Below are 57,671 nucleotides of genomic sequence, written 5' to 3' on the forward strand. Positions count from 1 at the left end.
ACCTCTTCCCATTCCGAACAGAGAAGTTAAGCCTTTCAGCGCCGATGGTACTGCTATTGCGGGAGAGTAGGTCGTCGCCAGTCTTTATAACAAAGCTCAATCTTTAATTAGATTGGGCTTTTTTTATGCCCTAAAATTTCTATAGGGACAACGGAACAATTGAAAGTGTAAAGCTGTAAAGTATTTAGAAATTATAATTTTAAATTAATGAACTTATAATGTTATTTTTCACTCTTAAAAAATGTTAAATATTCGTTTTAGTACTGATGTTTAAGTATGTTTGACAATTAATTTATAAATTATTGGAAAGAGATCTTCATATAATATATTTAATACAAAATAACCAAATAGAAGAAGGGTTTAAGATACTAGTTTCCGATTACCACCAAAAGGTATATTGGCAAGTTAGACGTATAGTCTATATACATGAAGATGCGGATGATGTTACTCAGAATGTTTTTATGAAGATTTTTCAACATCTGAAAGATTTTAGAAATGAATCTAAATTATCCTCTTGGATTTTTAGGATAACATATAACGAGTCTGTGAATTTTATTCATAAAAGATCTAAATATCTTAATCAGTCGATAGAAGATTATAATTTAGCTAAGGTAGACGAACTAGAGAATGATCCTTACTTTGATGGAGAAGCGACAGAAATTTTATTACAAAAGGCAATTGCTCGACTTCCAGAGAAACAACGGTTAATTTTTAATATGAAGTATTTTGATGATATGAAATATTCTGATATATCTGTAATATTAGAAACTTCTATCGGAGGTTTAAAAGCGAATTATCATCATGCTGTTAAAAAAATAGAACAATATATTTCTGAGAGTCATTAAACTTTTTTATATTAGGATTGTCTAATAATTATGAAACATCTTAAAGCAAAACATGAATCTTATAAAGTTCCTGCTGATTATTTTGAAAAACTAGAAAAATCAATTTTAGTTAATTCACAATCATTGGAAGAAGGTAAAGGATTTACTGTGCCTACTGATTACTTTGATTCATTAAAAGAGAACATACTAACTGAAAACTTATCTAAATCAAGAAATAAGTCAAGAAATTGGTGGATTTCAGTAGCATCAATAGCAGCTTCTTTATTACTTATAGTCGGATTTAATTTTATTTTAAATTCTAATGATCAGAATTTAAATATAGAAGATAATACAATTAGTAAAAAAGTTGATGAGAATATAGAGGATTCAATTTATCAATCTTTATATAAATTTTATTTAGTTGATGACGAAAATAAAAAATCGTCTAACGAATATGAATCATTAGACGATTTAGAAGAATATTATAACGAAAAGTATACTAGTGTAACTAGATAATTTCTGCATTTATATTTCTATTTAATAATTCAGAACAGCGAGGTTTTAAATCTTCATAAGAACCTGATAAAACATCACATTTACCTTTGTAATGTATTAATATTGTACATTGTTCAGCTTGTTCTGGAGTGTGCTCACAAACATCCATTAATGATTCAATAACCCAATCAAAAGTATTGATGTCGTCGTTGTATACAATAATCTGATATTTTTTAGATTCTTGTTCTAAAACTTCAACATCTGAATCATATTCAGTTTCCCATTTCGGTTTTGTTGAAAATCTAGTCATATTTTATTTTTTAAAATGAATGGCAATCCATTCGTTACGTTGTTTTTTAGAAATAAAAGTCAAGTTGCGCTCTGTACAAAATGCGTGTATATCATTAAAGTCTTGCTCCATTAACCCGCTTAAAAATAAATCCCCACCTTCATTTAATACTTCTATGTATGAAGGGATTTGAGCGATAAGGATATTTTTATTGATATTAGCTAAAATTACATCAAAATGTTTTGAACCTAATAAAGAGTTATCTCCCATTTTAGCATCTAAACTTACGCCATTACGTTTACCATTTTCAATAGAGTTTTCTACAGCCCATTCGTCGATATCAATACATTCTGCGTAGTTAGCATTCTTTTTTAATGCTAAAATTGCTAAGATTGAAGTTCCGCAACCCATATCAAGAATATCTTTTCCTGTAAACTCAGTTTCCAAAATATATTCAACCATTAAGTGAGTAGTGGAATGGTGTCCAGTCCCGAAAGACATTTTAGGTTGAATTACGATTTCAAAAGGAATGTTTTCTATGGTATCGTGGAATTCAGCACGAATCAAACATTGGTCGTTGACTAATATTGGTGTGAAATTTTCTTCCCAAGTTGCATTCCAATTTTGTTGTTCTATTTCTGTACGAGTATATGTAAAATCAATACCTTCTAATGATTCTAATACTTCTTTTATTTCAGCTTCATTTTCTTGCGTAGATGGTATATACGCATCAAATCCATTTTCGTTTTCAGTAAAACTTTCAAAAGGTAAATCAGAAATATTAGCGATTATGATTTCATTCCAAGGTTCAATTTCTTTTACTTGGAATTTATATTCGATATAATTTGTCATATAATATAATTAAATAAGCTTGTTTTCAAAGCCAAATGCAAATTTACGATTTGGAATTAGAAACAAGCTTAAAATATTTATAAAAAAGAATTTAAATTCTTAGAACGAGGCAATAATTTGTGAAAAATCTTCTATATTAAGAGAAGCTCCACCTACAAGACCACCGTCTATATCTGGTTGTGAGAATAATTCTTTTGCATTAGATGGATTTACACTTCCTCCATATAATATACTTGTAGCATTAGCAATTTCTTCTCCAAAAGAATTGTTCAGAGTTTGACGAATAAATGCATGTATTTCTTGTGCTTGTTCTGGAGATGCAGTTTTACCTGTTCCAATAGCCCAAACGGGTTCGTAGGCAATAACAATTTTAGATAGATTCTCAGTTTTTTGAGGAGTTAGTGCATTTAATACTTGAGATTTAACTACTTCAAAATGTTGATTAGTTTCTCTTTGTTCTAAATTTTCTCCAATACATAAAATAGGTGTAATATTTTTTGCAAATAATTGCTCCAACTTTTTAGCAATTGATTCATCAGTTTCTTGTTGATATTGTCTTCTTTCTGAATGACCTACAATAGCAGTATTGATACCTATACTATCTAATTGCTCAGCAGAAATATCTCCTGTATAAGCGCCTTTTTCTGCTACAGAAACATCTTGTGCAGCTATCTGAATAAATTGGTCATCTACGATTTCTTGAATTGCTTGTAAATAAATAGACGAAGGTGAAATAATAACCTTTGCTTTTGTTTCATTCTCTGATACCCAAGTATTGATATTAGAAGCTAATTGTAATGCTTGTTCAAAAGACAAGTTCATTTTCCAATTTCCAGCGACAATTTGATCTCTCATAATATTTTAATTTATGTCTTGTGATTTAGTTTTTATTATTTAATACGAACTCTTGGGTCTAATACGCCGTAAAGAATGTCAATAATGATATTAATTATTATAAACATAACAGCAATAATTAATACTGAGCCCATTACGATTGGTAGATCTAGCGTGTTAAGAGCATTTACGATTTCTTTACCCAATCCATTCCATCCAAAAATAAACTCTACAAATACTGCACCAGCTAGCATAGATGCGAACCAACCAGATATTGCAGTAATAACGGGATTTAGGGCATTTCTTAATGCATGTTTTAGTATAACAGTTTTTTTAGATAAACCTTTTGCGTATGCAGTTCGAATATAATCTTGAGACAAAACTTCTAATAAAGAATTACGCGTTAATTGTGTGAACACAGCCAAAGGTCTTGATCCTAGTGTAATGGCAGGAAGAATTAAATTTTTTAAGGTTAAATGTTTACCTTCACCTAGATCGTCCACTTCATATAAGCTACCAATCATATTAAGATGAGTAATATCGTGCAATAAAAATGCAAATATATAAGCTATAATAATGGCAGAGAAAAACGATGGAATACTCATACCAAAACTTGTAATCACTAATAAACTTCTATCAATCCAAGAGTCTTTAACTAAGGCAGAAATTATTCCCAAACTTACTCCTAAAACAGTTGCTATAATAATGGCTGAGATAGCCAAGATAATAGTATTGGGTAATGTTTCTGCAATAATGGTCGCCACAGATTTCCCTTGCTTCTGAAATGAATTTCTTAGAAAAGGTTTCTTCACAACCAGGCTCTGATCATTTATATCTATAATTTTTTGGAACGAATATTTACCAGAATTTAATGACGTATATGTAGTAACATTCGCTTGATTGTCATGTAAAGAAATAGGAGATAAATCGTTAATATAATACATATATTGTTTCCATATCGGTTGATCTAATCCTAAATTTTTACGGATTTGAGCTAATTGTTCTGGATCTTCTTTTTGATCTAACATCATTCGTGCAGGATCACCAGGAAGAACAGTAAATAGTAAGAAAACTACAGTTATAACTCCAAAAAGTGTGAGAAAACCATAGAAAATTTTATGGATAATATAATTAATCAAGGATTATAATTTTTGATCTAATTGTTGAATTGATGGAAAATCGTTGTAATGATATTTTGCTTTTACAATTCCTTTTGAAAGTAATAAAATTCCAGGGTTTGAACGAATAATTGTCTTCATCGTAGTTTGATCCATAAAACACATATCAAACTCAATGTTATCAATAGGATTATTAGAGACAGCAACAACTTCGTAACCTTGCTGTTTGGCTTGTTTAGCTAAAGTATTTAGCTTAGTTATTTCTTCGGAACTAATTTTTTCCACAAATGGAATTACAAATAAAATTACTTTTTCATTTTGTAAATAATAGGATGTTTTATCTTCTCCATTACAATCAAAATAAAAATCATGAATTGGAGCTTCATACCCTTTTTTATCAATAATATTTACAGTTTTATCTGATTCTAATTCCCAAATAGAAGTATCTTGATAAAGTTTTTGACTTATATATTTTTTGTCATCAACTACAATTGATGAACCATTTAATTTATTTTTTAACGTAAATAACGTTTTGTATGTAGTAGGTTCTAGTCCCAATTCTTCTGCTTGCTTCATGCCATCCACTAAATTTTTTCCTACAGCATATGGTCGGAAATCAATCATTGGTAAATGATTAATACCAATATATGAGATAATTAATGAGCCTAAGGTAGCGATAGATACAAGAGCTATATTAAAGGGCTTGACAAAAAGAGGTTCAATATGTTTTTTTCCAACTAATAAAACAAGTATTAATATCAATAATACAACGTCTTTATAAAAAGATGTCCAAGGTTCAAGTTTTAATGCATCACCAAAACATCCACAATCTGTCACTTTATTAAAATAAGCAGAATAGAATGTAAGAAAAGTAAAAAACACAATTGTAATCAATAAAGACAATATTGTAAATTTTCTCCATACTCCTAGAAGTAATAATATCCCTAAAAATATTTCAAATACCGAAAAGAAAGTTGCAATTGGTAAACTGATATCCATCAAAAATGGAATATTTAAAACACTTGGAGAAAAATATTCTTCAAGTTTAAAGCTTAATCCAATTGGATCAACGACTTTTACAAAACCAGATATAATAAATAGTATTCCAACGATTATTCGAGACAATTGAACTATAAACCTCATATATTATTTTTGTTCATTAATTAAGATTAAAGCGAAGATAGAATAATTAATCATATCAAGATAATTAGCATCTAATCCTTCAGATACAATCGTTTTTCCTTTATTATCTTCAATACTTTTAGTGCGTAAGACTTTCTGATAAATTAAATCAGTAATCGAACTTACTCGCATATCTCGCCATGCTTCTCCATAATCATGATTTTTTTTCATCATCAAATCATGTGCAACTGTCGCATATTTATCATAATATTCTGTTGCTTCTTTTGGGGATAAATCTGGTTGATCCACAAAGCCTAATTCCAATTGTACTAAGGCCATGATCGCATAATTTATAATTCCAATAAATTCGCTTTCTTCGCCTTCATCAACCAATCGTTCTGTAGTTTCTTGTAGAGTTCGGATACGACTTATTTTGATAAATATTTGATCTGTTAAAGAAGGTAAACGAAGAACACGCCAAGCAGCACCGTAATCTTGTGTTTTATTTGTATATAAATCCCTGCAAAGGGCAATAATTTCTTTGAATTGATTTGACGTATTTTTCATAATTTCGTAATAGAATTCAAAAATAAATAGAATTCATTAAAGAATACAACTTCTAAGATATGACAATTAATTGTAATGGTCGATTAATCGATTTATCAGAACCTAAAATTATGGGAATTCTGAACACCACACCAAATTCATTTTACGATGGAGGGAGTAGTGAATCCATGGATATAATCTTAAAAAAGGTTGAAAAACATATTGCTGATGGAGCAGATATTTTAGATATTGGAGGGTATTCTACTAAGCCGGGAGCTGAGGAAGTTTCTGAAGAAGATGAGCTAATTCGTACAATTCCTGTAATTGAAGCATTGATTAAAAAATATCCTGAACTTATTATTTCAATTGATACATTTCGAGGAAGTGTAGCGCGTGCAGCTATAAATGCGGGAGCTTCTATTATTAACGATGTTTCAGGATTTGAATTAGATGAAGAAATGTTACCTACAATTGCTGAATTAAAAGTGCCATATATTTTAATGCATATGAAAGGAACACCGCAAAATATGCAAAACAATCCTACTTATAAAGATATCTCTCTTGAAGTAAATGAATATTTTGCAAAAAAAATAGCTACACTTAGAAGTTTAGGAATTAATGATATAATTTTAGATCCAGGCTTCGGTTTTGCTAAAACTCTGGAGCATAATTATGAACTTTTTTCTAAGATGGAAGTATTAGGATATAATGAATTTCCGATATTGGTAGGCATTTCAAGAAAATCTATGATTCATAAATTTTTTGACACAACGCCCCAAGAAGCATTAAATGGAACAACTGCTTTGAATATGGTCGCTTTACAAAAAGGAGCGAAGATACTGCGCGTACACGATGTAAAAGAAGCAAAGGAAACATTAAAGATTTATAACGCTTTACAAGGAAAATATTAAAAAAAATGGCTCAATTTTGAGCCATTTTATATTATTCAATAATTTCGCTGTTCGGAAATTCTACTTTAAAAGTATCTATAATAATTTCCTCTTTTGCTACAACTTGCCAATGTGAATCTTTGACTAATTCTAACACAATTTCATTATCATATAAATTTTCATCTTCAATATTTACAAAAAGATTTTTTTCATTGCGATCTCCAATGATTAAGGCTTCAGAAACTGTAGCCATTTTATGACTTAAGTTAACTAATGCTTCAAAATCTACTACGATTCCATCTTGTTGATCTATTACTTCTTGTAATTCAAATACAGAATATTCTTCAGTTTCGCTTTCTCCATCTATCCAAAGAATTTTCCAAAAATAACCTTCAATATTCTGAATTGGTTGCACTGCTTGCTCCAAATCTATTGTAAGTTCGTCTTTGTTTTCTCCGTATATTTCTATTTTATACATATCCTTATTTGTTAGGATACAAAATTACAAAAAGGATTTCTTTAAAGTTCGATTTGTTTTAAATTTGATCCAAAAGATAGTGGAATCCAATCATAGCGATTATCACGTTTCCCGATATAACCAATGCCAGGCCAAGGTAAATGCATGGCAATTACTAATTGCCTTTTATTATACGCTTCTTCTAGAATATTTAAACGTGTTTTTACAGCTAAATCAAAATCCTGATCATATTTAATTCCCCATTCCGGATATCGTACAAGAATAGGAGAGTGAACAACATCAGCAATATGTTTAAGGTGTAGGTTTTTGCCATTTTGTTGAATTAAAAAAGCAAGTTGTCCAGGCGTATGACCTGGAGTGTGTTCAACTTTTATACAATCAAATAGCGTATCGTTTTCCTTAATAAAAGTTAAATTAATTTGAATCTTATTTAAGATAGATTTTATAGTAGAATTATTTTCTTTCATCCAAAAATCAAATTCAGTTTTACTGATATAATATTTAGCATTTTTAAAAGCTAAAGTTCCGTCAGGAAGTATAATTCCACCAATATGATCTCCGTGTGCATGTGTTATAATTATATCTGTAACTAGATTTGCAGGAATATTAGAGGCTTGCATTTGTTCTATTAATCTTCCTACATTTTTGTTTTTTCCTAGACCATTCCCTGTATCAAAAAGAATGTATTGATTGTCTTTTTTTACTAATAAAATATTTAATGAAAAGGCAATAGATTGTTGGTCTAAGTAGCATTCTTTTCTAGCTTTATTAAAATTTTCTTCAGTTTCTTTTGGAGCAATTAATGGAAAAGGATCTGAAAGGACATTTCCACCATCCGAAAAGAGATATAAATCTAAATTTCCAAATTTTAATTGAAGAGCGTTAGGTTCCAAAGACTTTGTAATAAATCCAGCAGACGAGCCAAATAAAGGTATAGCGGCTGTAGAAAACGCAAGGGTTTTAAGTAAATTTCTTCTATCCATATCAAAAAGTTCAAGTTGATTTATAAAGATAACACTTTGAATATTCTTAATTTATAAAGATTTGTTGATTTCTTTTTTAATTCTTTGTTCAGATTTTATATCCATTATTTGAATGCTTTCTTTGGAAAACACTTTAAAGCTATGTTCATGTTTCTCTAATAAATAATCATAAGGACCTTTTGGAGCAATTAATTTTACTAAAACGGGAGCAGTTTCTAAAGATATAAATACAAGTGCAATAAATATAGCTGCGGTACCAAGAATAGCATTCGTAGTTCCTAATTCATCTAATGCCTGCATACGAGCAGCAAATCCATTATAATTTTCCTCAGTAGGTTTGGCATCTAGGATTTCTTTTTCTTTTTGTTTAATCAATGCATCAATTTCGGAATTTAATTCTGCTAGTCTAGGTTGCATTTGCTGAATATATAATTGCATTTCTTCAAACTTTTGTTGTTTTAGTTCAGCTTTTCGCTTTGCATTCGTCCCATAACCTTCTCGTCCTGTAGTTGTCTCACTCTGTGTTCCAACAATTTCTTTTTCTAATTCAGACGAAGCTAAATTATATTCATTTCTAATGGCATCAATTTTAGTATAAATTTCTTTTCGCTCACTATCAATTGGTTTAGCTAAATCGGAGTATCTAAAATCTATGCTTTTTTGCAACTCAGTTTTATTTCTATTTACAATTATATTTAATTGTTTATGAATTTCCTTTTCAAATATTTTTAATTCTAAAGGTTTAGAAATTACAATTCCTAACAATACAGCAATTGCGATACGTGGTATAGCTATAAATAATTGTCTGAAAAAGTTTCCAGATTTTTTCATTGAAGCTACAATATAACGGTCTAAGTTAAATATCATTAAACCCCAAAATAGGCCAAATGCAGTTGCAATATAAACGTTATCGAAAACTGTAAATAAAGCATATCCTGCGGATAAAGATGCGAGTAAACCAGTGAATAAAATAACACCACCAATACCAATATGTTTGTTTACGTCAGTTGGTGTTTTCTTTAAAATTTCTGTGCTGCTACCTGAGCACATAATCAAAAATCGTTGAATATCATTCATTTTGTAAAAATAGTACTTTGTATAACATGATATTAAAAATTATGCCAAAAAAAACTGATAATCAATGATTATCAGTTTATATCTAAAATGTTAAATTGGAATTATTTTCCAACTTTCACTCTCCATCCATAAGGATCTTCCACTAATCCGTATTGAATGTCTCTTAATTTTCCTTTTAATATTGAAGCAAAAGATTCTTCATCAGATAAAATTTCTATTGGAGCTCTTTCTTCTGCGAAACCTACGGCATTGTAAGAGTTAACAACTACTGCAGTTCCACATCCGAATACTTCTTTTAACTGACCATCTTTATATGCATCATACATTTCTTGTACAGCAACTGGACGAATTTCCACATCCATACCACTATCTTTAGCTAATGTTAACAAAGAATCACGTGTAACACCATTTAAAATTCTTTCAGAAGTTGGAGCCGTTAATAATTTATCTCCTATACGGACCATTACGTTCATTGTTCCAGCTTCCTCAATATATTTATGCTCGATAGAATCTGTCCAAATTACTTGGTCGTAACCATCTTTTTGAGCTTCTTGTGTAGGATAAAACGATGCTGCATAGTTACCAGCACATTTTGCAAAACCAACACCACCTTGTGCAGAACGGCTGTAGAAATCAGCAATTTTAACTGATAAAGGCTTGTCGTAATATGCAGGTGCATAAGCTAATAAAACTACAAACATAAATTCGTTAGATGATCTTGCAGAAATAGCTTCTTCTGTAGCAAACATTGTAGGACGAATATATAGTGATGTTCCATAGTTTTTAGGAACCCATTGACGGTCTAAATCTACGATTGTTTGAATACCTTCCATAAAGATTTCTTCAGGAACAGTAGGCATATTTAATCGCTCAGCAGATAGGTTAAAACGTTCAAAATTACGATCTGGGCGGAAAATAAAAACTTCATCATTCTCATTTTTGTAAGCTTTCATACCTTCAAAAATCGCTTGACCATAATGAAATGCCATTGCTGCAGGAGTGAATTCTAAAGCTCCATAAGGCATAATTTTAGGTTCATCCCACTTTCCATCTTTATATTTAGCCACAAGCATGTGGTCTGTAAAGTTTTTACCAAAAACTTTAGAGTCGAATACCGAATCATTAAATTTAGATTCAGCTATTTTTTCTATAATCATTAGAAGTAAATTTTGTTTGTTGCGGTATCAAATATACATTTATTTTTGTGCTTTTACATAAAATAATTCATAACTTATTCGGATGAAACGCAAAATTGTAGAAACGGAAGATGGTTCAAAAACCATTCATATTGAAGACTGGAACGAGACGTATCATTCTATACACGGTGCAGTACAAGAGGCTCGGCATGTGTTTGTAAAAAACGGATTAGATCACTTTAAAAAAATAAATGAACCGATAAATATTCTAGAAATTGGCTTAGGAACAGGATTAAATTCTTTTATAACTTTCTTAGAAGCCTTTACTCATAATATAACTGTTAATTATATTGGTGTTGAAAAATTTCCTGTATCACCAGAAGAGTTTGAAGCTATAAATTTCTTTGATGATGTTTTTAAATTCTATCCAGAATTAAAATCCAGAAAAGATGAATTATACGGTATTTATCAAAAAATGTTTAATTGTGAATGGGAAACGACCCACGAAATTTCATTAAATTTTCATTTTAAAAAATTACAAAAAGATTTCTTCGATTTGAAGGGAGCTACAAAGGAGAAATTTGATTTAGTTTATTTTGATGCATTTGGATCACAAGTACAGCCAGAATTATGGGAAGAAGAATTACTAACCATTGTTGCAGAATTAATGAAGGAAGTAAGCATTCTAACGACTTATGCGGCTAAGGGCAGTTTAAAACGAGCGATGAAAAATAATGGTTTTAAAGTTGAGAAACGAGAAGGACCTCCAGGTAAAAGAGAAATGATGGTTTGTTTAAAAAATTTTAATAATGAGTAAACCTTTTAATGTAAGAGTATATGCTTTGCTAGAGCATCAAGGTAAAGTATTAATTATTAATGAACCTTTTCAGAATCAATTAATTTTGAAATTCCCTGGTGGTGGGCTAGAATTTGGTGAAGGTACTAGAGATTGTCTTATACGTGAATTTAAAGAAGAACTAAATCTAGAAGTAGAGATTGGGGAGCATTTATATACGCAAGATTTTTTTCAAGAAAATATCTTTGATCCTTCAGAGCAAATATTGTTAATTTATTATAAAGCGACAACAACTGAAGAGGCTTTATCAAAATTAGAAATTTTAGACTCAGATATAAAAGAATTGATTTGGGAGCCCATTCAAAATTTAAATCCCGAGAAAATGACTTTAGCAGCAGATAAAATAGTTATCAATTTATATAAAAATAAAAACTTCGAATCTTAAGATTCGAAGTTTATGATATTTTGATCTTCAAAATACTGAATTACGGCATGTTTCATTAACAATGTCTGTTCATTCGTTTTTAAAGGAGGCAATTCATCTAATAATTCAAAATGTGGCCACCCTTCAGGGTCTAATCCATCAAAACGGTAAAATCCAAATGGTTCTAAAACGCGACAAACTGCGATATGTAGAAGATTTAATTTTTCGTCTTTTTTGAATTTTCTTTTTCCTTGACCTAATTCTTGTACACCAATTAAAAATAAAATAGTGTCTAAATCTGGCGTTTCACCATCTGTAAAATTAGTTTCAAAGAATTGTTCAATCTTTTTCCATTTATCACGGGTAGTAGATTGATTGATATCTATTGTTTTAATATCCATAGGGATTAAAATTTGCGTCCTTTATGACGCATATGTGGATTTTGTAATTTGTTTACATTCACATTTCCGAAACGTTTCATTTGATCATTCATTGTTTTTATCTGATCACCAAACATTCCCTTTGTATCATTTTTCTTAGCTTCTTTGATGTATGTTTCAGCATCACGTTTATTTCCTTTTGCCATTGCAGCTCCAGCTAGTGATAAATTTGCCATTGCACGGTCATGATCAAAAGTTAAACCGAAGTTTAATGCTTCTTTCATAAATTTTTCTGAACCATTAAGATCATTATCTTGTGCTGCAACAATTCCTTTCATATAATTAAAATACCCTAATTGGTTAGGAATTAATTGTGTCTGAGGATTTGTAATTTTATTTAACCACATTTTTGTTTTACCCATTTCTTCTTTACGTAAAAACCAAAAGGCTAATAGAATATTTTCATTTTTAAAATAAAACAATACTGGAAATATTGCTACTATTAATGAAATAAATCCCCAACCATATTCTCTATTAACAAATGCAACAATTGCTAATATAACTAATACAGCGGCGATTACTAATTTGATATATTTATTCATTTTATATATTATAAATATGATTTGATTTGCGAAGTAATTTCAGCCATTTCATTTGCATCCAATTTTAGTTTAGGCTTTGCAAAGTTAATGTCTTCCATTGAATTTAGAGGTACCAAATGAACATGTACATGTGGTACCTCTAATCCAACAACTGCTACCCCAACACGTAAGCATGGGATTGCTTGTTCTATAGCTTTAGCAATATCATAAGAGAAATCCATTAGTCCGTTATAAGATTCTCTATCTAAATCAAAGATTTTATCAACTTCTTGCTTTGGAATAACTAATACATGACCCTTTACCAATGGAAAGGCATCTAAAATAGCAATATATTGATTATTTTCTGCAATCTTATACGAAGGAATTTCGTTATTTATGATTTTCGTGAAAATGCTAGCCATAAATTTTTATTTAAAATTTTAGCTCAAAGATATTTCTAAAATTTCAAATTTTAAAGTCATTCCATTAGGTAATGTAATATCTGCTACATCATTTATAGATTTTCCAAGTAAACCTTTAGCAATTGGAGTATTTACAGAAATACGAAATTTAGCAAGATCTGCTTCAGTTTCAGGAACTAAAGTATATACCATTTCTTGTCCATTAGCTAAATTTTTAATTTTAACTTTAGATAAAATAGAAATTTTAGATGAGTCTAATTTTGATTCATCAATAATTCGAGCATTTCCTACACTTTCTTTCAACTTAGCAATTTTCATTTCTAATAATCCTTGCGCTTCTTTTGCGGCATCGTACTCTGCATTTTCGGATAAGTCTCCTTTGTCACGTGCTTCTGCAATTTGTTGAGAAATTTTAGGTCGCTCAATAGTTTCTAATTGATGTAATTCTGCACGAAGCTTATCTAAACCTTCTTTGGTTACATATTGTATATTTGCCATAACAATGTATTAGTTTTGCGTTATTTTTAAAAAATAAATAATCCTACACATTACATTGTACGTGCAGGACTATTTACTAGCAAATATAGTAATTTTTTTAATCGAAATTAAAAACCATGAAGTTTATTAAAACGATTCTAAATAGTGTTTCTTTTGTATTTATCATTCTTACACTATTAAATTGCCAATCAGATGACGGTACCGTTAGTTGTGTACCATCTTATACAATTAGTAAATCAATTAATTTATCGATGCCACTATATGTCAATTTAAATAATCCTGGAGGATGGATATATTTAGAAGGTATAAACACCGGATCTCGAGGATTAATAGTTGTCAATACAGGGGTAGGGTATAAAGCTTATGATCGTAATGCGCCGCATATCTGTCCTACAGGAAAATCAACGATATATGTAAAGGACAATCTAAAAATGGTTTGTGATGAAGATGGATCAGAATGGATTCTTACTACCGGACAACCTACTAAAGTAGCAAATAGATCTCCAAGAACATATCAGGTGATCGCTAATGGTAATCAATTACTTATTACAAATTAATTCGTCAATAATTGATAATTGTTAAAAAATACGTATAATTACAAATCTAAAATTTATAAATTCAAGCAATATTGGTTTTTAAGATTTAAAATATCAAAAATACTATGCATGAATAAAAAATAATGATAATGTTTTCAGATATTAAAATTTAAAACATTTTAAATTCGTTGTATAAAAATTACAGAATCGTTATTTTTGAATGATAATAAATTTTTCAAACAAAACATAACAAACTATGAGCACTATTTCTCACATATTCGCGAGACAAATTTTAGATTCACGAGGGAACCCAACAATTGAAGTTGATGTAATCACAGAAAACGGAATCTTAGGTAGAGCAGCTGTTCCATCTGGAGCTTCTACTGGAGAATACGAAGCAGTAGAATTACGTGATGGTGGTGATTTATACTTAGGAAAAGGAGTCTTAAAGGCAATTGCTAATGTTAATGAAATTCTTGCTCCAGAGTTAGTCGGATATTCTGTATTTGAACAAAATCTAATAGATCAAGTAATGATTGATTTAGATGGAACTGAAAATAAAGCAAAATTAGGTGCTAATGCTATTCTGGGAGTTTCCCTTGCAGTGGCTAAGGCAGCAGCAGAAGAATTAGGTTTACCTTTATTTCGATACGTTGGAGGGGTAAATGCAAATACATTACCGGTTCCAATGATGAATATTGTAAATGGTGGGTCTCATTCAGATGCTCCCATTGCATTCCAGGAATTTATGATAATGCCTGTAGTAGCTGAATCATTTTCAGATGCTTTAAGAAAAGGAACCGAAATTTTTCATTCTTTAAAGAAAATATTACACGATCGTGGATTATCTACGGCGGTAGGAGATGAAGGAGGTTTTGCTCCCACTTTTGACGGAACTGAAGATGCGTTAGATACCGTAATGCAAGCTATAGAAAAGGCAGGTTACAAACCAGGAGAGGAAATTATGATTGCTTTAGATTGTGCTGCTTCAGAATTTTTTGTAGACGGAAAATATGATTACACAAAATTTGAAGGAGATAAAGGTGCAATTCGTACATCAGAAGAACAAGCAGCATATTTAGCTGAATTATCAGAAAAATACCCTATCATTTCTATCGAAGATGGAATGGACGAAAATGATTGGGATGGATGGAAAATCCTTACAAATAAAATAGGTAAACGTGTGCAATTAGTTGGAGACGATTTACTAGTAACAAATGTGAAGAAATTAGAGCAAGCAGTGGAAACTGAAACGGCAAACTCTATTTTAGTTAAGTTCAATCAAATTGGAACATTAACAGAGACTATTAAAGCAGTTCATTTAGCTCAAAATTCTGGTTATACAGCAGTAATGTCTCACCGCTCTGGTGAAACTGAAGATGCTACCATAGCTGATTTAGCAGTTGCATTGAACACAGGACAAATAAAAACAGGATCAGCTTCAAGATCAGATCGTATGGCGAAGTACAATCAATTATTGCGTATTGAAGAAATCTTAGGCGAAACTGCTATTTTTCCTGGCTTAAAAGCTTTCAAAGTAAAGCGCTAAAATAATTTTTTACTGATATCAATCAGTCTGAAATTAATAAAATACATTGTAAATTACGCGTTAAATAATATAAACTAAAAAATGTCAGACAAGGTAGTATTAAGTTACGATGGAAAGGAGTTGGAGCTTCCGGTTTCAACAGGGTCAATGGACGAAAAGTCAATTGATGTTTCTAAGTTAAGAGGTGCAACAGGATTAATCACTATGGACCCAGGTTATAAGAACACTGGATCTTGTGAGTCTAAAATCACTTTCTTAGATGGTGAAGAAGGAAAGTTATTGTATAGAGGATATCCAATCGAACAAATTGCAGATCAATCTAACTTTGAAGAAGTAATGTACCTATTAATTAAAGGTGAATTACCAACTCAAGAACAATTAGATGGTTTTGTAGCTGATATTAGAAAAAATACTGAAGTAGCTGAAGAGATTGTTACAATGTTAAATGCATTTCCACAGGGATCACACCCAATGGCAATCATTTCATCTTTAACGTCTGCTTTATCTGTTTTTAATGCAGATAAAATTAATGTAGCTACAGAAGAAGAAATGTATGAAGCAGCTGTTACATTATTAGGACAATTCCCAGTAATCGCAGCATGGTCACAACGTAAGATTAAAGGTTTACCTTTAACTAAATCAGATAATTCATTATCATATGTAGAAAATTTCTACCAAATGTTATTTAATGATGGTTCTGAGGGATACAAAGCAGATCCTACAATCGTTGATGCATTCGACAAATTATTAATTTTACATGCTGATCACGAACAAAACTGTTCTGCATCTACTGTACGTTTAGTAGGTTCATCACATGCAGGTATTTTTGCTTCTATTGCTGCAGGTATATCAGCTTTATGGGGACCATTACATGGTGGAGCTAACCAAGCTGTATTAGAAATGTTAGAAGCTATCCAAAATGATGGTGGAGATGTTGCTAAATACATTGGTAAAGCAAAAGATAAAGAAGATCCATTCCGTTTAATGGGATTCGGACACCGTGTGTACAAAAATTTCGATCCACGTGCTCGTATTATCAAAGTTGCGGCTGACAATGTATTATCTACTTTAGGAATTGAAGATCCTATCTTAGATATCGCGAGAGGTTTAGAGCAAGCTTGTTTAGAAGATGATTACTTCAAAGCGCGTAAGTTATATCCAAACGTAGATTTCTACTCAGGAATTATTTATAAAGCTTTACAAATTCCAACTGAAATGTTTACAGTAATGTTTGCTGTAGGACGTTTACCAGGTTGGATTGCTCAATGGATGGAAATGCGTCAAACTAATCAACCAATCGGACGTCCACGTCAGTTATACACTGGTGCTGCGACTCGTGATTATGTTGAGATGTCTGCAAGATAATATACATTTACATACGATTTTAAAACTCCAAAGGCTTTTGCCTTTGGAGTTTTTTTATGACGTGTAATTTTGAATTTAAATGTTAATTAATTAATTTTAAGAAACTTAAATTATAAGCCATGAAATTTGATAAGATAAATAACAAAGGACAAGCTCAACTTTTTGATAATAAATTTTTAGAATTTCTTACAAAAGGGCACCCAGCAATTATTTGGGGAATGTATATTCCTATTTTATCTTACAGTATATATTATGGTTTTATAAATTTTAACTATTCTCTCCAATTAGTTCTAATGTTGTTTTTTAGTGCAATGGCATTTTGGACATTGTTTGAGTATTTTGCACATCGCTATTTATTTCATTGGACTACAAACCATCCAAAATTTCAACGAGTAGTCTATATATTTCATGGCAATCACCATCATTATCCTAGAGACAGACAACGTTTATTTATGCCTCCAGTACCTAGTATAATTCTAGCCTCTATCATCTTTACAATACAATACTTAATTTTAGGAAAATATGTCTTCGGTTTTTTCCCAGGATTTATGCTCGGATATCTATTATATGCTTCAATGCATTATTTAATCCATGCTATAGCACCTCCTTTTAAGTTTATGAAACCTCTATGGCGAAATCATCATTTGCATCATTATAAGGATGAAGATTTAGGATTTGGCGTTTCAAATACCTTTTGGGATAGAATATTTGGAACAATGTTCGACTTAGGAAATATTAAAGAAGATAAAGCTAAAGTAAAAGATTTAATGTTCGAGAAAAAGAAATAACAACAATGAGCTGTCAGAAATGATAGCTTTTTTTATTATCTTCAAAACTTATAAATTAATACATGAAAAAATATATTTTCCTTTTAGCATTGGGAGGCATTACTTCCTTAGCACAAGCACAATATTCTAAAGAAAAACAAGCCGAATATGTAAAAACGTTAGCATCGGATGATATGCAAGGACGTATGTTTGGAACTGAAGGAGGTAAAAAAGCCGCAGATTACATTGCATCTCATTTTAAAAAGAATAATTTAAAACCATGTATTGGCGATTCCTTTTTAATTCCTTTCGATCATAAAGATAAAGTAGGATATAACGTGTGTGGTATGCAAGATGGAAAATCGGATGAAATTATTGCATTTGGAGCTCATTTTGATCACGTTGGGAACAATGGGAAAGGTGAAGATAAAATTTTTAATGGAGCAGATGACAATGCAAGTGGGACCTCTGCTGTAATGGCATTATCAGATTTCTTTAAAAATAAGAAAACGAATAAAACATTAATGTTTATGGCTTTCGATGCTGAAGAAATAGGATTAATAGGTTCAGGTAAATTAGTTGAAAACAAAGATTTTCAATCCTATTTAGCTAAGATTGAAGTAATGCATAATTTAGAAATGTTGGGTTACGAATCCGCATTTGGACCAGGAAAAGTTTATATGACAGGAAGTGATAAATCTGATTTAATGGATTTGATGAATCAGCAATCTGATAAATCTTTTTCGGTATCTGCAGATCCCTACTTAGCGCAGAATTTATTTATGCGTTCAGACAATGTTCATTTCGTAAAGAAAGGAATTGTATCTCATTCATTATCTACTGTAAATATGGAAAATCAAAAACATTATCACCAGCCCAACGATGAGTTTGAATCAATTAACATCGATAATTTATCTAAAATAACAAAAGGAATTGGAAATGTAACTAGTAAAATGATGAAAAAGAATATTAAACCTAGCTATAAAAATAATGATTAAAATCTTAGATATCACAAGTACAGTGATTATTGCAATTATAATCATTGGATTTTTATCACAAAATTTTTTTCCAATTGAAGGATTAGAATTATTTTATGAAAAGAAATTTTATCTAGCTTTTGTCTACTTGGCAATTCGTTTATCTAGAAATTATCTTATAAAAAGAGAGCAAAACCAACAATAATTAAAAAGACCATTATTTCTAATGGTCTTTTTACATTCTATTTAATGTTGTTTCTGCAATAATAATTTATAAATTAATCCTCCAACTACTGCTCCTGCAATTGGAGCAATCCAGAATAACCATAGTTGTGGAATAAATTCTCCACCAGCAAAAATGGCTTGTGAGGTAGAACGTGCAGGATTTACCGAAGTATTGGTAATCGGAATTGAAATTAAATGGATCAATGTTAAAGCTAATCCAATAGCAATTCCGCCAAATTTTCCATTAGCAAATTTATCAGTTGCTCCCAAAATAATAATTAAAAAGAAAGCGGTTAGAACAAATTCAGCCAGAAATGCTGCTGTCATCGAGTAGCCGTGCGGCGATAAGAAACCAAATCCGTTGGCAGCAAATGCGCCTGCTTTCGTATTATCGATGGCAAAATCTGCATTACCTGAAGCAATTATGTATAAAACTCCAGCAGCTGCTAATCCACCTAGAACTTGTGCAATGATGTAAGGCAAAAGTTCTTTTGCTTCAAATCTTCCACCAGCAAATAATCCAAATGAAACGGCAGGATTAAAATGTCCACCCGAAATATGCCCAACAGCATAAGCCATTGTAAGGACGGTTAAACCAAATGCGAGTGAAACACCAGCGTAACCAATTCCCAATTCAGGAATTCCTGCAGCGAAAATTGCACTACCACAACCCCCAAAGACTAACCAAAAAGTACCGAAAAACTCGGCAGCATAATTTCTCATAATTTTTATAATAGTTTAGTATGATTTAAATTACTATATTTTTACATATAATTTTTAATTATTTGAAAATTAATGCAATAAAAAAGTCGGTCCTATTAGAACCGACTTATATATAGTATTTTATTTAACTATTAATCTTCAATGTAAGACTCTACAGGAGCACAAGTACACATTAAGTTACGATCTCCGTAAGCATCATCGATACGAGCAACTGTCGCAAAGAATTTACGCTCGCGAACCCAATCTAATGGGAAAGCGGCCTTAGAACGTGTATAAGGATATTCCCATTCATCAGCTGTTAATAAATGCTGTGGATGAGGTGCGTTATGTAAGACGTTATTATCTACAGGATAATCTCCATTTGCTACTTCATCAATTTCTTGACGAATTGAGATTAATGCATCACAAAAACGATCTAATTCTGCTTTAGTTTCAGATTCAGTTGGCTCAACCATTAACGTTCCCGCAACTGGGAAAGAAACCGTAGGAGCATGGAATCCGTAATCAATTAAACGTTTTGCAATATCTACCACTTCAACACCAACTTTTTTGAATGGACGACAATCTAAAATAAATTCGTGAGCAACAACATTTTGTGCATTTGTGTATAGAATATCGTAGTGATTCTCTAAACGAGCCTTCATGTAGTTAGCGTTTAAGATAGCGCCTTGTGTTGCTTTTAATAAACCTTCAGCTCCTAACATAATGATGTAAGCGTAAGAGATAGGTAAAATAAATGCAGATCCGTAAGGAGCAGCAGCAAACACATTTTTAGATTCTTTTCCACCAGTTTCGATGATTGGAGAAGATCCTAAGAATGGCGCTAAGTGTGCTTTAACACAAATTGGTCCAACTCCAGGTCCTCCACCACCGTGAGGAATCGCAAAAGTTTTGTGTAAGTTTAAGTGACATACGTCTGCACCAATATTTCCAGGAGAAGTTAATCCAACCTGTGCGTTCATATTAGCACCGTCCATATATACTTGTCCACCGTATTCGTGGATCATTGTAGTTACTTCTTCGATGTTACTATCAAAAGCTCCATATGTAGAAGGATAAGTAATCATCAATGCAGCTAAGTTATCTTTATATAACTCACATTTTGCTTTTAGATCCTCTAAATCTGTTTCACCTGATTCTAAGTTTTTAACCACAACTACTTTCATTCCAGCCATTGCAGCAGAAGCAGGATTTGTTCCGTGTGCAGATTGTGGAATTAAAGCCACGTTACGGTGTCCTTCACCTTTCGATTCGAAGTACGAACGAATCACCATTAATCCTGCATATTCTCCTTGTGCACCAGAGTTTGGCTGTAAAGAAGTTGCATCAAAACCTGTAATGACAGATAAGTAATCTTCTAAGTTTTTGATTAATGTTTGGTAACCTACGACTTGTTCTTTTGGAGTGAACGGGTGAACGTTACCCATTCTTTCCCAAGACATATGTAATAACTCAGTCGCTGCATTTAATTTCATTGTACAAGAACCTAATGCAATCATCGATTGGTTTAACGCTAAATCTTTACGCTCTAAACGTTTGATGTAACGCATTAATTCTGTTTCTGTATGGTATGAATTAAAGTTAGGGTGAGTTAAGAAGTCAGAATTTCTGATTAAATCATCTGGTAAGTAAGATTCCTCCACCTCAAATTCAAAACCGTCTTCTGTATTTTTAATTGTTGCAAAAACGCTTAAGATTTCGAAAACATCTTCTTCAGAAGTCATTTCATCGATTGTGATAGAAATTTTTCCTTTTTCGAATCCATTCACGTTAATATCTTCTTCTGCAAAAATCTTAACGATTTCATCAGAATTCTGCACTTCGATTTGAACTGTGTCAAAGAAGTTTGTATTGCTTACTTTGTATCCTAAATGAACTAATCCACCTTGTAAGATTCCTGCTTTTGCGTGAATTTCATTCGCGATGAATTTTAAGCCATCTTTTCCGTGGTAAACCGCGTAGAAAGAAGCCATAACTGCTAATAATACTTGTGCAGTACAGATGTTAGAAGTTGCTTTTTCACGTTTAATGTGTTGCTCACGTGTTTGTAAAGCCATACGTAACGCATAGTTTCCTAAACGATCTTGAGAAACTCCAATAATACGACCTGGAATTACACGTTTGTACTCTTCAGTACAAGACATAAATGCTGCGTGAGGTCCACCGTATCCCATTGGAACACCAAAACGTTGAGATGTACCTACAACAATTTCAGCTCCCCATTCACCTGGAGGTGTTAATAAAGTTAAAGCTAATAAATCTGTCGCAACAGCTACTTTAACACCAACAGCGTTTGCTTTTTCTACGAAAGAAGCGTAATTATTAATTTGTCCTCCTTTACCAATGTATTGTACAATAGCACCGAAGTATTCTTCTGTTAATTCAGTTGTTTCAAAATTTCCAACAACTAATTCGATTCCTAAACCATGTGCTTTTGTTTCTAAAACCCCGATTGATTGAGGGAATAAGTTATCAGCAACAAAGAATTTAACTACATTGTTTTTCTTTTGGTCTCTTGAGCGAGATTCTAATAACATATGCATCGCTTCACCACATGCAGTTCCTTCATCTAATAAAGAAGCATTTGCAATAGGTAAACCAGTTAAGTCAGAAATAACAGTTTGGAAGTTTAATAAAGCTTCTAAACGACCTTGAGCAATTTCTGCTTGGTAAGGTGTGTAAGCTGTATACCAACCTGCATTTTCTAATACATTACGCTGGATAGGAGCTGGTAAAATAGTACCATAGTATCCGTAACCTAAATAGTTTTTAACTTTCTTATTTAAATTGGCTATTTCTAATAAATGATTAGTCGTTTCAAATTCAGATAAAGGTTCAGGTAAATCTAATCCTTGAGTTAAACGAATGTTTTGAGGTAATGTCTGTTCAATTAAAGAATCAATAGAATCTTTTCCGATCACTGCAAGCATTTCCGCTGCCTGCTCTACATTATTTCCAATATGACGAATGGAAAAGTCGTTTGTGTTCATTGTTTGCGTTTGTTTAATTGCTGTAAAAATAAGATTATTTCTAATCAATTTAAAATTTGGGACACAAATTCATGAGGTTAAAAATAATTAAATATAATAAATAAGTGTTTTAGTGTGTTTAAATCGATTAAAATATTGTTTATAAAACGTTTATGTTGTTTGAATAATCACTAATTTAATAAATATTTAAACTTAAAAATCAAGATTTATATTTTTTGGCAAATAAATTGGTAGTTTTTAAGTTTAGAATTTTATTTTTACTAAATGTAAAAACAAGCCTATGGATTTTAATAATATGGAAGCCACTGATGTTAAAAAAGAGAAAGATTATCCTTTTTTAAAAAAAATTGAAGCAATGATTGATGAGGCAAAACATGACGATGCTAAAAAATCAAAAATGAAACGTGTTCATAAAAAAGGAACAACTCAAATTGCTAAAAAAATGGGAGAGGAGGCTGTAGAAATGGTTATAGCATCTTCTCAGGATGATGATGATGCTTTTTTACAGGAATCAGCGGATGTGTTATTTTATTACTTAATGTCTATACATGATAGGGGATTTAAGTTAAAAGATGTATTAGAAATTTTAAAACAAAGGCATAAATAGAATTTTAAATTATAAAATATGCAAAGAGGAGGTTCATCATCTTTAAAATTTTTGCTTGCTGCAGGAATTGTTATTTTTTCGTTAGTAAAATATTTTTCTAGCTCAGAAATAAATGAAATTACAGGTGAAAAGCAATACATTTCTTTAACAAAAGATGATGAAATTTCGCTTGGATTAAATTCTGCTCCTCAAATGGCCCAAGAATTTGGAGGACTTTCACAAAATGCCAATTATCAACAATTGGTTAAAAGTGTAGGGGAAAAAATTGTAAAAACGAGCGATGCGTCAAAAACAAATTATCCATTTCAATTTTATGTTTTAGCTGATAATCGTACCGTTAACGCTTTTGCACTTCCTGGAGGTCCTATTTTTATTACAGAAGCTTTATTGACAAGATTACAAAATGAAGATCAATTAGCAGGAGTTTTAGGACACGAAATAGGTCATGTGATTGCGCGACATAGTGCAGAACAAATGTCAAAACAAGATTTGACGCAAGGAATTGCTGGTGCAGCAGGAGTAGCAGCAGGAGATGTAAATACGGCATATTATGCGCAAGTTGTAGCGAATATGGTTAATATGAAATATGGGCGTGAAGATGAGCTTGAATCAGATGATCTAGGTGTCCGATTCATGATTCAATCTGGTTATAAACCTGAAGCTTTAATTGGCGTAATGGATATATTAGAAGCTGCATCTGGAGGCAGTAGCGTGCCAGAATTCCAAAGTACGCACCCTTCACCTGCCAATCGCCGTGCAAAAATTGAAGCAGCTATTGAAAAATATAAAAATTAGAATTAATATTATTCTAAAAATTTACTTCTTAGCTCAGCAGTTGGTATCCAACAGCTTTCTTTCTTTCCGAATATACGATATCTATTCTTTGCTACAATCGAATAAAAGAAATCTCGTATAAATTTTGGAAGAATAGAAAATAACTTCAAATAATTATAAGGAGAATCTAGATGCGAGGCAATTTTTATTGCAGCATCAGATTTTTGATAAATTTCATTATTTTCTAATAAAATGATTGAGTCAAAATTTTCTGTCTTAAGATTATTCTCTTCCAAGAATTTCTGCCCAAAGTTGGATTGCAAGGATGAAAAATGGAATTTATTCTGAGAATCGTTTTCTATAATAAACTGCACAGTTGAATTACATAAATTACATACCCCGTCAAAAAATATGATTTTATCTTTTTTCATTTAATAAATATAACTCAAAAGTTAACAATACACGTCAGTTAATTTATAAATTAGCCAAAAATACTGTATATTCATGTTTAGCGAATTTTTATTCAGAAAGATTGATAATTCCTCTTTGGCTATTTTCCGAATTATATTTGGATTATTAATTGTAGCCGAATGTTGGGGAGCAATTTATACTGGTTGGGTTGATGTTAATTTCGTAGAACCTAAATTAACTTTTACTTTTATTGGTTTTGAATGGATGAATAATCTTTTAGGTCCAAACATGATATATTATTATGGTGCGATGGGCTTGCTAGGTGTATTCATAGCGATTGGTGGATTATATCGTTTTTCTATAATTGTTTTTGCTATTATGTGGACATTGTCGTACCTAATGCAAAAGACGAGCTATAATAACCACTATTATTTATTTATGTTAGTTACATGGTTAATGACCATAATTCCGGCTCATCATTTTTTCTCTTTGGACAGTTTTATGTTTCCTAAACTAAAGCGACTAACTTGTAAAAATTGGGTTAGAGTAATATTAATTATCCAATTGTTTATAGTATATACATTCGCCGCTATCGCAAAATTATACCCGGATTGGTTTAATGGGGTTTTTCTTAATGGACATTTTCTAAAATATTCTAACATACTTGAACATAAATATCAATTAGAAGGATTAGCTAAAATTGTAGGAAGTATAACATTCGCTCAAGTGATTTCTATTTTAGGATTTTTATTTGATCTATTAATAATTCCGGCAATGTTATGGTCAAAAACTAGAAGTATTGCGATTAAATGTGCTTTTTTCTTCCACATATTTAATTCATTAGTTTTCGGAATTGGTATTTTTCCATATTTTGCTTTAGCAATGATGATTTTCTTTTATGATCCAGTTAAAATTCAAGAATTGGTTTTTAAAACTAAATCTTTTATGATGGATCGTAACGATGAAGATGGATTGATTACTACCCGAAGAATCGTTTTTTCGTATTTATTAATGTTTTATGTGATTTGGCAAATCTATTTACCATTACGACATTATCATATTCCAGGTAATGTTTTTTGGACAGAAGAAGGTCATCGCTTATCATGGCGAATGATGTTACGAAGTCGTTCTAATGACACAACTGTGTATGTATCCGTACCAGATAAAAAGGGGAAATATCAAAAGAGAGAGAAAGTTGAATTATCCAATTATTTATCGCATAAACAGGCAAGTAGAGTTGGGAGTTCAGCGGATATGATTTGGCAATTTTCCCAATATATAAAAGCTGATTACGAAAGAAAAGGAATTAAGGATGTAAAAGTTTTTGTAGATTCCAAGGTTTCAATAAATCGTAGCGAATATTATCAATATACGAATCCAGATGTAAATATTGCTAATTTAAAATGGAGCTATTTTGGACATCAACTTTGGATAATGCCTCAACCTAAGGAATTAAAATTATCTTTTCTTGATTAAAATTATTAAATTTAAATAAAATTATTGGCCATGAAAAAATCTATTTTAATTGTTTTTGCAGCTTTAGCACTTACAGCATGCGATAACAAGAATATTGCAAAAGATGCTTATAAAGGTCTTGATAAACAAGAAAAGGAACTTGCGGAATTGGATAGTATAACAAAACAAGCACGCAGTACATTTGATGATTTTAAATTAGCTTTAGAAATGAGAGATTCTACAATGTCAAATTTCTTTGTGAAAGAAGAATTTCTTGTAACAGAAGGTGAGCGTACAAGACAAGAACATTTGTGGATCCGTGATATTTACCAAGACGGAAATGTATTAAAAGGAATAATAGATAATCAGCCTGTTGCTACTTCAGATGTTAAAGTAAATGATACAATAGTTATTGATGATGCTAAAGTTTCAGATTGGATGTTTTATAAAAGAGAACCTAAAGATACCGTAGCGCGTATAATTGGAGGTTACTCAGTGAAATTTATGAGAAATAAATTATCAGAAGCTGAGAAAATTGAATTTGATAAACAGTATCAAGCGAGTTTCGACTAATTAAATTTTAAATACAATCAAAAAACCACTTCAATTTTGAAGTGGTTTTTTTGTGATATATGCTATAGTATTATAGGAAGCTTCAAAATATTTTGGAACAAATATGTAATATGATGTTGTGTCATCGGAATTCCTTTTTAATTCGATTTCATATTCAGTATCTAATAAAATACGAAACTCCTATCTGTATAAAATCTATTGTTTTTTGAGAATGGAATCATTTCATATTCCTTAAAATTAATTGTTTTATTTTGGGTTGAATTTATTTTAGAAATAAGTTCAGCATAAACTTTTTTTTCATAAATATCATAAACCACCATCCTTGTTATAAAAATCATTATTAATATAGAAAATGGAATATAAAACCATTTATTAGAAACGAATTCTATAAAATATTCATTCCTATCTACCGTTTTATCCCATAGATTAATAAATCTTATATTAAAAAATGAATATCCGATAAGAATGATTCCAAAGATTCCAATTAAATAATTTTGGCATGTTAAAATATGATCAAGAATCTCTATCATTAATCAATCAGTGATAATTGAATTTTTCTTTTTTCTATATCAATACCAATTACTGTAACTTCTACTTGTTGTTGTAAATGAACTTTTGTAGAAACGTCTGAAATATATTCGTTACATATTTTAGAAATATGAACCAATCCATTTTCTTTTAATCCGATATCTACAAAGCATCCAAAATTAGTAATATTATTAATGATTCCAGGAACTTTCATCCCAAGACTTAAATCCTCAAATTTCTTTAATCTAGCATCAAATCGAAAAACTTTTGCTGTAGATCTTGGGTCTAATCCAGGTTGTTCTAATTCTTTTAAAATATCTTCTAGTGTTGGAATTCCAACTTGTGGTGTAACGTATTTTTGAATATCTATTTGAGCAATTAATTCTTTATTCTGAATCAAATCTTTGATTTCAACACCCAAGTCTTTTGCCATTTTTTTTACAATTGAATATGATTCAGGATGTACAGCAGAATTATCTAATGGATTTTTAGCGTTTGGGATGCGTAAGAAGGCAGAAGCTTGTTGAAATGCTTTATCTCCTAAGCGAGGAACTTTTTTTAATTCTTCTCTACTTTCAAAAGCACCATTTTCGGTTCTATATTGTATAATATTATCAGCTAATTTTTCACCAATTCCAGAAACATAATTTAATAAGTGTTTACTCGCTGTATTTAAGTTTACACCAACTTTATTTACACAGAATGAAACTACTTCATCCAATTCATTTTTTAATAATATTTGGTCAACATCATGTTGGTATTGTCCCACTCCAATCGATTTAGGATCAATTTTTACAAGTTCTGCTAATGGGTCTTGTAGACGTCTTCCAATCGACACAGAACCACGTACGGTTACATCTTTGTCAGGAAATTCTTCACGCGCAATTTTAGAAGCAGAATACACAGAAGCACCAGCTTCGCTTACCACAAAAACTTTTAATATACGATCGAAAGCAATATTTTGAACTAAATTTTCAGTTTCTCGAGATGCTGTTCCATTACCAATAGAAATTGCTTCAATAGAATATGCATTAACTAATGAGCGTAATTTTTTGATTGCTCCTGCTTTATCATTTTGAGGTGCATGTGGATATATATTTTCGTTGTGTAACAAATTTCCTTGCTCATCTAAACATACCACTTTACAGCCCGATTTATACCCAGGATCTATGGCTAAGATGCGCTTTTCGCCTAAAGGAGGTGCAAGTAATAACTGATTAAGATTTTTAGAAAAAACATTGATAGAAGTTTTATCAGCATTTTGTTTAGCCTCTTTCAATACTTCATTAATAATTGATGGAGATAGTAAACGTTTATAACTGTCCTTAATGGCTTCTTCAATTATCCAAGAGACTTCGGGTTGTAAAGATTTTACTAATGTATAATCAAGAAACTTAAATGCATCTTTTTTATCAATAGAAATAGATAATTTTAGATAACCTTCTCGTTCTCCTCGTAACATTGCTAATAATCGGTGAGAAGCACATTTTTTTAAAGGTTCTTCATATTCAAAATAGTTAGAGTAGACTTTAGCGCCTTCTTCTTCCATTTTTGCTTTAACTACTTTAGTCTGAATTACAGCTTGTCGACGATACATCTCACGTAGACGTTGGCGAACATATTCATTCTCATTTATCCACTCTGCAATAATATGATTAACACCTTCAAGAGCATCTATATTTGTAGGAACTTCTTCCGATAAATAGCGCGATACCAATTTGTCTAGATCGATAATATTATTTTGTTTCATAATAATGCGAGCCAAAGGTTCCAAGCCTTTTTCTTTCGCAATAGTAGCCTTCGTTTTCTTTTTCTTCTTATAAGGAAGGTAAATATCCTCTAATTGATTTAAATCAAATGATTTGTTGATTTTAGATTCTAAATCAACCGTTAATACATTCAATTCTTTTAAAGTTTCGAGTATAAAATTCTTACGATCTACGATTTCTTCGTAATTAGATTTCAACTTTTTAATTGTCGAAATCTCAACCTCATCGAGATTTCCAGTCATTTCTTTGCGGTAACGAGCAATAAACGGGATAGTGAAATCTTCGTTTAAACACTTAATAGTGTTTAAAATAGATTTTTCTGAAACTGTTGGTAAAGAATTTTGAATGAATTGAATCAATTCCATAAGAAATAATTAGGTGCGCAAAATACAAATTTTTTAGGAGATTATTCTTCCAACAGGCATAAATAAAGGCTTATTAAGATGTATTGTTTTATGAAGTTTATATTTATTGAATTAAAATTTAAATAATGTGTTAATAAAATTGAGTTTATTTTATGTAAATGTTTGGAATATAAAAAATTAGTTTATAAATTAGCAATAGGTAGTAGAGAGTAAGATTGATTTTTTTAATGTTAAATTTGCTTACATTTTGTAAGTTTAAAAATCAATTGGGTTTTAGTTTTTTAACTAAAACCCTTTTTTTATTTTTGGATTAAAATAAAAAATGTCTCGTATTAAAATAAATTTACCTACTTCTTCAATTTTCGATACTATAATTCCTGTTCGTATTACAGATCTTAATTATGGAAATCATTTAGCTAATGATCGTCTATTATCTATTATACATGAGGCGCGTGTACAATTTCTAAATCATTTTGGATGGAATGAAATGAATGTTGGTGGCGTAGGAATTATAATGGCTGATGTAGGTATTGAATATAAAAATCAGGCTTATTACGGAGATGAGTTAAAAATATCTATTTCGGTAGGCGAATTTTCACGTGCAAGTTTTGATATTTTTTATGAGATAAAATGCCAAGACAAACTAATTGCAAAAGTAAAAACAGGTATTGTTACATTTAATTACCAAGAAAATAAAGTAGTTGAGGTCCCAGAAAAAGTGAAATTAATGTTTAAAAACGAAAATGATACAAACAAAACAATTTAGTCTTTGTATTTTTGCACCGAATTATGAAGATTTTACCGTATAAAAATTTGTTTATCGGAATTACCGATACATTAAATAATATTTTCTTTGAGGGAAAATATGCAGATAAAGAAGTTGAACGTACCCTTAAGTCGAACAAGCTATGGGGAGCAAGAGATCGTGCTTTTATTGCAGAGACGGTTTACGATTTAGTACGTTGGAAAAGATTAGTAGAAGGAGGGATGGCAAGACCTTTATCTCCAGAAACTATTTGGGAATTTGTAGGAACTTGGTTTGCATTAGATCCAGATCAAAAATTACCATCTTGGGAAGAATTTGCTCGTATTAATCATAAAGAAATTTTAAAAAGACACCATGAATCTGCAAAAAATATTGCAGTAGCAGAATCATACCCTGATTGGATGTTTGAAGTTTGTTTAGATGAATTAGGTAAAAACCGTTGGATTGAAGAGGCGCAGGCTATGAATAGTGCTGCACCAACAGTTTTACGTGTAAATACACTAAAAACTGATCGTAAAACTTTGCAAAAATTATTGAAAGAGCGTAGTATTAAAACTAAGCTTTTATCATTATATCAAGATGCAGTAGAATTAGAAGAAAAAACAAATATCTTTAGAACGGATGAGTTTCAAAATGGGTTTTTTGAAGTTCAAGATGCCGGTTCTCAGATGATTGCTCCATATTTACGTGTTGAGCCAGGAATGCGCGTAGTTGATGCTTGTGCTGGAGCTGGAGGGAAAACATTACATTTAGCTTCATTAATGAAAAACAAAGGGCAAATTATTGCCATGGATATTCATGAGTGGAAATTGAAGGAACTAAAACGTCGTGCTTCTCGTAATGATGTACAAAATGTTCAAACAAGATTAATTGAGGCTAAAACAATTAAAAAGATGGCTAATACTGCCGATCGTTTATTAATTGATGCACCATGTTCAGGAATGGGAGTTTTACGTCGTAATCCCGATGCTAAATGGAAATTACAACCTGCATTTTTAGATGAAATTCGTAAAACACAAGCAATGATCTTAAACGATTATGCTAAAGTGGTTAAAGTTGGAGGTCTAATTGTATATGCAACATGCTCTATTTTACCTTCTGAAAATGAAAAACAGGTTCAGAAATTTATAGAGAATAATCCAAATTATAAATTAATAAGTGATAAAACATATTATCCTTCTGAAACAGGATATGATGGTTTTTACATGTCATTAATAGAACGTATTGCTTAATTATAAGCTTAATTATAAAAAAAGGATTGAGGCAACTCAATCTTTTTTTTTATAATTTAATTTTAAATATTTAATTTACAATAAGTTTACAGTTTTTACATACTTTATAATATATCTTTATAACATATAACAATCTATTTATCAGGCTTTTTATATATAGTTGTAACTTTATAGATATTTGTACGATCAACTATCAGTAAGAAGAATTAATAACTAAAAAAAGAGAAGAAATCTTTAGTAAATTTGTTTAAATTTTTATTTAAAAGATGGGACTTAATTTTACTGAAGTTGAAAGATTGGAATCAATTTCTGCAAAAGATTTTCAGAAATTTTATGTAAAACCTCAGAAACCTGTAGTTATTGAACGGATTACGGAGGATTGGCCTGCATATGAAAAATGGAATTTTGAGTATATAAAAAATGTTGCTGGAGATAAAATTGTACCTTTGTATAACAATGACCCTGTCGATTATACAAAGAAAGTTAATGAACCAGTTGCTAAAATGAAAATGAAAGAGTATGTAGATCTTTTACAAAAAGAGCCTACAGATCTTAGAATTTTTCTTTATAACTTAATGAGTCAAGTGCCTGAGCTACAAAATGATTATAAAATGCCTAACCTAGGACTTAATCTTTTTAAATCATTGCCTATGCTATTTTTTGGAGGTGCTGGGTCTAATGTTTTCATGCATTATGATATAGATTTAGCAAATATTTTACACTTTCATTTTGCAGGAGAAAAAAAATGTATCATTGTTCCGCCACAGGACTCAAAATATATGTATAAAATTCCTTATTCTGTGATTTGTAGAGAAGATATTGACTTTGATAATCCTGATTTTAATAAATGGCCAGCGTTGAAAAATATAAATCCTATGGTGGCAGATTTAAAGCACGGAGAAATGCTTTATATGCCAGAAGGATGGTGGCATTATATGAAATATATAACACCAGGATTTTCGATGAGTCTTCGTTCGCTACCTCATAAACCCAAAAACCTTTCGGAAGCTATATACAATATATTCATTATGAGAAATATTGATAATGTAATGAGAAAGCTAAAAGGTCAGGATTGGGTTGTGGAAAAAAATGAGAAAGCAATAATTAATACAAATAAATTAATCACTAAATAACTTAACGATTACCGAAAAATTTTCTTTTATAAAGGAATTACTTAAATGTATATTCCTTTTTTTATGCTTTAAACATTAATTAAAATCTAGTCATATAAATGGCTGTTTTTTATTTATTTCTAATCTTATCATCTTTGCAGAAAAATTTTCGGATTTTAAAATTTATGGATAATAAAAAAGGTAATTTTTGGGCTTTGCTCCCATTGATTGTATTTATAGTAGTTTATTTTACAGCTTCTGTTGCATTAAATGATTTTTATGCAGTGCCGGCTATTTTGGTTTTTGTGTTATCGTTAATTATAGCATTGTTACAATTTCCTAAAATCAGTTTTAATAAAAAGATTGAAGCATTCTGTAAAGGTGCAGGAGATGAAACAATTATATTAATGATTTTAATATTTTTATTGGCAGGTGCTTTTGGTAGTTTAGGAGCAGTAACAGGAGCAGTAACGTCTACAGTTAATCTTTTTGTTACCTATCTGCCGCCAAGTTTTATAGTTGCAGGATTTTTTATCATTTCTTGTTTTATTGCGACGTCAATAGGAACTTCAGTAGGAACTATTGTTACTTTAGCTCCTATAGCTGTAGAGCTGGAAAAAATGATTCCGGGATCCTTAGCATTACTTTTGGGAGCAATAGTAGGAGGAGCAATGTTTGGAGATAATTTATCTTTTATATCCGATACAACTATTGCTGCAACTAGAACTCAAAATGTAGATATGAAAGATAAATTTAAAGCAAATTTTATAGTTGTTTTACCTGCTGCGATTATTTCTACAATTTTATATTTTGCTTTTTCTCAAAACTTTGATAGTACACAATTAGAACAACAAAATCTTCCTTTTGATATTATTTCTATTATTCCTTACTTCTTAGTATTTGGTTTAGCTATTTTTGGAGTCAATGTTATTTGGTCGTTAATCATAGGTATTTTATCATTTTTAATAATCGGTATATTCAATACCTCTGTACCATTTTTAGACCTTATTTCTAGTATAAATAATGGATTTAAAGGCATGTTTGAATTAAGTATTCTATGTCTAATTATAGGAGGAGTTGTAAGTATAATTCGGTTAAATGGAGGATTAGATTATATCATTAATATATTTACCAAGAATATAAAAAATAAAAAACAAGCAGAATTAAGTATTGCAGGTTTAACAGCATTAGCAGATGCAGCATTAGCTAATAATACAATTGCTATACTTATTGTTGGAAATGTCGCTAAAGAGATTTCTAATAAACATAATTTAGAGCCTAGGAGAGTTGCAAGCATTTTAGATACTGTATCATGTTTTATACAAGGAATAATCCCATATGGTGCCCAAATTTTAGCGGCAGTTGCAGTCACAAAAGTGGTGGAATCTAATATAACATTAGTTACTCCAGTCGATGTGATTTCTAATCTATATTATCCTTTTTTTACAGGGATTTGTACGCTAGTTTATATATTTATATATACTCAAAAAAAAGAGGTTTAAAATCATAATTGATTTATGATAAGAACGCATCAAATAATATTTTGTAATTTTGCATACTGAAATTTAAGAGAATGAAAAGAGTTGTCGTAGGACTTTCTGGAGGAGTAGATTCAAGTGTAACAGCATATTTGTTAAAAGAACAAGGGTATGATGTGATTGGACTATTTATGCGTAACTGGAACGATGCTTCGGTAACATTGGAAGATGAATGTCCATGGATCGAAGATAGTGCAGATGCTTTGTTAATCGCTGAAAAATTAGGGATACCTTTTCAGGTGATAGATATGTCAGATTCATACAAAGAACGTATAGTTGATTATATGTTCAAAGAATATGAACAGGGTAGAACTCCAAACCCAGATGTACTATGTAACAGAGAAATTAAATTTGACTTGTTTTTAAAAACTGCTCTAGAGTTAGGTGCGGATTATGTAGCTACAGGACATTATGCTCGAAAGACATCTTTTATAAATGAAGAAGGAAAAGAAATCTTCCAATTATTAAAAGGAAGTGATAATAACAAGGATCAATCTTATTTCTTATGTCAATTATCGCAAGACCAATTATCAAAAGCCTTATTTCCAATTGGAGATATTGAAAAGCCTGAGGTTAGAAGAATTGCTAAAGAACAAGGATTAATTACTGCGGATAAAAAAGATTCACAAGGATTATGTTTTATTGGTAAAGTAAGTTTACCAGAATTCTTGCAACAACAATTAAAAGCTAAAAAAGGACAAATTCTTGAAGTAGCAAAAGATTGGAAAGGTTACCAAAGAGATATTCCTCTTTTTAATAATAAATATGAAGCATTAGAATTCGAAGCAAAAGGATTTTCTTATGCTTCTGTAGATGGGCAAGTTGTTGGTGAACATCAAGGTGCGCATTTCTTTACTAGAGGGCAACGTAAAGGACTAGGAGTAGGAGGAAAAGTAGAGGCATTATTTGTTATAGATACAGATGTAGAAGAAAATATTATCTACACAGGGCAAGGAACTAATCATCCTGGATTGTTAAAGAAAGCTTTATTTATTAAAGAAGATGAAATTCATTGGGTAAGAGAAGACTTAGCTTTACAGGAAGGTGAAACGCTAGAGGTGCAAGCACGTATACGTTATCGCCAGCCTTTACAAACTGCAATTCTACATAAAGCAAAAGAGGGATTGTATGTGGAATTCTTAAATCCGCAATCTGCAATTACTCAAGGTCAGTTTTGTGCATATTATATTAATGAGGAATTAGTCGGGTCAGGAGTAATAAACTATTAAAATATATTATATCATATTATATAAAGAACGTTCAACTTAATTGTTGAACGTTTTTTTTTGAGAATACTTTAGATTATTTTATAAATTCTAAATAAATTTTCTCGCTTGAATAGAATTTATTTCATCGTAAATATATATTATAATACGAGACCATTTATATTTAAAATCTAACTATATTAATCACTGTAATTAATCCTAAAAAAATGATTGATTATAAAATATATTATCTAAAAGATTTATTTTTTTATGAATATTAAAAATTGGTTTTATTATACAATTATAATTGTAGTATTATCGGCATGTTCTGCAATGCATAATGTACCTAGTTCGCAAGTACCTAATAATTTTATAAATCCTAATATCACAAGTGCATATGTGGATCAAAACGGGAATTTTTATCCTAATCAATGGGAAAATAAGTTTGGACAAGCGCCCAAAAAAGCTACCCGAAAGGAATATTCATTGATGAAAATAGCTACTGAAAATGGTTTTCAACAAGATTTAATATCGTTTGAAAATACTCAGTTAAAAGCATTTGCAAATCGCGTTAAAAACAAAAAGAGGGTTATTATTTTCATACATGGAATTAATAATGACTACATGTCTAGTTTAAAAAATTATAATAAAGCGCGCAACTTTATGGATTTGAATAAAACTACTGATGAGGTCGTTAATTTTTATTGGGACGGATTAGTTACAAATAATATTTTTGGCGCGGCTAAAGTTTGGGTGAGTGCCACAACAAATAGCCAATTAGCAGGTGAATATGGGTTACGAAGAATATTAAATTCTATAAGTAATAAAGAGATTTATTTAATTTCTCATAGTAGAGGTGCAGCAGTAGTATTAAGTGCTTTGCGTAATCCTGAACTAAAATATGTGGAAAAAAGAATTGCTGAAAATTTTCATCATATTGATGTGGAAAATGCGGCTCCTTTAGCCGAAAATAGCAATAAAATTTATAGTATCATGATAGCGCCTGCAATCGGTGTAAAAGACTTTAAAACGGAAGAAGGAAATTTCAAAGAGTTTTCTAAGCAATTAAAAATGATTCATAGTACAATAAACGAAACTGATTTTATTTTAGGCAAAGGAAAAACCGGAATTTTAGCAAGTAGTTTTACATCTACAGATTTTGGGTTTGATCCTAAAACTCATCAAGAAATAGCGACACAATACAATCTTTGTGAAACCACAGATTTCACAGGACAGAAATCTCATGATTTTAAAGATTATATTGTAAATCCTAAATTCAAAGAAATATTAAAAAAATTCAAACTTTCTAAATAATAGTAATATAACTCTTTGAATTAATATTATTTTTTAAATTCAATAACTTCTAAATTTTGTATTTTACCATTATCTAATTCAAAACGTAACATAGTTCTCACGTGGTGAAATCCATGTTTTCCTACTGCTCCAGGATTTAAATGAATTAATCCTAGGTTTTTATCAGGCATTACTTTTAGGATATGTGAGTGTCCACAAATAAAGACTTTGGGAGGATTAGATAAAATATCATTTTTTATTTTCGGATTATATTTTCCTGGATAACCACCAATATGCGTTATCCATACATCTACACCTTCTAATGTAAATCGATTATTTAATGGATATACAGCTCGTACAGTATGATCATCAATATTTCCATACACGGCACGTACAGGTTTTATTTTTTCTAATTGATCCATTACACTAATATCACCAATATCACCAGCATGCCATATTTCATCAGCTTGTTTTGCGTATTCTAGGATTCGATCATCTATATACGAATGTGTGTCTGAAAGTAAAAGGATTTTCTTCAAAAGGTTGTATTTTTGCTGTTCAAATTTACAACAATTGCGTTACTTTTTAGAATTAGCATATAACGGCAAAAATTACTTTGGATGGCAAGTACAGCCTAATCAAATTTCTGTACAAGAAGACATAGAAACTAGATTGTCAAAAATTTTAGGACAACAAATTTCTATTGTGGGAGCGGGAAGAACAGACTCTGGAGTACATGCCAAGAAAATGTATGCACATTTTGACTATGAAGGTGAAATAAAAAAAGATTTAGTTAAACATTTAAATTCATTTTTACCAAAAGATATAGCTATATACAAGTTACATGAAATGACACCTGAAGCTCATGCGAGGTTTGATGCAACTTCACGATCTTATAATTATTTTATATCGCCTTTCAAAAATCCATTTACATACGATAGTGCTTGGGTTTTTAATCGTACCTTAGATTTAGATAAAATGAATGATGCTGCGTCATTGCTAATTAAAAAAGGAGACTTTGGAAGTTTTGCGAAATTACATACAGATGTTAAAACTAATATTTGTGATGTAAGAGAAGCTTTTTGGCGTGTAAATGATGAAGGGCAATTTGTTTTCCAAATCACAGCAGATCGTTTTTTAAGAAATATGGTACGTGCTATCGTTGGAACTTTAGTCGAAGTGGGAATTGGTAAAATATCTAAAGAAGATTTAGAGAACATTATCAAAGATCAACAGAGAAGTTCTGCAGGAGCATCTGCCCCAGCGCATGGTCTATATCTTGTAGATGTGCAATATCCAAAAGAATTATTTATAAATGAAATCAAATAATACTGCAAAATCATTTGATTATACAGGTTTAAAACGTGTAATTTCTTTGGGACTTTCTCAAAGTAAAGGACTATTTATTGGGGTAATTTTTATTGCCGTATTTAGTGCTTGTTTTTCTGTATATCGACCATATCTTACAGGAGATGTAATTGATAATTATATTCTAAATAAAGATTTAGTCGGTCTGAAATTAGAAATATTTAAATTAATTATTCTTTTAATTTTTGAAGGAATATTAGCTTTTTTCACAGTTTATTTAGCAAATGTTGTTGCCCAACGTGTAATTAAAGAATTGCGTGTACGGCTATACAATCATCTTATAAAATTTAAACTTGGTTATTTTGATAGAACGCCTAACGGAGTTTTGGTAACTCGATCAGTCTCTGATGTAGAGACAATTGCAGAGGTTTTTAATGATGGGATTCTGGTATTACTTGGAGATGCACTAAAAATTATATTTATAGTTGCCATGATGTATTACATGAACTGGGTTTTGGCAACTATAGTAATCGTTATTTTACCTTTAATGATGATTATAACACGATATTTTCAAAAGGCGTTGAAAGATGTATATCAAGAAGAAAGAACATTAGTTTCTAAACTAAATACCTTTATACAAGAACGATTAACAGGGATGAATATCATTCAGGTTTTTAATCGTCAGCAGGCTGAATATTCAAAATTTTCATCTATAAATAATGATTTAAAAAAGAACTATCTAAAAACTGTTTTATATTTTTCTTTATTATTTCCGGTGGTTGATATAGTGTCAGCTTTAGCTACAGGAAGTTTAATTTGGTTTGGAGGATTAAGAACAGCTGCAGCAGGAGATGTAACAGTTGGTAACTTAATCGCTTTTACGCAATTTATCACAATGCTTACTGCGCCTATGCGTGCAATAGCAGAACGTTTTAATTCAATTCAACGTGGTTTAGTTGGTGCTGATAGAGTATTTGATATATTAGATGCAAATGAAACGCTGCCAAATAATGGTAAAAAGAAATTAGAAAAAGTAAAAGGTAAGATTGATTTTGAGAATGTTGAATTTTCTTATGTACCTAATAATAAAGTTTTAAAAGGAATATCATTTTCTTCTCAACCAGGAGAAACTATAGCGATAGTAGGTGCAACAGGAGCAGGAAAGTCTACCATTATTAATTTATTAAGTAGATTTTATGATATAGATTCTGGTTCAATCAAGATTGATGGAATAGATATTTATGATATGGATTTGGTGAATCTACGCCATCATGTTGCTGTAGTATTACAAGATGTATTCTTATTTAATACAACTATTTTTGATAATATAATATTAGGAGATAAATCCATCACATTAGAGCAAGTACAAGAAGCTGCTAAGGTTATTGGTATCCACGATTTTATTTCATCATTGCCCAATGGTTATTATTCAGAAGTATCAGAAAGAGGTAGCACCCTTTCAGTAGGACAACGACAATTGATCTCGTTTCTAAGAGCTTATATTTACAATCCAGAAATACTTGTGTTAGATGAGGCAACATCATCAATAGATTCTAATTCTGAAGAATTAATACAATTGGCGACGACTAAATTAACAGAAGGAAGAACATCAATCGTAATAGCTCACCGATTAGCAACTATACAAAATGCTGATCAGATTATAGTTATGGATAATGGTATGATAGTTGAGAAAGGAACACATGAGAGTTTATTAGCAAAAAATGGGTATTATGCTAACTTGTATGAAGTACAATTTTCAAAGATGAATTCTTAATGACTAATTTATTAAAATTATTAGTTATATTTAATAGACAAAAAACACACTATCAATGAAAAAATTATTATTAGCGGCTACTGTATTAGGAGTAGTATCTTTATCATCTTGTAAATCTGAAAAAGAAAAAGTTGTAGATAATGTTAATTCTACTCAAAATGAAATCCAAAAAACTACTGAAAATGCTGTAGAATCAACACAGCAAACGGCTCAAGATATGGCAAAAGCATTGCCAACATTTGCTAGTCCAGAAGCTGCAACGTATGCTCAGAAATTTTCAGATTATGTTGCAGAATTAAAAGCTGTTGCTGTTAAAGGTGACCAAGCTAAATTAACTGAATTAACTGGTAAAGCAGTAGAATTTCAAAAAGAATTACAAGGCATTACTCAGAAATTATCTGCAGATGATGCTAAGAAATTAAATGATTTTGTAACTGAGTTACAAAAATCTGTTCAATAAAATTAATTAAATAGTTTAAAGGCTCGGAATTAATTTTCGGGCCTTTTTTCAGTCAATTTTATTTTAGGTGAATGAATAAGATTATATTATTATATGTACTATCTTTATCACGAATCTTTATAAGGTTAATTTAATCATTAATATGACATTAGTACAATTACAATATGTATTGGCAGTCGCTGAATACAAGAACTTTACCATTGCAGCTGACAAATCTTTTGTTACTCAACCCACACTAAGTATGCAAATACAAAAATTGGAAAAAGAGTTAAACATAGAGATTTTTGACCGTACTTCTCACCCTATTAAAATTACTCAAATCGGTGCTAAGATTGTAGCTCAAGCTAAAACTATCTTAATGGAAGCTAACCGTATGAAGCATCTAGTAAATGAAGAAAAAGGTTTATTAGAAGGAGATTTTATTATAGGTGTTATTCCAACTATTTTACCTTCATTAGTACCGTTATTTTATAAAACTTTTCAAAAAAATAATCCAAAGTCTAATTTAATCATTAAAGAACTTCAGACTGATAAAATTATTAAAGGGATTAAGGATGGTTCACTAGATTTTGGTTTAGTCGTATCTCCTTTATACGAAGATCAAATCATAGAAAGACCTTTATATTATGAGCCATTAGTAGCATATATACCACCTGTACACCGTTTAGGACAAAATAAAACGATTACACAAGAAGATTTAGATACTGCAGACTTATTGATATTACAAGAAGGTCACTGTTTCCGTAATAATGTTTTGGCATTATGTGATACATCAAACCTTAAACAACGCCCAATTAAGTTGGAAAGTGGAAGTTTTGATGTATTAATTAAACTTGCAAATGATGGTTTTGGTATGACTTTGTTACCATCTCTTGTTGCAGATGATTTACCAGAAGAATTAAGAAATAATATTAAAAACTTTAAATCACCTGTACCTTCTAGAGAAGTTTCACTTATTTTTCACCAATCTCAGTTAAGAGATTCTTTTGAAAAGGAATTAGTAAACACAATCCAAAGTATATTAAGAGGTAAAATATTTTTAGAAAAAGACGAAAAATTAGATGCCAATATTATCTCTTTAACAAAAAAATAAAATATTCATATTAAAAAAAGCCGCTTTAAAGCGGCTTTTTTAGTTTAAAATAATATGTTTTCTTAAGGAACAATTGTAGTAAATAAATATGTTGCAAATAGAACTAAAAGAACTATACCTTGCTGAATATTTGTACGGCCTGATTGTAATGAAAGGAATACCGTGAATAAAGATAATACTAAAAGTAAAATAGATTTTGCATCTATTCCTAGCGTTACTTGCATTCCTGTAAAATAACAAACAATAGCAACAGCAGGAATGGTTAATCCGATAGAAGCTAGAGCTGATCCTAAAGCAAGATTTAAGCTTGTCTGTAATCTATCCTTTTTAGCAGCTTTATAAGCGGCTAAACCTTCTGGTAATAGGATAACTGTTGCGATAATAATACCAACTAATGATTTTGGAGCCCCAATATTAAAAACAACTTCTTCAATTACAGGTGATAATTTTTTAGATAATAATACTACAACAACTAATGCTATGATTAGTAATATTAAAGAAGAAACAGTTGTTAATGTATTTGGTGGAGCTACGTGTAATTCAGATGCTATACCATCTTTACATTGTTGAGGTAAGAAAAAATCACGATGTCTTATCGTTTGGACAGAAATAAATCCTCCATATAAAATTAGTGAAATAATTGCAACAAATATTAACTGACTTTCAGAGTAAACCCCTACAGTCTCTGATGTAGTAAAGTTTGGTAAAACTAAGGTTAATATAGAAATCGCAATCAAAGTTATTAAAGCAGTGGAAACACCTTGTTTTATATAATTCTGTTCTCGGAATCGTACACTACCTACCCAGAAGCATATACCTATTATTCCAGTTAAAATAATCATAATAGCAGCAAAAACTGTGTCTCTAGCTAGTACGGAAGGTGTATTTCCTGTTTCGGACATCATCAGAGATACAATTAGTGAAACTTCAATAACCGTAATAGCAAGAGCTAGAATAATCGTTCCGAAAGGTTCTCCTACCTTATGCGCCACAACTTCTGCATGATGAACAGCAGATAAAACAGATAAGATTAATATAAAACCTAAAGCAATAGAAACTAAAATAGGTCCTGAGGTTACTGTGAATACGGCTATAAAAGCTAAAATAGGACAAAGAATAGTCCAAATTGGTAAATCTAAATTTAATTTTTTTGAAAGAATGTTATTAGCGTGCATTAATTATTAAATTTTTATTCAAACAAATATAATCAATTTAATTGATAAAGTTTCTATTAATTATCATTTATATATATAATTATTGGTAATTTTATACTGACAAATGTTAGAGTTAGAATGAATTTAACAATGTAAATTTGCTCTATGAAAAATATATCAGAAGAACAATTAAAAAAATGGTTTAGGATTTCTTGTACTTGGGAAGCAATTAGTTGTGCTATTTTGTTTTTAGTTGCAATGCCTATAAAGTATCAGTTTGGCTATGTTTTACCAATGCCTTTTGCCGGATGTTTTCATGGTTTTTGGTTTACAGCATATTTGATATTATTATTCGTGACCAAAAAATCCTATAAGTGGGATGATGAAGAATTTATTTTCTATATTATGTTCGCATTTATTCCATTTGCAACTTTATCAATTCATAGTAAAATTAAAGAAGCAGAATCGAATAATAATTTATAATATAGTTTGTTTTCAGCTTAACTAGTTGCAATAATAGTTTTAATTAAAAAAAATATTAAATATAAAAAAGCACCTCTAAAGGAGGTGCTTTTAATGTTATATAATCTGATTAATTAAATACATATTTAAATCCTAAAGAGAAACGTCCTGCTTCAAAATTAGATTCATTAGATAAATTCCACCAAGGTTTCCAATCAAAATGCATTGCTAAAGGAGCTGAAGGGATTTTGTATTCTAAACCTAATTGTGGACGAATTGCAAAATACGTGTCATTATGATTTCCATAATCTACAAAAGATAATTGCGGTCCAACACCTACATACCATCCTAATCCGTTAGTACCAGAAAAGTTTTGATTATATGTATAGTCAGCTCCTAATACTGTAATGTCATTTCCGAACATTACTTGTACGTTACCAGCATTTCTTCCATCAAAAGAATGTTTATATTGTGGACCAACTAATGTTGCTCCATCACCTAAATCTACAACAACACCTAATGCATTATTGTAATTTTGTGCGTTAACTTGTCCTACGCCTAAAGCTAAAATAGTAGCAAATAATAATTTTTTCATTCTAGTTATTTTTGAGACTATTAACAAATACTGTGCTGAAAATTTAAAAACTTAATTATTTAAATACATTCTAAATTAATATTTTATAAAGAATATCCATATGCGCAGTGTCTACAGTTGTTTTTACAACAACTTCCCTTAAGATAATGAAAGTAATTTGTAAATACCCAATATTGTCCATCTAAATAATAATGTATACCTTCTATGTATTGTGTAGGATGTTGGGGGAATGGATATTTCTCTGAAAGTAATGCATAATTATTGACTTCTTCTAAACAATTATTGCATATACAGTCATAAGATGTTTTTGCCAAATATTCTTTTGTAACATTATATAGTTCGATTTTACTACAGTCGCAATTTGTTATATTGTCGCATGTACAAGTAAATTCTTTGTGGCAACGCTTGCATTTTTTAACCATGGTTTTTATTTTAAATATAAATTATTTATTCAGATTATTAGTAAAATAATTTCCTAAGCATTATAAGGCACATTATAGTTTGACAAAAGTAAAATTGTAGTGCTTTTGCTAAACATAATGTGAATTAAAGAGTTTTGTCCTTGTTTATTGGCTTTGCACGTTTTTGGGTAAACGTGGAATTTTAAATTGTTTTCATCTGATTCAATTTTATTGGTTTGTAAAAATTTACAATGTTGTTTGGTTTGAATCAAGATGTCCATTTAACGAACGGGTTCGTGGCTAGGTTATAGATAAGGTTATGGATACGGGTATGAATACGGCTGGTGCATTTTTATGTAACCTATACTACGAGCTGAAATTAGAGATTTTGTCGACACCTTAATCGATTTGTAATTTTGGGTGTCGATAGGGTGTCTGATGAAATACATTTAGGTGGATGAAATGGAAATGTATTGCATAAAAAAATCCCTTATTTCGGATGAAATAAGGGATTTTGTAAATACTTATAGAATAAGTTGCGGAGAGTGAGGGATTCGAACCCCCGGAGGTGTGACCCTCAACAGTTTTCAAGACTGCCGCATTCGACCACTCTGCCAACTCTCCAATCACGCGGTGTATTGCGTTATTGCGAGTGCAAATATAGAACGTATTTCTGTTTTAACAAATTTTTTTTAAAAAAATGTAAATAAAAAAATAATTCATTATTTAATAGTTTGATTATTAAAGATCTAAAATAACTTTAAAATATAACAATTCTCCTTTACTTCCTAATTAAAACGAAATTGATAAGATTTGTTATATTGAAATAATTCTAAAAAAAAAACTAAACGAAAACGTTTTCGTAAATTATTTTTATTGATTATTATGATTTTATATATCAATAAAATTGTTTATTATCAATGCTTTAAGTTGAAATGTGTAGCATGTTGTAATGCCTTTGAAAATGAGTTAAATAGTAAATTAAGATTTTTAAATATTGCATTAATAGTTCTATAAAATCTGTAATATAAATTGAAATCTAGCTTATAGTTAAATAGCTAGGTATAAGTTAGTATTATAAAAACACTTCCTTTATTAATTGTTTATTATATCTTAATTACTGATAAATAGATGTTTGTAGTTTTTTGTGCATTACGTGATAAGCTTAAAAATCACATAAATAGACTAGCCTCACTAAGTAAATATGATAATTATTAGGTGTAGTAAAAAATATTTACGAAATCGTTATAATTTGTTACTTTTGTGTGCAAATAAATAATAACACAATAAAACAAATCTGTAATGAGTAATACTTCTTATGAGCAACAACTTGCTTTACAAACAGAGAAGAGTAAAAAAGTAGTTGAATTTATCAAAATCGTTTCTGATTTATGGTATGATCAATCAATTGAATTAGTCATCTTCAGAAATAAGCTAATAGATTGTAATGTGAGTGATATTATCAACTTACATCAATATGCTGAAGAATTTGTAGGTAAGGCAATCTCAATAGATGATACGTTAGCTATTGCTAATGCTATTAATAAAGCTAATTTACCAGCGTCTCGATTAGACATTGGAAAATTGGCATCTGAATATATTACTGAAAAGGATCAATTTGAAACTGTTGATAATTTCATTGCAGAAAAATTAAAAGTAAGTAAAGATCATAAAACAATTGCTCCTAAAGATGTTGTTTTATACGGATTTGGTCGCATTGGTCGTTTGTTAGCTAGAGAATTAGCAAACCAAGCTGGGAACGGTGGGCAATTAAGATTAAGAGCTGTTGTTACACGTGATAAAATCGATGCAGTTTTATTAGAAAAACGTGCTTCTTTATTACGTTTAGATTCTGTTCACGGAGATTTTAATGGAACTGTGGAAACAGATATTGAGAATAATGCTTTAATTGTTAACGGAGTACCTGTTAAAATGATTTCTGCGGCACAACCTGAAGATATTGACTATACAGCTTATGGAATAAACGATGCGTTGATTATAGATAATACAGGAGTTTTTAAAGATGATGTAGCATTATCACGTCATTTAGCAGCAAAAGGTGCTTCTCGTGTTTTATTAACTGCTCCAGGAAAAGGTGTTCCGAATATTGTATATGGTGTAAACCATGAAGAGCACAATCCAGAAGATGTTAAGATTTTTTCTGCCGCTTCATGTACTACAAATGCAATTACTCCAATCCTAAAAGTAGTAGAAGATAATCTAGGTGTAGTTAAAGGTCACTTAGAAACAATCCATGCTTATACAAATGACCAAAACTTAGTAGATAACATGCACAAAAAATACCGTCGTGGTCGTGCTGCTGCTCTTAATATGGTTATTACAGAAACAGGTGCGGGTAGTGCAGTTGCAAAAGCGTTACCAATACTTGCAGGTAAGTTAACGTCTAATGCAATTCGCGTTCCGGTTCCTAACGGATCTTTAGTAGTTTTAAACTTAGAGGTGGAGAAAAATACATCTGTTGAAGGTTTAAATGAGATTATGAAGAATGCAGCATTGCAAGGTGATTTAGTTGAACAAATTAAATATTCTTTGAACAATGAATTAGTTTCTTCAGATATCGTAGGAACTTCTGCACCATCTATTTTTGATAGTAATGCTACTATTGTTTCTGCAGATGGTAAGAATGTTGTGATGTACGTTTGGTACGATAATGAGTACGGTTATAGCCACCAAGTAATGCGTTTAGCTAAATACATTGCGCAGGTGAGACGATATACATACTATTAATAGTATATATTTTTCCCTTTTTATTAAAATAATCCATCAGTTATCTGATGGATTATTTTTTTTACTCTTTATTTCTTATTAACAATTATTGTTTAATAACTTTATGTAAACATCAACTAAATTTATTTTTATTTAAATATTTAAATATACATTTGTTATCTAATTGAATTACAGATATTAATATTAAATAATTAAAAACGTTTATGAAACTAAATTTATGCTATAAATACTTATTTACAATCTTATTTTTGCTATTGCTCTCAGCTAGAGGATATGGGCAGGAAAATATTACTCCAATTAGAGATCAAGTTACAGGATTTCCTATTTGGACGGATAATCAAATTAGTGGAAGTACATATTTACAATTATTAAAAAATAATTCCTATACTATTACACCAACCTTAGACCTGAGTCAATTTACTAATAAAACTTTAGATTTTAAATTTCGAACATATGGGGTGGCAACTGCTTCAGAAATTTTATTAACAATTTCTATTTCAGAAGATAATGGTAATACATGGAAAATTATAAGAACCCTATCACCAAGTAAAAATAATTTAAATTCAGCTCCTCAAATATTATTAAATCAATATTCAAATTCTAATAGTAAGATTAAATTTTCTGTAGGAGGAAATAATGATGATATAGGAGTAGGTATAGATGATATAAGTATTAGAGGGAATTTAATTACTTTTCAAGAAGCTCCAATCCTAACAACTCCCCAATTAGTTAGCGGAACTTATGGTGTATTGTTAACAAATTATACAGTACAAAATACAGGAGGTAGTGCAACTGGTTGGAGTGTAGATCATCTACCAAATGGGGTTGCTTTCACTAATGGAGTATTTAGCGGGACACCAATGTTTACAACACCATTTTCTACATCAGTAACAGCTAGTAATAGTTTAGGTAGTTCTACGGCTTCAATTAATTTTAATATAGCTAAAGCAAAACAGACTTTTGGATTACCAACGATAACAAATAAATTCGTAGATGATGCGAACGTAACTTTACCTTCAAAAACAAAACACTCTACAAACAGTGCTTTAGATGCTAATGATATTACTTATACATCAAATAATCCATCTGTAGTCGCAATCGTAAATGGAAATCAATTGGATTTTTTAAGTGTAGGTTCAGCTGAAATAACTGCAACTTCTGCTAACACAAATTCTAATTATGATGATATAACATCAGCAAAATTTACAGTATCGGTAAAGAAAAGAACACAGACGATTTCAAATTTTAGTAATATCACTCAGACTTATGGAGGTACAATAGGTAACTTAGCTGCAACAACAAATTCAAGTTTGCCACTATCGTATGAAATAGTATCTGGTCAACCAATAGATGTAATTAGTATTACAGGTAATCAAGTAACTATTTTAAATGTAGGATCTACTAAAATTAGAGCTTTTAATAATGGTAATGATATTTATAGTCCGATAGAAAAAACTATAGATGTAAAAATAAACAAAGCGAATCAAACTTTATTAACTGATATTTCAAATATTTCTGGATCATTAGGATTGGAACTAGATACAAATTTAGATTATACGAATCAAAATTTACCTTTAACAGTAGTTTCCGATAACGAAGAAGTTGCATTCTATAATGAGGGGAAAATATATTTGGTTGGAATTGGAACTACAACATTAAAAATTTCAAATAGTGGGAACAGAAATTATGAACCATATGAAAAAACAATTAATGTAAAAGTTTTAGATCCTGATTTAAATGAATGTATTAATGAGAATTTTGATGGAACAGATTCACCAAAATTAGAACAACAAGGATGGGAATTAAATTCTATAACATTTGGTGGACAAACATGCACTGGAAAAGGAGCAGTTTTTAATGGAAAAAATGATTATTTGAGGACACCCGTATTATTAAATCCTCAAGAAATAAGTTTTAATAAACGTAGAAGTGGTAGTACTACAGCATGGAAAATGATAGTTCAAATTAGAAAAGCAAATTCTAATACTGAGCAATGGAGTGATGTAAAAATAATTACTTCAATTAGCACTTCTTGTGAAGAGGAAATTATTGATTTAAAGAGCATTGTAGAAGACGGTGAGCTTTATTATATCAGGCTAATAGATGATCGTAGTTCAGAAAATCACGAACGAACAATTGATAACCTAAAAATTATTTGTAAAGGAGAACAGATTGAATTAGTGAATGAACCTCCTGTTGTAAAACCAGCCTCAAAAGTTTCCGATAATCAATTCCAAGCAAATTGGGAAGAAGTTTCGAACAATAGTTATTTGTTAGATATCTTTTACAAAGAACTTGGGAACTATACTACTGATTTAATTTTTTCAGAATATGTTGAAGGGAGTAGTTTTAATAAAGCGCTAGAAATATATAACGGTACAGGTAATTCGATTAATTTAAGAGGGTATAAAATTAGTAAACAATCAAATGGTGTAGGTAATTTTACTAACACTTACTCATTACCCGAAAGAATATTAAACCATGGTGAAACCATATTATTAATTCATGGTAATGCAGGTGAATATTTATATAATTTAAGTACAAACCATAACTCTATTGTAGTTACCACACCAGTTAGTTTTAACGGTAATGATGCGATTATTTTAACTAAAAATGGAGTAACAATAGATCAAGTTGGGTTTGAAGATCAAGTATCTACATGGGGAGAAAATAAAACGCTTAGAAGAAAATCAACAGCGAATGCTAATCCCGAGTTTAGCATAGCGGAGTGGGACGAATATCCTATAGATACATTTGATGGATTAGGTCATCATTCTGTTATTGGGTTATCAAATGAGAGAAAAGTTTATGTAAAACAAGATGAAATTATATCTAAGGGTGTATTTAATCATGAAATTTCTACAGGAATTTCTAAAAATAGCGACTATTATTACGTTGTACGAAGCCAATTAGGTGATCAAATTTCTGCTCCTTCTGAAGAAATGGATGTGAAAAGAACATATTTTGAAAATGGTTTTTGGAAATCTGATCGTGAACCTGGACATAAATATCATTCAGTTGTGTTAGAAGGTAATTTTGATGGATCATTAAAAGGTAAATCTATCACAATTGATAACGAAACAACCAATACGATTACTTCAGGGAATACATTCCATGCAGTCCATAGTTTTGATGTTTTATCGGGTGCAATTGTATTCGACGAAGGTGCTTATCTTTTACAGGATAATGATGCTTCGGTAAATTATGGAGAAGCTACATTCAAAAGAAATGCTACATTCTTCCGTTATGATTCAAAAGTTTGGTCTTCTCCAGTTAATGGTCAGAAAATAGTTAAAAGTTCAGCAACGGATCATACAGGTTTTATATTAAATCCATCAAAAATTTTTTCATATAACGAACCAACCCGTAATTGGTTAGAAGATACTGACGCTAATTTTATGACTGCAAAAGCATATGCAATACAGTTAAACAAAGGATATCCTAATTATTCTGAAGGAGGAACTCAAGTTAATTTTGAGGGTTTATTTAAGGGAACTCCACAGAACGGAGTATATACAGTTCCTGTGAAAATATCATCAGATGGCCGTGGAGATAATGGAGTAGGAAATCCGTATGGTTCGCCTATCGCTATGGAGAACTTTATGTCAGTTAATCATCATGTTAAAACCTTATATTTTTGGAACGAAGAAGCGCATTATGATTTTTCGATTAGTGGATATAATGCACAGACATGGAATGCATATAATTTGACGGGTAATAATAATCAGACAAGTACAGAAAGTTCTTTTATAAATACAGGAGTAGGATTTATCACTCGAGTAACTACTGATGGAGATATTATTTTTAATAATTCTATGAGAGAAGTTCCAAATACTAATTTAACTATAGAAAATCGTGTTAAATTAGAAAAAGATCGTTTTTGGCTAAGATTAACAGAGAATGATAAAAAGTTAAACCAAATCCTAATTGGTTATATACCTGGAGCCACAAACGAAATTGACGATAAATATGACGCAAAAAATCTGTCAATGCAAGGTTCTTATATTTTATCAAATACACTAGGAAACAAGATGATTATAGAAGGTCGTCAATACCCTCTAGATAATAATGATAGTATTCCACTATTTTTTAAAGCTTCAGAAGCAGGTCAATTTACAATTGATTTAGCATTAAAAGAAGGTATTTTTAATGAAGAAAATATCTATTTAAGAGATAATTTAGAGAATAAAATAATCAATTTAACGGAGGATAACTCTTATTCATTCCATTCGGATAAAGGTGATTTTCCTGATCGATTTATGATACAATATAAGGAAAACCAAATTCTAAATGCTGTTGATTTGGCGAGTGCTAATGGAATTACTATTTATCAAAACAGAACAATTTATCAAGTACAATCAAATGAATTGGTTAATGCTTATAAAGTATTAAACTTTAATGGTGATATTATCCAAAAAGTTAAGGTGGGCGCTAAAAACCAATTTGATTTAATAGCTTTAAATTCAGGTGTATATTTTATTCAATTTTCAGTGCAAAGTGGAAAAGTTATAACTAAAAAAATGATTATCAAATGAGAAAATTATCAATTATAATAGGTTTTATTAGTGTATCTATTTTCGCTTCAGAACAGCCTTTTACACGTGATAATCCTTATGATCAGCTAAGTAATATTGAGGATAAACAGATAAAAGGTGATAACGCAACAGAGGTTTATATTAATCAAAATGAAAAGGATGAAAGTATCTTCGATTATTTTGCAAATATAAGTGTAAAAAGCTTAGAGGATGATGACGATCCAGGAGATATTCCAGTAGAAGATGTTCCAATTGACTCTTATCAAATTGGCTTATTATTCATAGGATTATATTTTATAATCAGGAAAAAATATATATCATAATTTAAAACAAAAAGGCTTCTTTCATAAGAAGCCTTTTTTAGTTATATCGATTAAAAAATTATACTAGATAGTAATTGAAGCTGAATTTTCATTCGTCAATGCCTTTTTAGTAATGTATCCTTAGTTCTTTAAAATGATAATTAATATAAAGTACAGAAATATATTGTTAAAATAAGAAATAGTCTCTACAATTTTATATTTTAAAGATAATTAATCCTAACACTAGTATTGTGTGTATAACTAAAAAGGTTTATTATATTTTAAATATTTAAAACAGGTAAATATGCAATTTAATTTTATTATAAATACTTATAAATGGTTATAAATACTTATAAAGTTACATTTTTTATTAAATCCGGATATTAATTTTTATTGAATATAAATTATTTATCTGTTTAATAAGTACTTTAAGTATTTATGTTTTGTATTGATTGTCAGGGTGTTATGTAATTTAATAGATTTGTACACATTTTTATAGTGTAAAAAACTAAACTAAATCTATTTAAAAATTATATGCTTATGTCAAAGAATCTACAATTTTTTTCAGGCTATTTCAGTCTATTTTTTCTCCTTATAACAACTATTGTTTTTGGGCAGAATCAACTGATTAATATTTCACAAAATAATGTTTACTATAAACCCATATCTAATCAAGAAATAAAATCAGCGAATTATATAATTGTTAATTCATCCGAAAATTTAGCTGTAGGTAATGTAATTACAACTAAGCTTCTTAATGTAGATCCATTAAATACTGAAGCTGTTGTTAAAAGCACAAATAATTTAGGTTTAGGCTTTATTTCTACAGAGTTAGATAAGAATAGTATAAAGTGGTATTTTGAAAATAAATCTGGTAACCAATTTAGCATTTATAATGCAGCAAAGCAACAATATTTATATAATGATGTATATGATCTGTGGTTCCTTGGAACATTTTTAAATTATGCGTTTAATAGTTCATTTACCAATTCCGATTCTTATAAATGGTTAGTTTCTATTAACAATATAAAAAGTAATGTAGATAGAGCTGATGTTTATATGAATTTTAGTTCTAGTGTAATGTCTTTTGGAACTTCGTCAAACGTTATTTTATATAAGCAATTAACACTAGATAAATTTGATAATTTTGTTACATATAATGGTCAAAGTACAATATTTGATGAATTATCAGAATTGAATGGTCAAGTGACTTACTCAACTGATACTAGAGTTAGTGGTAATGTTGTAGCTAATTTTGCAGGTGTGCGTGGTAATAACGTAACCTTTACAGGTACTGGAGAAATTAAGCTTAAAGCGACGGTAAAACATCAATTTGCTGGTTCTACAGTAGCTCATATCCCAGATTATACAAAAATTATTACAGTTAAAGTATATGATGATTATGCTTGTTTTAATGAAAAATTTGATACAGGTAATGAACAAGATAGTGGTGGTACCAATAATGAGACTCCAGCTACTAGACCAATTGAAAACTTTCCTGTATGGGGAGGGAATGTACAGTTGTATAAATCTGGTGTACGGTTAGGTACAAGTACAAACCCTAAAGGTTATATTGTATCTAAAGAATTAACAAATATTTCAGGTACTGTTACTGTAGAAATAGATATTAGAAGAGAACCTGGAACTACGAATAGAAAAGTAAGATTTGGATTCGTTACATTAGGTAGAAATAATTCTCCTTCATATATAAGAACAAATTTACGAACTGATCAAAATGTTACAAGGAATGTAAATGACAAATTTGAAACTATATCTTACACTTTCACAAATGTACCCTCAAATTCTAGATTGATGATTGATAGTGATAGTAATGGGTATAGAATGTGGATTGATAATGTACGTATCAATTGTAATTTATCTCCTCTTACAATCTGGGAAAATCAAAAATGGTCTAATGGTGAGCCAAGTATAAATAGAGATGCTGTTATTCGTGAAGTAATTGATGAAAATGTAATTGCAAGAAATTTAACTTTTGAGAATGTTGATAAAATGTTTGTTAATGCAGGTAATTTTATACGTATAGGAAAAAGTTTAAAATTAAATGCTACAGAATTAGAATTCGATAAAAGTGCATATTTATTTTTAGACGAAAATGCTACAATTGATGGTCCTATTATTTACAATGCGAACCATGAGTATTATAAATACGATACCAGAATGTTTTCTTCTCCAGTGCAAAATCAGAAAGTAAAAGGAGAAGATGCTTTTTCAAATTCAAAAGCTAATATATATGTGTTTAAGACATATATGAAAGATGGCATAACAAACAAAGAATGGGCAAACTATCAAAATCAAGATTTTTTAAAAGGTATAGGTGTAGGGATACAAAGAGCTGAGGGTAATTTGTATTATAGTAATAAGCCTGCAATAGAACCTAGTATATTCAAAGGTGAATTTAAAGGAATTCCATATAACGATAATTTTATTATAGATCTTAATAATCAAGTTCAAACAGGTACTACAAGTACAGTTATTGCAGGAGGTGCTTATAGTTTAGGAAATCCATATACAGCACCAATTAATATTACAAGATTTTTGTCCGATAACAAAAATACTATAGAATCTCTTGAACTATGGAAAAATCATGTTCCATATGATTATGCTATAAATGATTATATTACTTCTGATTTTTGGATAAAATGTTCACTCGTAGGGTGTAATTCTGGTCTTAATGAAGATAAGATAGATGTAGGTAAAGGTTTTATAGTGAATTTATTATCTAATAATCCTTCTAACAATATAACTTTTCAACATAGCCAGAAAGCGTATGAATTAACAGGAGTAAGCCAAAATAATAAAATTCAAGAAAATAAATCTCGTTATATTTTAAGTTTGAATCATAACGGAGTTCAGATGAATTCTACCTTAATTGGCTATATGGATGGTTCAACAAATGATTTTGACCAAAGTTATGACGTTGTTTCAGATATAAATCTTGCAAATACATTACATGTTAATAACAATAAAAAGTATTTATCTATTGATGCAAGAAGTTATCCACTAGATATTAGTGATAGCGTTCAATTAAGTATAAATGCGGATAAAGAAGGTGTATATGTGTTGAAATTAAATGAAGTTGATGGTGATTTTTCAAACGGTCAAGAAATTTATTTAATAGATAATGCTACTAATGAAGTAATTAATTTATCAGAAAAATTAGAATACAATTTTGAAACTAAAGCAGGTATTATAGATAATAGATTTACTATTCTTTATAAAAATACTTTAAGAATAAATGATATATCGAATAACGATACATTTAAAGTTTATAAAGTTGGAGATGAACAATATGTTACCTCATCAAAAAATATTTCAGGATTTAAAGTTTATACACTTAATGGAATTTTAGTAGATGAAGTTGTAGGAATTAATAGTAACAATATTAAGTTAAAAAAATCTTATAGAAATTCTCTGATGATTTATAATTTCTATTTGTTAGATGGCTCTATGATAACTAAAAAAATATTGTATAAATAATGAGAAATTTATTATATATATCGCTTTTTCTGATAAATTTTTCTGATTTGAAAGCTTCAGATATCAACTATTTTGATTCTAGACAAGAGATACAAGAGCAAAACGAATATGATTATGAAACTTCTAATCAGACAGAAAAGACTCCTGGATTTCCTGTCCCTGCACCAATCAACGACTACCTACCAATTTTAATTATTGCGGCAGTTGGATTAGGATTCTTTTACAGAAAAGAAATTAATCAAACAATAAAATCAAACTAAAATAAAAAGCCTCCATTTGGAGGCTTTTATTGTTTTATATAATTTTTGTATTGTATAATATTGTAATTAATCGCTTGTTCCAAAATTTCTCCCATAGAATAACAATTATCAAACGAATCGTTTCTATATAATTTTTTAAAACCAGTTCTCAACTGTATTACATGTTCTGACGGAGCAATTTTATCAATTTTAATCACCTTTAAAAGATCTTTATAGCGCTTATGGCTGTCAGTTACTCTTTTTACAATAACAGATCTTACTTCTTTTCTATATTGTTCTATAGAATTAGATTTTAAACGATTCATCACTAGATCTACGAAAATTCGATTCTCTTTAAAATACTGAGGACGATAAATTTTTAAATTACCTTCATACGATTGTTGGTCAAAATCAATAGGTCTTATTCTGTAAAATACTTGATCAAAATCGTGCATAGGTATTACCACAAAATTATAAGATCTCATATCTCCTAAAAGTCCAATAAAACAACGCTCATTAAATTTTACAAACTCTTTAGCAATCTGATTTTTTTCTAAATCAGTACATTGTTCTAAATATTTTTGAATAAAAATATCTCCCGGAATTCCGAGTATATGTTCCTCTATAAGTGTATCTCCATCAACTAAAAAATTAATACGGTGTGGAGATAATATTTCCTCCATTTCTAAGCCATAAACCCGAGAAGCATCTGCTTTTTTAATATAATAATTCGTATAATTATCATTCAAGATATTACGTACGCGTATACGAAAGGGCTTCGAATTTCCAAAAGTGCAATAATCTATAGAGTCAACTGCTAAGAAAGGTAAAGAATCCTCATCTCCATCAGAATGTAGTAATGTGTATATCCTATTCAAACTGCTTTCTATTTCCCGATGTTCACTCTCAGAATAATAGACACCTAGCCAATGTGTATCATTTCCTTCCTTATCTTCCAACGTCACATAACCTGAGAATCTTAATAAATCATCATATTGAAGAGAAGTTTTAGTATTGCGATTATATTTCTCTAGGTATTGTTTAAGTTCTGGAATAATGGGATAAATTGGTTTTCGAAATTCAATTTTAATATCTTTCATAAACAAAATTCTTATACGAAGATAAGTACATAAAATTTTACGATCTAATAAAATGTACTTGGTGCAATGTTTGCAATAAATGATATACATCTAATATAGAAATTATTTTTTATGAATATTGAAGTTCGAAATCTAACGTTGGAAGATTATAATGATCTTACGTTATCCACTATAGAAGCCTACGAAAATAAATTGGGTACTTGGTCCAAAGAGGAGATTACAGAGCTATTATCAATATTTCCGGAAGGTCAGTTTTGTATTGCGGTTAATAACAAGGTTGTTGCATCTGCTTTAAGTATTATTGTAAATTCTAAGAAAACCAATCTACATTCTAATTTTGATACGATTACTTCTGATGGTAAATTCTTGAAACACGATCCACATGGAGATATTTTATATGGGATTGAGGTATTCGTACATCCAAGCCATAGAAAACTACGCTTAGGACGTAGGTTGTATGATGCTAGAAAGCAGTTGTGTGAAGAAATGAATTTAAAATCAATCGTGGCAGGAGGTCGTATTCCAAATTATTACCATTATTCTAAAGAAATGTCTCCGCGAGAATATATAGAAAAAGTAAAGCGAAAAGAAATTTTCGATTCTACTTTAGCTTTTCAATTGTCAAATGATTTTAATGTAAAAAAGATTCTAAAAAATTATCTGAAAGATGATAAAGAATCGATGGAATATGCTACATTATTAGAATGGAATAATATCTATTATGAACCTGACTTGTATTCTAATTCTCCAACCAAAAGAAATATTCGTCTAGGTTTAGTACAATGGCAAATGCGATTATTTAATGGGTTGCAAGATTTTTATGATCAAGTTGAGTTTTTTGTTCAGACAGTAAGTGAGTATGGTTCAGATTTTATTGTATTTCCAGAATTTTTCAATGCCCCATTAATGAGTCCTTTTAATCATCTAAAAGAGATAGAAGCGATGCAACAATTAGCATTGATGACAGATGAAATCGTAAAGAAAATACAAGAATTTGCCATTACATATAACGTGAATATTATAGCAGGTTCTATGCCTCATTTTGTGGACGAAAAATTATACAATACAAGCTTTTTATGTCATCGTTCAGGGAAATTAGACTCTTTTAGTAAGATTCATATTACACCAAATGAGTTTAAATATTATGCCATGCAAGGTGGTGATGAGATAAAAGTTTTTGATACAGATTGTGGGAAAGTAGGTCTATTAATATGCTATGATGTAGAATTTCCGGAAGTAAGCCGAATTTTAGCAGATCAAGGAATGCAAATACTCTTTGTGCCTTTTATGACGGATACACAGAATGGCTATACAAGGGTAAGAAGTTGTGCGCAAGCAAGAGCTATAGAAAACGAATGCTATGTAGCCATTGCAGGTTCTGTAGGTAACTTACCGCGAGTTAATAATATGGATATTCAGTACTCACAGTCTGCAGTGTTTACACCTTCGGATTTTTCGTTTCCTAATAATGGAGTAAAATCTGAAGCAACCACAAAT

General features: G+C 30.3%; 55 protein-coding genes, 1 tRNA gene and 1 rRNA gene (1 of these 57 running past the window's edge). 33 read left to right on the forward strand and 24 right to left on the reverse strand.

Annotated features, from left to right (window positions below; translation table 11 throughout):
* The 3 genes from rrf to IM532_RS11500 form a co-directional block, all read left to right on the forward strand.
* A 5S ribosomal RNA gene (rrf, locus tag IM532_RS11490) occupies window positions 1–83 on the forward strand; the annotation flags it as partial.
* Window positions 84–302: 219 nt separating this feature from the next.
* Window positions 303–845, forward strand: coding sequence for an RNA polymerase sigma factor (locus IM532_RS11495; protein WP_228063725.1), 543 nt, complete (start codon window positions 303–305; stop codon window positions 843–845).
* A gap of 30 nt (window positions 846–875) precedes the next feature.
* Entirely contained in the window at window positions 876–1,340 is a 465-nt protein-coding gene (locus IM532_RS11500) for a hypothetical protein (protein WP_194183599.1), read from the forward strand.
* On the opposite strand, the gene IM532_RS11505 is transcribed toward IM532_RS11500, so the two are convergent.
* From IM532_RS11505 to IM532_RS11530, 6 genes are all read right to left on the reverse strand, one after another.
* Window positions 1,333–1,629, reverse strand: a complete 297-nt coding sequence (locus tag IM532_RS11505; protein WP_194183600.1) for an ATP-dependent Clp protease adaptor ClpS — start codon at window positions 1,627–1,629, stop codon at window positions 1,333–1,335. The genes IM532_RS11500 and IM532_RS11505 overlap by 8 nt on opposite strands.
* A gap of 3 nt (window positions 1,630–1,632) precedes the next feature.
* On the reverse strand, window positions 1,633–2,460 hold the full coding sequence (gene prmA / locus IM532_RS11510) for a 50S ribosomal protein L11 methyltransferase (protein ID WP_194183601.1): 828 nt from the start codon (window positions 2,458–2,460) through the stop codon (window positions 1,633–1,635).
* A gap of 99 nt (window positions 2,461–2,559) precedes the next feature.
* Window positions 2,560–3,315 (reverse strand): triose-phosphate isomerase, encoded by a 756-nt coding sequence (gene tpiA, locus IM532_RS11515; protein ID WP_194183602.1) that lies wholly within the window; start codon window positions 3,313–3,315, stop codon window positions 2,560–2,562.
* Window positions 3,316–3,350: 35 nt separating this feature from the next.
* Window positions 3,351–4,433, reverse strand: coding sequence for an ABC transporter permease (locus IM532_RS11520; protein ID WP_194183603.1), 1,083 nt, complete (start codon window positions 4,431–4,433; stop codon window positions 3,351–3,353).
* Between the two features lie 3 nt (window positions 4,434–4,436).
* Window positions 4,437–5,555, reverse strand: coding sequence for a BT_3928 family protein (locus IM532_RS11525; RefSeq protein ID WP_194183604.1), 1,119 nt, complete (start codon window positions 5,553–5,555; stop codon window positions 4,437–4,439).
* Window positions 5,556–5,558: 3 nt separating this feature from the next.
* Window positions 5,559–6,101, reverse strand: coding sequence for a DUF1599 domain-containing protein (locus IM532_RS11530; protein WP_194183605.1), 543 nt, complete (start codon window positions 6,099–6,101; stop codon window positions 5,559–5,561).
* A gap of 59 nt (window positions 6,102–6,160) precedes the next feature.
* Between IM532_RS11530 and folP the strand changes: the two genes are divergently transcribed.
* Complete coding sequence (gene folP / locus IM532_RS11535) at window positions 6,161–6,991, forward strand: dihydropteroate synthase (RefSeq protein WP_194183606.1); 831 nt, start codon at window positions 6,161–6,163, stop codon at window positions 6,989–6,991.
* Between the two features lie 31 nt (window positions 6,992–7,022).
* On the opposite strand, the gene IM532_RS11540 is transcribed toward folP, so the two are convergent.
* From IM532_RS11540 to IM532_RS11555, 4 genes are all read right to left on the reverse strand, one after another.
* Window positions 7,023–7,448, reverse strand: coding sequence for a hypothetical protein (locus IM532_RS11540; protein ID WP_194183607.1), 426 nt, complete (start codon window positions 7,446–7,448; stop codon window positions 7,023–7,025).
* A 41-nt stretch (window positions 7,449–7,489) separates the two neighbouring features.
* On the reverse strand, window positions 7,490–8,431 hold the full coding sequence (locus IM532_RS11545; RefSeq protein ID WP_194183608.1) for an MBL fold metallo-hydrolase: 942 nt from the start codon (window positions 8,429–8,431) through the stop codon (window positions 7,490–7,492).
* A 51-nt stretch (window positions 8,432–8,482) separates the two neighbouring features.
* Window positions 8,483–9,508, reverse strand: a complete 1,026-nt coding sequence (locus IM532_RS11550; protein WP_194183609.1) for a DUF4407 domain-containing protein — start codon at window positions 9,506–9,508, stop codon at window positions 8,483–8,485.
* A 101-nt stretch (window positions 9,509–9,609) separates the two neighbouring features.
* The gene (locus IM532_RS11555; RefSeq protein WP_194183610.1) at window positions 9,610–10,665 is read right to left on the reverse strand and encodes a branched-chain amino acid aminotransferase; all 1,056 of its coding nucleotides are present in this window, start codon (window positions 10,663–10,665) and stop codon (window positions 9,610–9,612) included.
* A gap of 82 nt (window positions 10,666–10,747) precedes the next feature.
* Between IM532_RS11555 and mnmD the strand changes: the two genes are divergently transcribed.
* Window positions 10,748–11,461, forward strand: a complete 714-nt coding sequence (mnmD, locus tag IM532_RS11560) for a tRNA (5-methylaminomethyl-2-thiouridine)(34)-methyltransferase MnmD (RefSeq protein WP_194183611.1) — start codon at window positions 10,748–10,750, stop codon at window positions 11,459–11,461.
* The gene (locus tag IM532_RS11565; RefSeq protein WP_194183612.1) at window positions 11,454–11,885 is read left to right on the forward strand and encodes an NUDIX hydrolase; all 432 of its coding nucleotides are present in this window, start codon (window positions 11,454–11,456) and stop codon (window positions 11,883–11,885) included. Before mnmD ends, IM532_RS11565 begins: the two co-directional genes overlap by 8 nt.
* On the opposite strand, the gene IM532_RS11570 is transcribed toward IM532_RS11565, so the two are convergent.
* Genes IM532_RS11570 through greA form a run of 4 tightly spaced genes read right to left on the reverse strand, consistent with a single transcriptional unit; the run spans window position 11,882 to window position 13,745 of the window.
* Complete coding sequence (locus IM532_RS11570) at window positions 11,882–12,265, reverse strand: hypothetical protein (protein ID WP_194183613.1); 384 nt, start codon at window positions 12,263–12,265, stop codon at window positions 11,882–11,884. The two genes, IM532_RS11565 and IM532_RS11570, sit on opposite strands and share 4 nt — an antisense overlap.
* A gap of 5 nt (window positions 12,266–12,270) precedes the next feature.
* Window positions 12,271–12,846 (reverse strand): DUF2892 domain-containing protein, encoded by a 576-nt coding sequence (locus tag IM532_RS11575; RefSeq protein ID WP_194183614.1) that lies wholly within the window; start codon window positions 12,844–12,846, stop codon window positions 12,271–12,273.
* 8 nt (window positions 12,847–12,854) lie between these two features.
* Window positions 12,855–13,247 (reverse strand): HIT family protein, encoded by a 393-nt coding sequence (locus tag IM532_RS11580; protein ID WP_194183615.1) that lies wholly within the window; start codon window positions 13,245–13,247, stop codon window positions 12,855–12,857.
* Window positions 13,248–13,265: 18 nt separating this feature from the next.
* Window positions 13,266–13,745, reverse strand: a complete 480-nt coding sequence (greA, locus tag IM532_RS11585; RefSeq protein ID WP_194183616.1) for a transcription elongation factor GreA — start codon at window positions 13,743–13,745, stop codon at window positions 13,266–13,268.
* Window positions 13,746–13,861: 116 nt separating this feature from the next.
* Between greA and IM532_RS11590 the strand changes: the two genes are divergently transcribed.
* From IM532_RS11590 to IM532_RS11615, 6 genes are all read left to right on the forward strand, one after another.
* The gene (locus tag IM532_RS11590) at window positions 13,862–14,302 is read left to right on the forward strand and encodes a hypothetical protein (protein ID WP_228063726.1); all 441 of its coding nucleotides are present in this window, start codon (window positions 13,862–13,864) and stop codon (window positions 14,300–14,302) included.
* 235 nt (window positions 14,303–14,537) lie between these two features.
* A complete protein-coding gene (eno, locus tag IM532_RS11595; RefSeq protein WP_194183617.1) occupies window positions 14,538–15,830 on the forward strand; it encodes a phosphopyruvate hydratase in 1,293 nt (430 codons plus the stop codon).
* A gap of 81 nt (window positions 15,831–15,911) precedes the next feature.
* On the forward strand, window positions 15,912–17,195 hold the full coding sequence (locus IM532_RS11600) for a citrate synthase (RefSeq protein ID WP_194183618.1): 1,284 nt from the start codon (window positions 15,912–15,914) through the stop codon (window positions 17,193–17,195).
* Between the two features lie 119 nt (window positions 17,196–17,314).
* The gene (locus tag IM532_RS11605) at window positions 17,315–17,983 is read left to right on the forward strand and encodes a sterol desaturase family protein (protein ID WP_194183619.1); all 669 of its coding nucleotides are present in this window, start codon (window positions 17,315–17,317) and stop codon (window positions 17,981–17,983) included.
* 62 nt (window positions 17,984–18,045) lie between these two features.
* Window positions 18,046–18,960, forward strand: coding sequence for a M28 family peptidase (locus IM532_RS11610; RefSeq protein ID WP_194183620.1), 915 nt, complete (start codon window positions 18,046–18,048; stop codon window positions 18,958–18,960).
* Entirely contained in the window at window positions 18,953–19,144 is a 192-nt protein-coding gene (locus IM532_RS11615; RefSeq protein WP_194183621.1) for a hypothetical protein, read from the forward strand. Before IM532_RS11610 ends, IM532_RS11615 begins: the two co-directional genes overlap by 8 nt.
* A gap of 41 nt (window positions 19,145–19,185) precedes the next feature.
* Here IM532_RS11615 and aqpZ read toward each other — a convergent pair whose 3' ends face one another.
* Entirely contained in the window at window positions 19,186–19,887 is a 702-nt protein-coding gene (gene aqpZ, locus IM532_RS11620) for an aquaporin Z (protein WP_194183622.1), read from the reverse strand.
* Window positions 19,888–20,018: 131 nt separating this feature from the next.
* Window positions 20,019–22,877, reverse strand: coding sequence for an aminomethyl-transferring glycine dehydrogenase (gene gcvP / locus IM532_RS11625; protein ID WP_194183623.1), 2,859 nt, complete (start codon window positions 22,875–22,877; stop codon window positions 20,019–20,021).
* A gap of 280 nt (window positions 22,878–23,157) precedes the next feature.
* Here gcvP and hisE point away from each other — a divergent pair, with 280 nt between their 5' ends.
* Together hisE and IM532_RS11635 are read left to right on the forward strand one after the other, a co-directional pair.
* Window positions 23,158–23,484, forward strand: coding sequence for a phosphoribosyl-ATP diphosphatase (gene hisE, locus IM532_RS11630; RefSeq protein ID WP_194183624.1), 327 nt, complete (start codon window positions 23,158–23,160; stop codon window positions 23,482–23,484).
* An 18-nt stretch (window positions 23,485–23,502) separates the two neighbouring features.
* Complete coding sequence (locus tag IM532_RS11635; RefSeq protein WP_194183625.1) at window positions 23,503–24,279, forward strand: M48 family metalloprotease; 777 nt, start codon at window positions 23,503–23,505, stop codon at window positions 24,277–24,279.
* An 8-nt stretch (window positions 24,280–24,287) separates the two neighbouring features.
* Here IM532_RS11635 and IM532_RS11640 read toward each other — a convergent pair whose 3' ends face one another.
* A complete protein-coding gene (locus IM532_RS11640; RefSeq protein WP_194183626.1) occupies window positions 24,288–24,689 on the reverse strand; it encodes a thiol-disulfide oxidoreductase DCC family protein in 402 nt (133 codons plus the stop codon).
* A 73-nt stretch (window positions 24,690–24,762) separates the two neighbouring features.
* Here IM532_RS11640 and IM532_RS11645 point away from each other — a divergent pair, with 73 nt between their 5' ends.
* A complete protein-coding gene (locus IM532_RS11645; protein WP_194183627.1) occupies window positions 24,763–26,145 on the forward strand; it encodes an HTTM domain-containing protein in 1,383 nt (460 codons plus the stop codon).
* 30 nt (window positions 26,146–26,175) lie between these two features.
* Window positions 26,176–26,697, forward strand: coding sequence for a DUF2314 domain-containing protein (locus IM532_RS11650; protein WP_194183628.1), 522 nt, complete (start codon window positions 26,176–26,178; stop codon window positions 26,695–26,697).
* Between the two features lie 529 nt (window positions 26,698–27,226).
* Here the strand turns inward: IM532_RS11650 and IM532_RS11655 are convergent.
* Window positions 27,227–29,359: a Tex family protein gene (locus IM532_RS11655; protein ID WP_194183629.1), complete on the reverse strand. Its 2,133-nt coding sequence runs from the start codon at window positions 29,357–29,359 to the stop codon at window positions 27,227–27,229.
* A gap of 322 nt (window positions 29,360–29,681) precedes the next feature.
* On the opposite strand from IM532_RS11655, the gene IM532_RS11660 reads away from it, so the two are divergent.
* The 6 genes from IM532_RS11660 (at window position 29,682) to IM532_RS11685 (ending at window position 36,526) form a co-directional block, all read left to right on the forward strand.
* Window positions 29,682–30,125 carry an acyl-CoA thioesterase gene (locus tag IM532_RS11660; RefSeq protein ID WP_194183630.1) on the forward strand — a complete coding sequence of 148 codons (444 nt, stop codon included), beginning with the start codon at window positions 29,682–29,684 and terminating at the stop codon, window positions 30,123–30,125.
* A gap of 23 nt (window positions 30,126–30,148) precedes the next feature.
* Complete coding sequence (locus tag IM532_RS11665; protein WP_194183631.1) at window positions 30,149–31,357, forward strand: RsmB/NOP family class I SAM-dependent RNA methyltransferase; 1,209 nt, start codon at window positions 30,149–30,151, stop codon at window positions 31,355–31,357.
* Window positions 31,358–31,623: 266 nt separating this feature from the next.
* Entirely contained in the window at window positions 31,624–32,490 is an 867-nt protein-coding gene (locus IM532_RS11670; protein ID WP_194183632.1) for a cupin-like domain-containing protein, read from the forward strand.
* A 164-nt stretch (window positions 32,491–32,654) separates the two neighbouring features.
* Complete coding sequence (locus IM532_RS11675) at window positions 32,655–33,971, forward strand: Na+/H+ antiporter NhaC family protein (RefSeq protein WP_194183633.1); 1,317 nt, start codon at window positions 32,655–32,657, stop codon at window positions 33,969–33,971.
* A gap of 71 nt (window positions 33,972–34,042) precedes the next feature.
* Window positions 34,043–35,236 carry a tRNA 2-thiouridine(34) synthase MnmA gene (mnmA, locus tag IM532_RS11680; RefSeq protein ID WP_194183634.1) on the forward strand — a complete coding sequence of 398 codons (1,194 nt, stop codon included), beginning with the start codon at window positions 34,043–34,045 and terminating at the stop codon, window positions 35,234–35,236.
* Window positions 35,237–35,482: 246 nt separating this feature from the next.
* Complete coding sequence (locus IM532_RS11685) at window positions 35,483–36,526, forward strand: alpha/beta hydrolase (RefSeq protein ID WP_228063727.1); 1,044 nt, start codon at window positions 35,483–35,485, stop codon at window positions 36,524–36,526.
* 26 nt (window positions 36,527–36,552) lie between these two features.
* On the opposite strand, the gene IM532_RS11690 is transcribed toward IM532_RS11685, so the two are convergent.
* Entirely contained in the window at window positions 36,553–37,044 is a 492-nt protein-coding gene (locus tag IM532_RS11690) for a metallophosphoesterase family protein (RefSeq protein WP_194183635.1), read from the reverse strand.
* A gap of 34 nt (window positions 37,045–37,078) precedes the next feature.
* Between IM532_RS11690 and truA the strand changes: the two genes are divergently transcribed.
* The 4 genes from truA to IM532_RS11710 all read left to right on the forward strand — a co-directional run bounded on the left by truA (window position 37,079) and on the right by IM532_RS11710 (window position 41,140).
* Entirely contained in the window at window positions 37,079–37,834 is a 756-nt protein-coding gene (gene truA, locus IM532_RS11695; protein ID WP_194183636.1) for a tRNA pseudouridine(38-40) synthase TruA, read from the forward strand.
* A complete protein-coding gene (locus IM532_RS11700; protein ID WP_194183637.1) occupies window positions 37,821–39,587 on the forward strand; it encodes an ABC transporter ATP-binding protein in 1,767 nt (588 codons plus the stop codon). The genes truA and IM532_RS11700 overlap by 14 nt, the downstream gene beginning before the upstream one ends.
* A gap of 55 nt (window positions 39,588–39,642) precedes the next feature.
* A complete protein-coding gene (locus IM532_RS11705; protein WP_194183638.1) occupies window positions 39,643–40,047 on the forward strand; it encodes a hypothetical protein in 405 nt (134 codons plus the stop codon).
* A 142-nt stretch (window positions 40,048–40,189) separates the two neighbouring features.
* Window positions 40,190–41,140 carry a LysR substrate-binding domain-containing protein gene (locus IM532_RS11710; protein WP_194183639.1) on the forward strand — a complete coding sequence of 317 codons (951 nt, stop codon included), beginning with the start codon at window positions 40,190–40,192 and terminating at the stop codon, window positions 41,138–41,140.
* A gap of 62 nt (window positions 41,141–41,202) precedes the next feature.
* Here IM532_RS11710 and IM532_RS11715 read toward each other — a convergent pair whose 3' ends face one another.
* Entirely contained in the window at window positions 41,203–42,315 is a 1,113-nt protein-coding gene (locus tag IM532_RS11715) for a calcium:proton antiporter (protein WP_194183640.1), read from the reverse strand.
* 144 nt (window positions 42,316–42,459) lie between these two features.
* Between IM532_RS11715 and IM532_RS11720 the strand changes: the two genes are divergently transcribed.
* Window positions 42,460–42,777, forward strand: coding sequence for a DUF3817 domain-containing protein (locus IM532_RS11720; RefSeq protein ID WP_194183641.1), 318 nt, complete (start codon window positions 42,460–42,462; stop codon window positions 42,775–42,777).
* 109 nt (window positions 42,778–42,886) lie between these two features.
* Here IM532_RS11720 and IM532_RS11725 read toward each other — a convergent pair whose 3' ends face one another.
* The 3 genes from IM532_RS11725 to IM532_RS11735 all read right to left on the reverse strand — a co-directional run bounded on the left by IM532_RS11725 (window position 42,887) and on the right by IM532_RS11735 (window position 44,376).
* Window positions 42,887–43,351: a hypothetical protein gene (locus tag IM532_RS11725; RefSeq protein WP_194183642.1), complete on the reverse strand. Its 465-nt coding sequence runs from the start codon at window positions 43,349–43,351 to the stop codon at window positions 42,887–42,889.
* An 83-nt stretch (window positions 43,352–43,434) separates the two neighbouring features.
* Complete coding sequence (locus IM532_RS11730) at window positions 43,435–43,773, reverse strand: cysteine-rich CWC family protein (RefSeq protein ID WP_194183643.1); 339 nt, start codon at window positions 43,771–43,773, stop codon at window positions 43,435–43,437.
* A 518-nt stretch (window positions 43,774–44,291) separates the two neighbouring features.
* Window positions 44,292–44,376 (reverse strand) — tRNA-Ser (locus IM532_RS11735).
* Window positions 44,377–45,054: 678 nt separating this feature from the next.
* Between IM532_RS11735 and IM532_RS11740 the strand changes: the two genes are divergently transcribed.
* From IM532_RS11740 to IM532_RS11760, 5 genes are all read left to right on the forward strand, one after another.
* Complete coding sequence (locus IM532_RS11740; protein ID WP_194183644.1) at window positions 45,055–46,500, forward strand: glyceraldehyde-3-phosphate dehydrogenase; 1,446 nt, start codon at window positions 45,055–45,057, stop codon at window positions 46,498–46,500.
* A gap of 203 nt (window positions 46,501–46,703) precedes the next feature.
* Entirely contained in the window at window positions 46,704–51,035 is a 4,332-nt protein-coding gene (locus IM532_RS11745) for a lamin tail domain-containing protein (RefSeq protein WP_194183645.1), read from the forward strand.
* Window positions 51,032–51,358: a hypothetical protein gene (locus IM532_RS11750; RefSeq protein ID WP_194183646.1), complete on the forward strand. Its 327-nt coding sequence runs from the start codon at window positions 51,032–51,034 to the stop codon at window positions 51,356–51,358. Before IM532_RS11745 ends, IM532_RS11750 begins: the two co-directional genes overlap by 4 nt.
* 519 nt (window positions 51,359–51,877) lie before the next feature.
* The gene (locus IM532_RS11755) at window positions 51,878–54,835 is read left to right on the forward strand and encodes a hypothetical protein (protein WP_194183647.1); all 2,958 of its coding nucleotides are present in this window, start codon (window positions 51,878–51,880) and stop codon (window positions 54,833–54,835) included.
* Window positions 54,835–55,095 (forward strand): hypothetical protein, encoded by a 261-nt coding sequence (locus IM532_RS11760; RefSeq protein WP_194183648.1) that lies wholly within the window; start codon window positions 54,835–54,837, stop codon window positions 55,093–55,095. The genes IM532_RS11755 and IM532_RS11760 overlap by 1 nt, the downstream gene beginning before the upstream one ends.
* A 26-nt stretch (window positions 55,096–55,121) precedes the next feature.
* Here IM532_RS11760 and IM532_RS11765 read toward each other — a convergent pair whose 3' ends face one another.
* The gene (locus IM532_RS11765; protein WP_194183649.1) at window positions 55,122–56,174 is read right to left on the reverse strand and encodes a hypothetical protein; all 1,053 of its coding nucleotides are present in this window, start codon (window positions 56,172–56,174) and stop codon (window positions 55,122–55,124) included.
* Window positions 56,175–56,285: 111 nt separating this feature from the next.
* Between IM532_RS11765 and IM532_RS11770 the strand changes: the two genes are divergently transcribed.
* Window positions 56,286–57,671, forward strand: partial view of a carbon-nitrogen hydrolase family protein gene (locus IM532_RS11770; RefSeq protein ID WP_194183650.1) — the 5' portion only. Its footprint extends 123 nt past the window's final position; 1,386 of the gene's 1,509 nt are visible here — the first part of the coding sequence; the start codon lies at window positions 56,286–56,288; the stop codon falls past the right edge of the window.

This window comes from Faecalibacter rhinopitheci (assembly GCF_015234135.1).
Classification (GTDB): Bacteria; Bacteroidota; Bacteroidia; order Flavobacteriales; family Weeksellaceae; genus Empedobacter; species Empedobacter rhinopitheci.

What these genes read in the sequence shown, in the direction of transcription:
- IM532_RS11650 (WP_194183628.1), top strand. Translation starts at nt 26,176, where the DNA reads ATGAAAAAATCTATTTTAATTGTTTTTGCAGCTTTAGCACTTACAGCA.
- IM532_RS11530 (WP_194183605.1), bottom strand. Translation starts at nt 6,101, where the DNA reads ATGAAAAATACGTCAAATCAATTCAAAGAAATTATTGCCCTTTGCAGG.
- IM532_RS11655 (WP_194183629.1), bottom strand. Translation starts at nt 29,359, where the DNA reads ATGGAATTGATTCAATTCATTCAAAATTCTTTACCAACAGTTTCAGAA.
- gcvP (WP_194183623.1), bottom strand. Translation starts at nt 22,877, where the DNA reads ATGAACACAAACGACTTTTCCATTCGTCATATTGGAAATAATGTAGAG.
- IM532_RS11575 (WP_194183614.1), bottom strand. Translation starts at nt 12,846, where the DNA reads ATGAATAAATATATCAAATTAGTAATCGCCGCTGTATTAGTTATATTA.
- IM532_RS11755 (WP_194183647.1), top strand. Translation starts at nt 51,878, where the DNA reads ATGTCAAAGAATCTACAATTTTTTTCAGGCTATTTCAGTCTATTTTTT.
- IM532_RS11550 (WP_194183609.1), bottom strand. Translation starts at nt 9,508, where the DNA reads ATGAATGATATTCAACGATTTTTGATTATGTGCTCAGGTAGCAGCACA.
- IM532_RS11710 (WP_194183639.1), top strand. Translation starts at nt 40,190, where the DNA reads ATGACATTAGTACAATTACAATATGTATTGGCAGTCGCTGAATACAAG.
- IM532_RS11565 (WP_194183612.1), top strand. Translation starts at nt 11,454, where the DNA reads ATGAGTAAACCTTTTAATGTAAGAGTATATGCTTTGCTAGAGCATCAA.
- IM532_RS11545 (WP_194183608.1), bottom strand. Translation starts at nt 8,431, where the DNA reads ATGGATAGAAGAAATTTACTTAAAACCCTTGCGTTTTCTACAGCCGCT.
- aqpZ (WP_194183622.1), bottom strand. Translation starts at nt 19,887, where the DNA reads ATGAGAAATTATGCTGCCGAGTTTTTCGGTACTTTTTGGTTAGTCTTT.
- IM532_RS11720 (WP_194183641.1), top strand. Translation starts at nt 42,460, where the DNA reads ATGAAAAATATATCAGAAGAACAATTAAAAAAATGGTTTAGGATTTCT.
- IM532_RS11685 (WP_228063727.1), top strand. Translation starts at nt 35,483, where the DNA reads ATGAATATTAAAAATTGGTTTTATTATACAATTATAATTGTAGTATTA.
- IM532_RS11700 (WP_194183637.1), top strand. Translation starts at nt 37,821, where the DNA reads ATGAAATCAAATAATACTGCAAAATCATTTGATTATACAGGTTTAAAA.
- tpiA (WP_194183602.1), bottom strand. Translation starts at nt 3,315, where the DNA reads ATGAGAGATCAAATTGTCGCTGGAAATTGGAAAATGAACTTGTCTTTT.
- IM532_RS11615 (WP_194183621.1), top strand. Translation starts at nt 18,953, where the DNA reads ATGATTAAAATCTTAGATATCACAAGTACAGTGATTATTGCAATTATA.
- IM532_RS11500 (WP_194183599.1), top strand. Translation starts at nt 876, where the DNA reads ATGAAACATCTTAAAGCAAAACATGAATCTTATAAAGTTCCTGCTGAT.
- IM532_RS11580 (WP_194183615.1), bottom strand. Translation starts at nt 13,247, where the DNA reads ATGGCTAGCATTTTCACGAAAATCATAAATAACGAAATTCCTTCGTAT.
- IM532_RS11745 (WP_194183645.1), top strand. Translation starts at nt 46,704, where the DNA reads ATGAAACTAAATTTATGCTATAAATACTTATTTACAATCTTATTTTTG.
- IM532_RS11610 (WP_194183620.1), top strand. Translation starts at nt 18,046, where the DNA reads ATGAAAAAATATATTTTCCTTTTAGCATTGGGAGGCATTACTTCCTTA.
- eno (WP_194183617.1), top strand. Translation starts at nt 14,538, where the DNA reads ATGAGCACTATTTCTCACATATTCGCGAGACAAATTTTAGATTCACGA.
- IM532_RS11670 (WP_194183632.1), top strand. Translation starts at nt 31,624, where the DNA reads ATGGGACTTAATTTTACTGAAGTTGAAAGATTGGAATCAATTTCTGCA.
- IM532_RS11505 (WP_194183600.1), bottom strand. Translation starts at nt 1,629, where the DNA reads ATGACTAGATTTTCAACAAAACCGAAATGGGAAACTGAATATGATTCA.
- IM532_RS11730 (WP_194183643.1), bottom strand. Translation starts at nt 43,773, where the DNA reads ATGGTTAAAAAATGCAAGCGTTGCCACAAAGAATTTACTTGTACATGC.
- IM532_RS11725 (WP_194183642.1), bottom strand. Translation starts at nt 43,351, where the DNA reads ATGAAAAAATTATTATTTGCTACTATTTTAGCTTTAGGCGTAGGACAA.
- IM532_RS11760 (WP_194183648.1), top strand. Translation starts at nt 54,835, where the DNA reads ATGAGAAATTTATTATATATATCGCTTTTTCTGATAAATTTTTCTGAT.
- IM532_RS11675 (WP_194183633.1), top strand. Translation starts at nt 32,655, where the DNA reads ATGGATAATAAAAAAGGTAATTTTTGGGCTTTGCTCCCATTGATTGTA.
- IM532_RS11640 (WP_194183626.1), bottom strand. Translation starts at nt 24,689, where the DNA reads ATGAAAAAAGATAAAATCATATTTTTTGACGGGGTATGTAATTTATGT.
- IM532_RS11705 (WP_194183638.1), top strand. Translation starts at nt 39,643, where the DNA reads ATGAAAAAATTATTATTAGCGGCTACTGTATTAGGAGTAGTATCTTTA.
- IM532_RS11665 (WP_194183631.1), top strand. Translation starts at nt 30,149, where the DNA reads ATGAAGATTTTACCGTATAAAAATTTGTTTATCGGAATTACCGATACA.
- IM532_RS11600 (WP_194183618.1), top strand. Translation starts at nt 15,912, where the DNA reads ATGTCAGACAAGGTAGTATTAAGTTACGATGGAAAGGAGTTGGAGCTT.
- prmA (WP_194183601.1), bottom strand. Translation starts at nt 2,460, where the DNA reads ATGACAAATTATATCGAATATAAATTCCAAGTAAAAGAAATTGAACCT.
- IM532_RS11555 (WP_194183610.1), bottom strand. Translation starts at nt 10,665, where the DNA reads ATGATTATAGAAAAAATAGCTGAATCTAAATTTAATGATTCGGTATTC.
- IM532_RS11740 (WP_194183644.1), top strand. Translation starts at nt 45,055, where the DNA reads ATGAGTAATACTTCTTATGAGCAACAACTTGCTTTACAAACAGAGAAG.
- IM532_RS11635 (WP_194183625.1), top strand. Translation starts at nt 23,503, where the DNA reads ATGCAAAGAGGAGGTTCATCATCTTTAAAATTTTTGCTTGCTGCAGGA.
- IM532_RS11765 (WP_194183649.1), bottom strand. Translation starts at nt 56,174, where the DNA reads ATGAAAGATATTAAAATTGAATTTCGAAAACCAATTTATCCCATTATT.
- IM532_RS11660 (WP_194183630.1), top strand. Translation starts at nt 29,682, where the DNA reads ATGTCTCGTATTAAAATAAATTTACCTACTTCTTCAATTTTCGATACT.
- folP (WP_194183606.1), top strand. Translation starts at nt 6,161, where the DNA reads ATGACAATTAATTGTAATGGTCGATTAATCGATTTATCAGAACCTAAA.
- greA (WP_194183616.1), bottom strand. Translation starts at nt 13,745, where the DNA reads ATGGCAAATATACAATATGTAACCAAAGAAGGTTTAGATAAGCTTCGT.
- IM532_RS11570 (WP_194183613.1), bottom strand. Translation starts at nt 12,265, where the DNA reads ATGGATATTAAAACAATAGATATCAATCAATCTACTACCCGTGATAAA.
- IM532_RS11750 (WP_194183646.1), top strand. Translation starts at nt 51,032, where the DNA reads ATGAGAAAATTATCAATTATAATAGGTTTTATTAGTGTATCTATTTTC.
- IM532_RS11715 (WP_194183640.1), bottom strand. Translation starts at nt 42,315, where the DNA reads ATGCACGCTAATAACATTCTTTCAAAAAAATTAAATTTAGATTTACCA.
- mnmD (WP_194183611.1), top strand. Translation starts at nt 10,748, where the DNA reads ATGAAACGCAAAATTGTAGAAACGGAAGATGGTTCAAAAACCATTCAT.
- IM532_RS11645 (WP_194183627.1), top strand. Translation starts at nt 24,763, where the DNA reads ATGTTTAGCGAATTTTTATTCAGAAAGATTGATAATTCCTCTTTGGCT.
- IM532_RS11590 (WP_228063726.1), top strand. Translation starts at nt 13,862, where the DNA reads ATGAAGTTTATTAAAACGATTCTAAATAGTGTTTCTTTTGTATTTATC.
- mnmA (WP_194183634.1), top strand. Translation starts at nt 34,043, where the DNA reads ATGAAAAGAGTTGTCGTAGGACTTTCTGGAGGAGTAGATTCAAGTGTA.
- hisE (WP_194183624.1), top strand. Translation starts at nt 23,158, where the DNA reads ATGGATTTTAATAATATGGAAGCCACTGATGTTAAAAAAGAGAAAGAT.
- IM532_RS11605 (WP_194183619.1), top strand. Translation starts at nt 17,315, where the DNA reads ATGAAATTTGATAAGATAAATAACAAAGGACAAGCTCAACTTTTTGAT.
- IM532_RS11540 (WP_194183607.1), bottom strand. Translation starts at nt 7,448, where the DNA reads ATGTATAAAATAGAAATATACGGAGAAAACAAAGACGAACTTACAATA.
- IM532_RS11525 (WP_194183604.1), bottom strand. Translation starts at nt 5,555, where the DNA reads ATGAGGTTTATAGTTCAATTGTCTCGAATAATCGTTGGAATACTATTT.